Here is a 56,691-nt window from a genome sequence, read left to right on the forward strand (position 1 = left end):
AGGATGACAGCAGATGAAGACGAGCCGCAGCCGGTCGTCCTCGACCGGCCCGGTCGGCTCGTGCGGGGTGTCGTCGGACAGCATGTGTGCCGCCTGGTGCTTCAGGTCGCGATGAGACTCGCGGCGCAGTCGGTCGATCGCCTTTCGCGTCGCGGTGGTGGTGAGCCATGCGCCGGGGTTGGGCGGTACGCCGTCGCGAGGCCACCGCTCCACCGCGGCGACGTAGGCCTCGGCTGCGGCATCCTCGGCGAGATCGAGGTCGCCGAACCGACGCGCGAGCCCGGCGACCACCCGCGCCCACTCCTCGCGGTGGACGCGGGCGATCGCTTCGTCGGCGGGGGAGTCGTTCACTCCGGCGCAGCGTGCCGTTCGACGATCTCATCGAGATCCGAGGGGAATCGGTGCACCTCCTGGGGCCAATCCAGGGCGACGGCCACTCGCCCTGCCCAGTGTCGTGCGGCGTCATCGTCCGGCACGTCGATGACGGTGAACCCGCCGAGGTGCTCTTTGGACTCGACGAACGGGCCGTCGGTGAAGACCGGCTTCCCGTCGTTGTTGACCACGCTGAAGACGGCGGTCGAGGCATCGATCCCGCCGTCCGCATAGAGGAAGACGCCTGCCGCCTTCATGTCATCGAGCACGGCCCGCGAAGCCTCACTCTTGCTGCGCAGTTCGTCGGCGGTGTGCAGCGGCACCCACTCGTCGTTGAATGCGATCAGATACTTCGTCACTGTCGTCTCCTCTCATCGGGACGAGAGCCATGTCGTGGCTCTCGGTCGCGGCGACCCGGACGGGTCGCACACCTGATCCACGAACGGCGACGCTCGGATACGACAATATCCACACCGTTCGACAGAATCTCGCGCCGATTCTGCTCGGAGGCCCGCGGGCGAGCGGTGAGATGCTGGTGTCGGTTTCACAGCCGTCGCGCGCCACGGGCGAGTCCGCGGAAAGCAGCCCTTTCACGATGTCGGACTAGTATGCCGATAGTCGGATCGAGGGAGTGCTGTGGTCGCTACGGATGGCGCATCCGACGACGCGCGCGTCGTCGGATCGGACAGGGTGCTCGCGGTGCTGATCGAACTCGGCGCGCATCCGCGCGGAGTGAGCCTCGACGACCTCGCAGCGGCGATGCGCAGCCCGAAGTCGACGGTGCACCGCGCGCTCGCGTCGCTCCGCAGGGCCGGCTTGGCGTCGCAGATCGGTCGCGGCACGTACGTGCTCGGCGACGAGTTCTTCCGGCTGGCGTTCCACAACTACGCCGAGCGCCCCGAGGCGGTGCGCATCACGCCGCTTCTCGAGCAGCTGGCTGCGCGCTTCGGCGAGACCACGCACTACGCCGTCCTCGACGGAGCCGAGGTCGTCTACCGTGCCAAGGTAGACCCTCCTGGCGGAGCGGTTCGCCTCACCTCGGTGGTGGGCGGTCGCAACCCGGCGTACCGGACCGCCGTCGGCAAGCTCCTGCTCGGCTACCGCGTGAGCGACCGCGACGGGCTGCGGCTGTTGCTCGGCGACGCTCCGCTCGAACAGCGGACGCCCGGCACGATCACGGATCTCGATCGGCTCTGGGACGAGGTGCAGCTCTCCAGGGAGCGCGGCTACGCCGTCGACGACCAGGAGAACGAGGTCGGCGTGAACTGCGTGGCGGTCCCTGTTCCCGCGGAAGACCTCAACGCGCCCACCGGGGCCATCAGCGTCAGCGCGCTGGCGTTCCGCGTGCCGCTGCCGCAGCTGATCGCCGAGTTGCCGACCATTCGTGCGATCGTCGGGCGGCAGCAGGTGCCCGCGGCTCAGCCCGTGCCTGCGGTTCAGTAGGTGGCGCGGCCGCCGCTGATGTCGTAGACCGCCCCTGTCGAGAAGCTCACCCGCTCCGATGAGAGCCAGGCGACGAGCTCTGCGACTTCGGATGCCTCACCCACGCGCTTCATCGGGATCAGGCTGGTGATGTGGGCGAGCACGTCCGGCGCGGTGGCGTCGTTCATCGGCGTCGCGATGACCGCGGGCGCGATGGCGTTGACGAGGACCCCTGTCGTCGCGAGCTCCTTGCCGGCCGATTTCGTCAGGGCGATGACGGCGGCCTTGGAGGCCGAGTAGGCGGCGAGATTCGGATTGCCGTCCTTGCCGGCCATGCTCGCGAAGTTGACCACGCGCCCCCAGCCGCGCTCCACCATGCCGGGGATGAAGGCGCGCATCATGCCGACCGTTCCGATCACGTTCACGTCGAGGGTGAGGCGCCAGTCGGCCGTGGTGGTGTCGACGAGCGGCATGTTCGGGCCGACGATCCCGGCGGAGTTGATCAGGATGTCGACGGTGCCCACGCGCGCGGCAAGCGCGGTGACCGCCTGCTCGTCGGTGATGTCGACGACTTCGTCGACGTCCCCGGCACGGTCCACCGTGATCACGTGGACCCCGTCGGCGCGAAGACGTGTGGCGGTGGCGGCGCCGAGGCCGCGGGCTCCGCCGGTGATGAGTGCGCGCTTCATGGTCGTTCCTGTCGAGATGCGCCCGAGGGGCGGGGGCTCTGTCGAGAGATCTCGACGTGGATCTTGGGTCCTGCTCCGGCCTGCGGTGGACGGGAGCCGGCGAGGATATCGGCGAGGTCGTCGAGCGCGACGGTCGCCGCGACGAGCGGTCGAGGATCGACGGAGCCGTCCGCGTACGCCGCGATCGTCGGCTCGAGCCCGGCGGAAGCGCCGAGGATGCCGACGGCGGTGATGTCGCCGAGCGCGAGCATCCGCGTGTCGATGAGGCTGGGGCTGCCCGCGAGCCCGACGTGCACGATGCGCCGGCCCGGTTCCACGAGCTCGAGCGCTCGCGCGGGCAGATGCGGCGCGTTGGACGAATCGATCACCGCGTGCCACGCGAGGTCGGGCAGGTCGGCCTCTGTCCAGACGCCATCGAAGCCGAACGACGTGGCGAACTCGAGCGACCGGCCGGGTCGGCCCAGGAGGTGCACCTCTGCTCCCGCCGCACGGGCGAACAGCGCGCAGAGCAGGCCGATCGTTCCCGGACCGAGGATCAGCGCCCGGTCGCCGGTGCTCAGGGCTGCGGCATCCACCGACCGCCAGGCATTCCCACCCGGCTCGACCATCGCGCCGGAGGCGTCGTCGACCGCGTCGGGGAGTGCGTGCAGCGCCCAGGCGGGTACGGCGACCTGTTCGGCCAACGCGCCCGGGCGACCGTTGCGCACTCCGATCTCATCTCGGAACGCGCACACGTGGTGCAAGCCGGCGCGGCAGCGTTCGCAGCGCTGACATCCGAGCATCGTGTCACCGGTGACGCGGCGGCCGATCCAGGCGGCGTCCACGCCCTCGCCGACGGCCGACACGGTTCCCATCCATTCGTGGCCGATGCGCATCGGATACTGCGCGTGTCCCTCGTGGAGGTACTGCATCTCGCCGGTGTAGAACTCGATGTCGGTGCCGCAGATGCCGGCACGCGCCACGTCGACGACGACCTCGCCGGCCGCGGCCGTGGGCGGCTCGACGTCCTGGACCCCTGCCTCGCCGGGAGCCGTGATCACGAACGCCTTCATCGTGGTGCGAGCACTGTCTGTCGCTGCGAGCCGAGTCCGTCGATCTCGAGTTCCATCACGTCGCCGGGCTGCAGCCAGATCGGCGGCTGGAATCCCATGCCGACGCCCGGCGGAGTGCCGGTGTTGATGAGGTCGCCGGGCTCGAGCACGAGGAACTGGCTGATGTAGTGGACGATGAACGCGGGATCGAACACCATCGTCGATGTCGAGCCGTCCTGCCGGCGGATGCCGTTGACCTCCAGCCGCATGCCGAGGTCGAGCACGTCGGGCACTTCGTCCGGCGTCACCAGCCACGGCCCGGTCGGGTTGAACGTCTCCGCGGACTTGCCTTTCAGCCACTGCCCGCCCCGCTCCAGCTGGAACGCCCGCTCGCTGACGTCGTTCACGACGACCCAGCCCGCGATGTGCTCGCGCGCCTGCGCGGGCGAGTCGAGGTAGCTCGCGCGCCGGCCGATGACGATGCCGAGCTCGACCTCCCAGTCGGGCTTGGTGGATCCACGAGGAATCCGTACGTCGTCGTTCGGCCCGACGAGCGTGTTGGGAGACTTGGTGAACAGGATCGGCTCGTCGGGCACCGCCTGGCCGGTCTCGGCCGCATGGTCGCGGTAGTTGAGTCCGACGCAGATGATCTGGTGCGGCCGCGCGATCGGGGCGCCGATCCGCTGATCGAGGAGGGGACGGATGCCGCCGGCCGCTGCGCGTTCGGCCACCACCGGCCGGATGTGGTCGATGCCGCCACCGGCGAAGAACGCCTCGTCGAAGTCGGTGACGACGTCCGACAGATCGACGTAGGTGTCGTCGGTGACGAAGGCGACGGGCGTCTCTGCGCCGGCAGATCCGATGCGGGCGAGCTTCATGCGTTCTCCTTGAGGGTCTCGGCAACGCCGCTCCACAGCGGCACGGGCAGCCCGCGGACCCCGGGCCGAACGGTGAACAGCTTTCCTGACAGCGGATGCGCCGCCAGCTGCTCTTCCCTCAGGTCCTGCGTCGCGGTCGTGATGACGAGCGTGTCGAGGTCGGGGCCGGCGAACGCGACGCTCGACACGTGCGGGGCAGGGACGCGGATCGTGCGCTCGTGCGCGCCCTCCGGCGTGTAGCGGCGCACTTCGCCCAGACCCCACATGGCGATCCAGAGGTGGCCGTCGGCGTCGCTGCACATGCCGTCCGGGAACCCGTCATCGACCTCGATGATCGTCCGGCGCTCGCCGGTGGCGCCCGTCGCCGCATCGTAGGACCGCGCGAAGACGACGCGGCGCAGGGTGTCGACCGAGTACAGGATCGACCCGTCCGGGCTCCAGGCGAGTCCGTTCGACAGGGTGAGATCGTCGTCGATCGTCGTCAGCGTACCGTCCTGTTCCAGGCGCAGGAGCACCTCGCGATCGGAGTCGCCGTCCAGCGAGAGCGTGCCGATGAGGAACCGGCCACCGGGGTCCGGCTTGCCGTCATTCGTGCGACCAGATCGGTCGGCCGGCACCACGCGCGCGAGCTCGCGCGCGGATCCCGCGACTGGGTGGAGGATCAGGGTGTGCGCGTCCGCCACGATCCAGGAGCCGTCCTCGGCGACGGCGACGGCGCCGACCGTGCCGGCGAACGGCACGTGCTCCACGTACGAGATCCGGCCATGAGCGTCCAGTCGCCCGGAGAAGATCACGCCGCGCCGGATGTCGACCCAGAGCACCAGCTGCCGCACGGGGTCCCAGACGGGGCCCTCGCCGAGCTCGCACGTCAGGGGATTGGCCAGGATGACGGCATCCTCGTCGATCATCGCGGTCCCCTTCGTGGCTGGCGTGCTGACGCCGCTACTATAGTCATATTCCGTCAATCTGACGTAAATTCCGAAAGTTGGTAAACAATGGCGTCCGACCTCAGGAGCTCGGAGTGGTACTCGGGCGACGACCGGAATGCCTATATCCACCGTGCGTGGATGCGGCGCGGCGTCCCCGACACCGCGTTCCGCGGGCGACCGCAGATCGCCATCGCCAACACCGCGTCCGACCTCACGCCGTGCAATGCGCACCTCGATGAGGTGGCGCAATCGGTGAAGAACGGGATCTACGAGGCGGGCGGCATCCCGCTCAACCTGCCGGTGGTGTCGTTGGGTGAGACGCAGGTGCGCCCGACCGCGATGCTGTGGCGCAACATGGCGGCGATGGCCACAGAGGAGATGCTGCGCGCCAACCCGATCGACGGCGTGGTGCTCCTCGGGGGATGCGACAAGACGATTCCGGCGCTGCTCATGGCCGCGGCATCCGTCGATCTTCCCGCCGTCGTGATCCCCGGCGGCCCGATGCTCACCGGTCACTTCCGCGGTGAGGCGCTCGGCTGCGGCACGGATGTCTGGCGCCTCAGCGAGGAGGTGCGCGCGGGCACGCTGAGTGAAGCCCTCTTCGAGAGATCCGAGTCGTCGATGATCCGGTCCAAGGGGCACTGCAACACGATGGGGACCGCCTCGACCATGGCGCTCGTCGCCGAGGCGCTCGGCACCATCGTTCCGGGGCTCGCGGGGACGCCGGCCCCCGACAGTCGACTGCTCGAGGCGTCCCACGAGACCGGTCGGCTCGCGGTGCAGCTCGTCGCGGCGGACCGGCGCCCGTCGACGTTCCTCACGAAGGCGAGCTTCCACAACGCGATCGTGGCGCTGGCCGCGATCGGCGGCTCGACGAACGCGGTCGTGCATCTGCTCGCGATCGCCGGACGGCTGGGGATCGACCTGACCATCGACGACTTCGACCGCATCGGCGCCGAGGTGCCGCTCCTGGTGAACCTCCAGCCCGCGGGCCGCTACCTGATGGACGACCTCTACCGGGCCGGCGGCTTCCTCGCGGTGCTCCGTGAGGTGAAGGACCTGCTCGACCCCACGGCACTCACCATCACCGGCCGCCCGCTCGTGGACTACCTCGACGACGCGCGGATCTGGGACGCCGACGTCATCGCCTCGCGCACGCAGCCGCTCATCCCCGCCGCCGGCATCAGCGTCCTCCGCGGCACGCTGGCTCCCGGCGGCGCCATCATCAAACCCGCTGCGGCATCCCCTCACCTGCTGAAGCACCGCGGCCGCGCCGTCGTCTTCGACTCGATCGAAGACTTCCACGCCCGCATCGACGACCCCGACCTGGACATCGACGAGAACTCCGTCATGATCCTGCGGGGCTGTGGCCCGATGGGCTACCCGGGGATGCCGGAGGTGTCGAACATGCCGCTGCCGAAGAAGCTGCTCGAGAAGGGCGTGCGCGACATGGTCCGCATCTGCGATGGGCGGATGTCGGGCACGGCGTACGGCACCGTCATTCTGCACGTCACTCCCGAGGCCGCTGCGGGTGGCCCGCTCGCGCGGGTGCGGACGGGCGACTGGATCAGCCTCGACGTGCGCAACCGCCGCCTCGACGTCGAGGTTCCTGCCGAGGAGTTCGCCGCGCGCGGTGTCAGCGATGCCACGGTGAGGGGTTTCGCCGATCCGCGGCGCGGATGGGAGCGGCTGTACGTCGACCACGTGATGCAGGCCGACACCGGGGCCGACCTCGACTTCCTCGTCGGGTCCAGCGGGTCGACGGTGTCGCGCGAGTCCCACTGACACGGTGAGGCTCGCAGCCCTGCCTCCGCGTGGGCTGTGGTCCGGGCGCAGCGCACGTCAGCCCTTGTGTTGCGCCCTGTACTGCGTCGGACTGACGCCGTGCATCCGTCGGAAGTGGCGGGAGAAATACAGCGGGTCGGTGTAGCCGACGGCGGAAGCGATCTCGCCGATACTGTCCGCGGTCGTATCGAGCAGGCTCCGGGCGCGCGCCATCTTGACCGACGTGTGGAACGCGCCGGGACCGCTCCCGGTCGCCCGGCGGAACAGCGCGCTCAGGTGCGAGGGCGACATGCCCACCATCGCCGCGAGCTCGCTGACCTGGATGTTGCTGTCGACGCGCGTTTCGAGGAAGCGCATCGCTCGTTCGATCGCCGAGCCTTCGGCCGGAAGGATGCTGTCGGCGACGACCCGCGTCAGCAGCTGCCACGCGACGCCCGATGCCGCGAGCAGATGCGCGGGGGAGTGCCGGCGCTCGAGCAGGCTCACGAGCTCGTCGAACAGTGCCGCGACGCCGGCGATCGCGCGCAGGCTGGTGAGGGGGCGGGGGATGCCGAGCAGCGGCCCGGTCAGCTCGGACACGTCGGTGCCCCGCACATGCATCCACCAGATCGTCCATGGGTCGTCGAGCGACGCCTGGTACTCGTGCGGCTGGTGTGCGGGGATGGTGATACTGGTGCGGGGCGTGAGTGCATACGCGGTCCCGGCGATTCGTACGACGCCGGCGCCGGCGACGCACAGGATCACGATCGTCTCGGCCGCACCGTTCGGGCGAGCGCGCCGGTGGCCCACCGCATCCGGGAAGTATCCGGCATCCGTCACGGTCATGCGCCGGGTTCCGGCCCGCTCGAGAGCCGCTTCGACCTGGGGCCGCGGGACGACGCAGAGCCGTTGGTTCTCGAAGCCGTCCTTGCGATAGAAGGGTTCGCCGCTGATCGGTGTTTCGTCCATGAAGTCCCTCATTGTCACCATACCTCCGCGTACGAGCGGCTCGTAGCGTCGTATCCGCTCGCAACGTTCGGCGAGAGAACCCGCAGCCCGGTACTCCGCCGCAGTCTCCCCGAGGAGGTCAGCGATGACCGCTGAACGGACGGACGTCACCGACAACGGACCCGCGGTCCGCGGTGCGTCGTACGAACCCCACGAGAAGCTCCGGCTTCCGGATGCGCCCGCCGACCTCGACGCGGCGCTCCGGCGTGGAGAAGCCGTCGCCTGGCGCGAGCCGCTGACGATCCGCACCTACGAGCCGGGTGAGCCGAGCCGCTACCCGATGTTCCTCGATCACCGGGTCTACCAGGGGTCCAGCGGGAAGGTGTATCCGCTGGCGTTCACCGAGAGCGTCTCCGATGAGGCGACCCTGCGCGACTGGGATGCGATCCATCTCGAGAACGAGTACATCCGCCTCGTCGTGCTTCCGGAGCTGGGCGGTCGCATCCATGTCGGCTACGACAAGACGACGGGGTACGACTTCTTCTACCGGAACAACGTGATCAAGCCGGCCCTGGTCGGGCTCGCCGGCCCGTGGATCAGTGGGGGCGTCGAGTTCAATTGGCCGCAGCACCATCGTCCGGCGACGTACCTCCCCGTCGAGGCATCCATCGAGTACGACGATGACGGCACGGTGACCGTGTGGTGTCACGACCACGATCCGTTCGCCCGCATGTCGGCTCAGCACGGTGTGCGCCTGCGGGCGGACAGTTCGGTCGTCGAGCTCGCGGTCCGCCTGCACAATCGGACGGACGAGCGTCAGAGCTTCCTCTGGTGGGCGAACGTCGCCGCCGCGGTCCACGACGACTATCAGTCCTTCTTCCCGGAAGACGTGCGCTACGTCGCGGATCATGCCCGGCGAGGACTCACCGCGTTCCCTCAGGCGGACCGGCCCTACTACGGCGTCGATTATCCGGCGCTCGCGCAGACCGCCCCCGACGCCGACCGCATCGACTGGTACAAGAACATCCCCGTGCCGACGTCGTACATGATCGTCGACTCGGGGCAGGACTTCTTCGGCGGGTACGACCATGCGGCGGGCGCCGGTTTCGTGCACTGGGCCGAGCGTCGGCTGTCGCCGGGCAAGAAGCAGTGGACGTGGGGGACCGGGCCGCTCGGGCAGGCGTGGGATGCGCAGCTCACCGACGGCGACGGTCCTTACGTCGAGCTCATGGCCGGCGTGTACACCGACAACCAGCCGGACTTCAGCTGGCTGCTCCCCGGCGAGACCAAGGTGTTCACGCAGTACTGGTATCCGATCCCCGCGATCGGGACCGCGCACCAGGCCACACCCGACGCGGCAGTTCACGTGGATCGCGACGGGCCGTTGGCGGCCACCTTCGCCGTGACGCGACCACACCGAGGCGCCCTCGCGCGCATCGTCCGCGGCGGCGAGGTGCTCGCCTCGCAGAACGTCGACATCGATCCCGGGGTGCCGTTCCGGCTCGAGGTCGACGTGCGACCCGACGGCGACGGGGCGATCGCGGCGGAGCTGCTGACCTCGGCGGGACAGCTTCTGGTGCGATGGAGCCCGACCGTCGTCGGCGACGGAGAGCCCTGGGTCGCCGACGAGCCCCCCGCACCCGCCGCGATCGACTCCGTCGAGGAGCTCTACCTCACCGGGCTCCACCTCAGCCAGTACCGCCACCCGACGCGCTCGCCGCTGGCGTACTGGAACGCCGGCCTCGAGCGCGATCCCGGTGACGTCCGCATCAACCTCGCGCTCGCAGACCGGGACTATCGCGCCGGGGACCACGTCACGGCACTCGGGCGGGTGGAGACGGCGCTGGCGCGGCTCACTCGCCGCAACGCGAACCCGATGGATGCGGAGGCGTTCTACCTGCAGGGGCTGGTACTGCGCCGGCTCGGCCGGATCGCCGAGGCGGAACAGGCCTTCGGCAAGGCAGGCTGGGACGGCACGTGGGCAGCGGCAGCGGGGTTCGCCCTGGCCCAGTCGTTGGCGTGCCGGGGTCAGAACCGCGCCGCACTGCGCGTCCTCGACACGCTCGACGGGGTGGTCGGCCACGACGTGCGCCGCGTCGCCCTCCGCGCGATCCTGCTCCGCCGTTCTGGAGTGGACACGGATGCCGAAGCCGTCCTGCTGCGGGCACTCGAGGCCGATCCCCTCGACGCCACCATCAGGGCGCTCGCGGGTCGACCCCTGACAGACGCGGCCGGGCTGCTGCTCGACGTCGCGTTGGAGCTGCGCAATGCCGGAGCGCTGGACGAGGCGCTCCAGGTGCTCGAGTGGACGTCCACCGCAGCGGCCGCCTGGTCGGGCAACGTCCGGCCGATCGCGCACTACGTCGCCGCCGCCGTCCACGAGGCACGTGGGGACTCCGCCCGGGCCGCGGAGGAGCGCGAGCGCGCCCAGGCGGCCGACCTCACCCGCTGCTTCCCGTTCGGGCTCGATGCGCTCGACGCACTCGAGGCGGCGCTCACCGCAGACCCGGATGACGCCGTGGCGCATTCGCTGATCGGGATGCTGCTCTACGCGCATGGGCGACGCCCCGAGGCCGGCGCGCACTGGGAGCGGGCGATCGCGCTCGGACGTGTCGACGCCGTCCTCTTCCGCAATGCCGCGCTCGCCGCCTACAACATCCGTCACGACGACGCCCGCGCGTGGGACTTGTACGAGCGAGCTGTCACGGTCGCGCCCGACGACGCCCGCCTCCGGTACGAGCAGGACCAGCTGGCGATCCGGCTCGGACGGACCACCTCGGAGCGACTGCGCCGGCTGCGGCCGGTGGAACCTCTGGTGCTCTCTCGCGATGACCTGACGATCGAGTACGTGAAGCTGCTGATCGACGCCGGGGAGGCGGGGCGGGCGCTCGAGATCCTGCTGACGCGATCCTTCCATCCCTGGGAGGGCGGCGAAGGCCAGGCGATCGCGGCGTGGGACGCGGTGCTCGCAGCCAACGGCCTGCCGCAGACCGACCCGCCCGCCACGCTGGGCGAGGCGCGCCTCCCGTACGTTCCCCCTGTGGCCCGCCATGCCAGCGGGGAGACCGACTACTTCGCCACGAGCCTGCCGGAGCTCCTGCTGTTCGCCCGCGAGACCGCCGAGGACTGATCCGTCCTGTCAGTCGGTGGCTGCCAGGAGATCGATTGGGCAGTCGCGTACGCAGCCGGCAAGGTCGTCGAGTCCGTTCGTGGTGTGACCGACGAGGACGAGCCCTTGAGCAGGGACGGCGGAGCCGTCGGAGAGGAAGACGACGATGCTCTGCTCCGAGGCGACGTAGGCGACGTCGCCGGCGCGATACTCGCCGGCCGGAGTGCGCTGGTCGACAGCGAGCGGTTCGGACAACCGTGCGAACACGGCTGTTCCCATCCGGTCGTGGAATGTCAGCGCCAGCGGCAGTCGGGAGCCGAACTGACCGGCGGTTCCGGCGTCGTCCACTGCGATGTGCACTTGAGACGGCGGGGTCGCGACGCCCGGCGAGAGAACGAGGACGGCGCACAGGAGCGCGGCCACGACGCTGTTGAAAACGTCTTGCGGGGCGGTTCGCAGAAGTGCACGCTGTGGCATGCGCCCAGCCAACGCGTTCTCCCTGCGCGACGGGAGCCCCTGACCTGACGCGCCCTGGCAGGGCATCCCAGCGCGGCTGCTCCTCGACCTAGCCTGTGTGCATGGACAACCGTTCCGAGGTTCGCGACTTCCTGATGTCGCGACGGGCGCGGGTCGATCCCGAGGACGTGGGCTTCGGACGCGGTGGCGACCGCCGCGTGCCCGGCCTGCGCCGCGGTGAAGCCGCCGCGCTGGCGGGCGTTAGCGTCGAATACTACGCACGCTTGGAGCGGGGAGCGATCGCCGGTGCCTCCGACGCCGTGTTGGACGGCGTGGCGAAGGCGCTGCAGCTGGATGACGCCGAGCGGGACCATCTGCACCGGCTCGCGCACCAGGCGGGCGCCGTGGCGACCAGCAGCCGCAGGCCGGGGAAGGCGGCACCGCTGTGGCGGCCCTCACCCAGCATCCAGTGGTTCCTGGACTCCCTGCCGTCCGCCGTCGCGATGGTCGGCAACGGCCGCACGGACCTGCTCGCGTGGAACCCGCTGGGTGCGGCGTTGATGGACGAGATGCTCGCGACCGCGACCACCACGCCTCCCAATTTCGCGCGGTTCATCTTCCTCGAGCCCGTCGCCCGCCGCTTCTACCCCGACTGGGAGGCCGTCGCCGGGATCAACGTCGCTCAACTGCGCACCGAAGCGGGTCGGGACCCGCACAGCAAAGCGCTGCACGACCTCGTCGGCGAACTGTCGACGCGCAGCGATCACTTCCGCTCGCTGTGGGGGCGCCATGACGTGTGGGAGCACCAGTCCGGCGTGAAGAGATTCCACCACCACGCGGTCGGAGACCTCACCCTGCACTTCGACGGCCTGGACCTGGTCGGACAGGCCGCCGTGCAGCTGACCGTGCTCACGGCCGAACCCGGGTCACCCGATCACGAAGCCATGCACCTGCTCGGCAACTGGGCGGCGGTGTCACCCTCAGCGGACGGACGTCGGCACGGGCGCGCGGCGATCTAGCGGCGGCTGCCGTCACGGCCGCGACGAGCGCTTCGCGAGGGACCCTCGAGGGAGTGAACGCACCGATCGCGTGGGCGGCGCACGAGTTCCACGTCGCGCGACCCACGTTCGAGGCGGGATCCGCCGAGACCCGATCCGGCCCTGGTGGGCGCGGATGTGGCCGCACTGCATCACCAGGCCGTGTCGATGTCATGCACGGGTCGAGGCGTGCGCCATTGGCCGATCGTGTGCGCCCAGCGGCGGAGCGGATAGGCGCGACGGGCGTTGTGGGGCCCTGTCAACCCGGCGGTTCCAGGAGCCCGGTTTCGCTACGTTGGTGGCCGTGACTGCGGAGAAGAGCGCCGATCTGGCGCAGAAGGTGGCTCGGTGCGCAAGCGACCGCGACCTCACCGTCGCGGTGGCGGAGTCTCTGACGAGCGGGCTGCTCGTGAGTGCGCTGGGTGCCGCCGAGAACGCATCGGAGTGGCTCCGCGGCGGGGTCGTCGCGTATGCCACCGCGGTGAAGCACAAGGTGCTGGCAGTGTCACCCGGCCCGGTGGTGAGTGCTCGGTGCGCGGAGGAGATGGCGGCCGGCGTCGCCGCGCAGCTGGACGCCGACGTCGCGGTTGCGACGACCGGCGTGGGCGGACCCGACAGCGAGGAAGGTCGCGAACCGGGGACGGTCTACATCGGCTGGTGGGTCGGCGGGCGAGCCGGCAGCAGGCTGTACAACTTCGACGGCGCGCCGGAAGCAGTCCTGGATGACACGGTCGCTGCTGCGCTCACAGAACTCCTGCGAGCGATGTATGCCGCCGACCGCCGTGGCTCGTGACGGCAATCGCCGTGCGGCGCTCGGTCTCTCCCGGTGAGCGGGGCGGTCAGAAGCGGTACCGCAGCAGCTGCATGTCGGTGGTGCCGGGCTCCAGGCCCTCATCGAGGAAGCCGGCGCGCTCGGCGACGTGACGTGCGACCGCGTTCGCCGGACGGGTGCGCACCACGACATCCGTGCTCGGTGCGACGAGGGGTGCGAGCGCGAGCGATTGCTCCACGACGATGCGGGCGAGTCCTCGCCCCTGTGCGGCCGGTGCGAAGCGGTAGTACACGTTGAGCACGGGCCGGCCCGCCAAGGTGTGATTCCGGATGCCACCGAGACCGGCGAACACCCGCGCGCCGTCGTCGGCATGGGCGCCCGGCACGCCCTCCCGCCACTTCCCAGCGGGGAGAAGCACCGCCCAGTAGCCGAAGCCGTGCTCGGCCCAGTGGTCGAGTATCGGGGTCAGGAACCGCGCGGAGTGCTCGACGTCGGGGTGCGTCTCCTGCGGGTCGTAGCGGTAGACGGAAGGGTCGCCGTGAACGGCGAAGACGCCGGCTGCGTCGGCTTCGAAAGGCCGGCGCAGCAGCACTCCGGTATCGGTGGTGATCCGCAGCGCCCGTCGGCGCGCCGCCTCTGCGGTCGTCATGCCGTGAGTGTAATAGCGCCGACGAGGATCGCGACGAGGACGTCGAGCACGGCACAGAAGCGGGCGAGCGCGCGGTCGACCACGCGTCCGGTGCGGTAGTGGTGGGCATCCCACGCCGCGTGGCCGAGCAGTGCGGCGGCGACCAGCAGCCCGCCGACGGTCGGATCGAGCCGCAGGGCGAGTACGGCCATCGCGCCGAGCACGAGCATCGCGGCGGTCTGCAGCGGCAGTGCCCACCAGGGATGGGTCCGGGATGCGGTCGGGCCGACGATGACCAGCACTCCGGCGAGGGCGAGAAGCCACGGCAGCGCGTCGAGGCCCGCGAACTTGTCCAGCGTGATGAGGGCGAACGCGACGCCGAAGGCGACCCACGCCACCCATCGCCGATGGGTTGCGGCCGCCGCGAGATACACGAGACCGGATGCCGCGACCACCGGAGCGACCTCGCGCCCGTCGGCGAGTCGGTAGGCGGTCGCCGACGCGACCAGCACCGCGAGCGCGGTGGGCCAGACGATCGGCCACCAGTCACCGGCACGTCGGCGTCGAAGAGGGCGGTCAGGCGATTCCTGTCTGAGGACGGCATCCATTTCCAGCTCCTGTTCTTGAACACCGGTGTGCGAGTTGTAAACTGTACACCAGTGTCCGATTTAACGGAACGGATCCGTTCGTCGCCGCGCATGCGGCCGCGTGGCCGGACTGCGCAGGCTAAAGTGCACATGACCGTCCGATTTAGGAGGCGTGGTGCGTGGAGCGGGTATGACGGCGGAATCTGCAGGCGCGTCGTCCCAGGACCGTGCCAAACGGGCCGATGCCGTCCGCAACATCGAGTCGATCGTCGCCGCTGCCACGCGACTTCTCGCCGTCGACCCTGACGCCAGCATCAACGACATCGCCAAGGCGGCGAACGTGGGACGGGTGACGCTCTACGGTCACTTCGACTCTCGTGCGACCCTCATCCGCGAGGTCGTCGACCGCGCGATCGCCCAGACCGAGGAGGCGCTGGCGGACCTCGACCTCGACGGCGACCCCCGAGAGGCGCTCGGCCGTCTGCTCGAGGCCACGTGGCATCTCACCCACCGATTCGGTGCCGTCGTCGTCGCGGCTTCTCAAGCGCTGCCCCCCGATCAGATCCGCCGCGCTCACGACGAACCCGTCCTCCGGGTCCGCGCACTGCTGGAACGCGGACGCGACGCCGGCGAGTTCCGTCGCGACATGCCCATCGACTGGCAGATCAGCGTCATCCAGGCGATCGTGCACGGAGCCTCGGCTGCGGTCCATCGTGGCGAGATCAGCGCCGACGAGGCGCCTGTCCTGGTGCGCGACACGAGCCTCGCGGCGCTCGCCGCCTGACCTCGGGGTTCAGCGGCCCGAGTTCCGCGGACTCGGCCCGTGGCCGCCGCGTCGGCCTCGGAGTGAGGCGCCGCACTCATCACAGTCTCGCCTCTGAGTGCCCCGCCGCAGCGCTCGCGTGAAACCGGGCTACGACACATCCCTCTTGTCGAACACGTGTGTACGGTTTATCTTTCTCGTACACCACCGTTCAACTTACGAAAGGGTCAAAGTCGTGCACGCTTCAGATCCCACGGCCGCGAAGGTACTCCCCGCCGCCGATCCGTCCCGCTGGCGCATCCTCGCCCTGCTGGGCGTGGCCCAGCTGATGCTGATCGTCGACGTGACCGTCGTCGCGATCGCTCTGCCCGACATGCAGGCCGATCTCGGGTTGGACAGGACGACGGTCGCGTGGGTCGCGAGTATCTACGCGCTGGTCTTCGGCGGCTTGATGCTGCTGGGCGGCAAGGCCGCCGACATCCTCGGTCCACGACGCGTCGTGCTCGCGGGCCTGACGGTCTTCATCGCCGCTTCGCTGCTCGCGGGGCTGGCGGGCAGCGGCGAGATGCTCCTGCTCGCCCGCGCGCTCCAGGGCGTGGGCGCGGCCGCCATGTCACCCGCCGCATTGTCGGTGATCGTGCGGACGTTCACGGGTCCGGAGCTGACTCGCGCCCTCGGCGTATGGTCGGCTCTCGGTGGCGCGGGCGCCGCGGTCGGCGTCCTGCTCGGTGGCCTGCTGACCGCCGGGCCCGGGTGGCCGTGGGTGTTCTTCATCAACGTGCCGGTCGGCATCCTCCTGCTGATCGGTCTGCTGAGATCGGTCCGACCGTTGCCGGGATCGGGTGGGCGCGTCGACGTGGTCGGCGCAGCGCTGGTGACGGCGGCGACGGGCGCCGCGGTGTACGGACTCGCTGCGGCCGGCGACGACGGCTGGTTGAGCGCGTCCACGCTCATCGCGTTCTGCGTCGCGCTCGTGGGATACGCCCTCTTCGCGTGGCGGATCCGCTCGACCGACGCCCCGCTCATCCAGCCGGCGATGCTCAGGCGAGGATCGGTGGTGCGGGGGCTGGGGCTGATCTTCGTCGCAGCCGCCCTGATGATCTCGGTCTTCTTCCTCGGCTCGTTCTCGCTCCAGCAGCTTCATGGATTCACCGCGCTGGAGACGGGGCTGTCGTTCCTGCCCGTCGCGGCCGGCTCCATCCTCGGCGCCACGCTCGGTGGGCGCATCATTCCGCGCTGGGGCGTTCGTGCGGTGTCGGTGACGGGGCTGCTCATCACCGCCGCAGGACTCGCGGCGGCGGCGGGGATCTTCTCGATGACGGTGCTGATCGTCGGCACGAGCGTCGCGGGCTTCGGTGTGGGAGCGGTGTTCGTGGCGGCGGCGGGCAGCATGTTCTCCGCTGTCGAGCCGACCGAGGCCGGTGTCGCATCAGGCGCGCTGAGCACCTTCCACGAATTCGGTGCCGCCGCGGGCGTCTCCGCCGTGTCGAGTGTGGCGGCCGCGGCCCTCATGAGTCCGGGCTTCGCCGCCTTCGCCCCGGGTTACTGGTTCGCCGCCGCCGTGGCGCTCCTGGCCGGCCTGGCTTCGCTGGTGTGGCGACCGCGGCTGGGCTGACGCACCGGCCCGCTGGTGCGCACGACGATCGAGCTCGTCCTGTCGTCGTGCGCACGGGCGCTGCTCGCGCGCTGACCTCGGCCGGCGCGCTGACCGCGGCTACGGGTCACGGCATGCTCACGACGGTCTTTCCGCGTCCCTCTCCGGCCGCCACGAGCCGCAGCGCCTCGGCGGTCTGGTCGAAGGGCAGCACGCGGCCGACGGCGGGGCGCAGCACTCCGTCGTCGACGAGGCGAGCGATTCGGCGCAGCTGCTCGCCGCTGGCCCGCATGAACAGGAACTCGTAGCTGACGCCCAGCTTTCGCGCCTGCCGGCGCACCTTCGCGCTGAGCCCGCGGATCGCGAGCCGCACGAGGGGGTTGAGTCCGGCATCCCGGGCGAACTGCGGGTCGGGAGGGCCTGCGATGCCGATCGCTCGCCCGCCGGGTTTCAGGATGCGCAGCGACTTCTCGAGGTTCTCGCCGCCGATGCTGTCCAGCACGAGATCGAAGCCGCTCAGCTGCTGCTCGAAGTCCTCGGTCCGATAGTCGATGACGATGTCGGCGCCGAGCTCGCGCACGAACTGCGCGCTGGCGCTGCCGGCGGTCGTGGCCACCGTCGCGCCCAGGTGCTTCGCGAGCTGGATGGCGAGGGACCCGACCCCGCCCGCACCGCCGTGGATCAGGACCTTCTGGCCCGCCTGCACCCGCCCCCGCTCCACCAGTGCCTGCCAGGCGGTCAGCGCGACCAGTGGGAACGATGCCGCCGCCTCGATGTCGACCGAGGCGGGGGCGATCGCGAGGTCGGACTCGGGCACGGCGATGCGCTCGGCGAACGTGCCGATGTGCTGGTCATCCGGGCGGCCGTAGACGGTGTCACCCGGCTTGAGGCCGCGCACGTCGGCGCCGACCCGGATAACGGTTCCGGCGAGATCGTGACCCAGCACGAGCGGAAACGCGTGGGGCAGGATCTGCCGGAACTCGCCGAGCCGGATCTTCTCGTCGAGGACGTTGACGCCGGCGGCGCGTACGCGGACGAGGACGTCGGACCGCCCCACGCGTGGTTCGGCAGCATCGATCTCTTCGAGCGGGCCTGTGAATGCCGAAACGGCGTACGCCTTCATATCTCTGTCGTGCTCCTTCTCGTGGACGAGGCGACGCATACCACCTCTGCATAACCAAGTGTACTCAATAATGAGTGTACTCGCTATTCGCTCAACGGAAGACGACGGGGCAGCTCCACTTCACGCCGTTGGACCTCCCACCGCTGGACGCCCGAGCGACGGCCTCTCCCCGCGGGGGCACCTCTGCCCACCTCGACTGTCGCGATCTCGGCCGCGCACCTCGCAGGGGCGTTAGCATCGCACCGATGGAACGCGCCGGACGAGAGGCAGGCCCGATGAGCCTGAATGACATCGACCCCACCGTGCCGCCTTCGGGCGAGGGCTGCGCCGACTGCGAGGCGGTCGGCGGCTGGTGGGTGCACCTGCGGCGGTGCGCCGTGTGCGGACACGTCGGATGCTGCGACACATCGCCGGCGCAGCACGCGACGGCGCACTTCCACACCAGCGGTCACCGCTACGTGCGCAGCTTCGAGCCGGGCGAGAGCTGGTTCTGGGACTTCGTCGCGTCCGATTTCGTGGACGGACCCGACCTCGCGCCGCCCGTCTCGCGACCGGCCACGCAGTCCTCTCCCGGCCCCGCGAGCAGGCTGCCCGCCGACTGGCGGGAGCTGATCCACCGATGAGGTCGCACGAGATCTCGCCGGCGAAGCAGCGCGAGATCGAACGCATGATGAAGCCGGCGCTGACCGACGCGCAGTGGCGACGGCTGGTCGCCTTCGGCGAGCCGCAGGAGGTCGCCGAAGGCGACTATCTCTTCCAGGCCGGCGATCTGGACTACGACCTGATCCTGGTCGAAACCGGCGAGGTCGAGATCGTCCGCGTCGCGTTCGGCTGGGTCGACGAGACGGTGGTCGGAACGATGGGTCCGCGCAGCTTCGTCGGTGAGCTGGGTCTGCTGAACGGGCAGGGTGCGTTCCTGACGGCACGCGCCTCGCGCGCCGGCCGGATGCTGCGCGTCAGCCGGGCGCGCCTGCGTCTGCTGATGGCCGAGGACGACGAGCTCTGCGACATCGTCCTGCACGCGCTGTGGGCACGTCGCGAGATGCTCCGCCGCGGACCGGCGGCGCTCACCCTCAAGCTGGTCGGACCGCGCTCGTCGCGTGAATTCCTGACCCTGCGCCGATTCGCGGAGCGGCTCGATCTCGTGCACACGGCGGTCGAGCTGGTCCCCGGCGAGCTCGGTGCCCTCGCCGAGCACGGCATCACGCTCGAGGACCTCCCGGTCGCCTTCATCCAGGGCGAGCCGATGCCCCGGGCGACGCCCGGCCTGGTCGCGGAGCGCCTCGGGCTCAGCTACCAGGCGCGCGCCGACGAGGTGGTGGATCTCGTCGTCGTCGGCGGCGGACCGGCCGGACTGGCCGCGGCGATCTATGGGGCGTCCGAAGGCCTCGACACGGTGATGCTGGATGCCGTCGCGCCGGGAGGGCAGGCTGCGGCGACATCGAGGATCGAGAACTTCCTCGGCTTCCCGTTCGGGGTCAGCGGCGGCGACCTCATCGGCCAGGCTTCGCTGCAGGCGCTGAAGTTCGGCGTCCGCGTCTATGCGCCCTGCGAGGCCGTCGACCTCAGACCCGTCGGCGACGACATCGACATCGCGCTCACCGACGGGCGCCTCATCCGCACCCGTACGGTGATCGTCACCTCCGGCGCCGCGTACCGCACCCTCGATCTGAAGCGGTGGAACGAGTTCGAGGGCGCCGGCATCTACTACGCGGCGACGCCGCTCGAGCTGCGTCAGGTGCTCGAGTCGCCGGTGGTGGTCGTCGGCGGTGCCAACTCCGCCGGCCAGGCGTCGCTGTATCTGGCGGCCAATGGATGCCCCGTGCACCTCGTGGTGCGCGGCTCCGACCTCGGCACCCGGATGTCGTCGTACCTCGTGGATCGCCTGCTCGAGGACCCCCGCATCGACGTCCACACCGGGTCTCGCGTCGTGGGGCTCGACGGCGGCTCCGCCCTCGAGCGCGTGAACATCGATTCGGTGGGGGATGTCGCGGCCCGCGGTCTCTTCTGCTTCATCGGTGCCGAACCCGCCACGTCGTGGCTCGCCGAGCTCGACCGCGACGCCGACGGGTTCCTGCGTACCGGCACGGACGTCTCGGTCCAGTCGCTCCAGCGGTGGCAGGGACTCGGAAGGGAGCCACTGCCGTTCGAGACGTCGGTGCCGCGGATCTTCGCCGCCGGAGACGTACGCCGCGGGTCGATGAAGCGCGTCGCCGCCGCGGTCGGCGAAGGCTCGAGCGCCGTCGCGTCGGTGCACCGCGCGCTCGCCGACTTCCGCTGAGACACGCCGGTGTGACCGTCCTCCCGGGCGGCCGCGTCAGATCACTCCGGCCGCCGCCAGCCGTGAGTGGACGGCGGCGAGAGGAATCGCGTGCGCGCGGTTCCCGTCGGCGTGCACCTGCGTGGTCGCCATCAGGATCGAGTTGATCAGTGCCTCCTCGACGGCATCCAGCGTCGCGTGCAGGAGCGGCGAGAGCGTGGCATCGGCGGGCGGCATTCCGTTTCCGACCGAGAAGGCGATCGCGTAGTCGCCGCTGCCCTGGGAGAAGTCCGAACCGACCCCGCGCAGCGCGAAGATGGCGCGGCGCGCGCAGCGCGTGAGCTGCCGCGCGTCGAGGGGCGCATCCGTCGCCACGACGATCATGCACGAGTTGCCGACGGTCTCGGCCGGCGGCGCGGAGACGAGCTCGTCTGCGGGCATGGGCACGCCGGCGATCGACAGTGTGCCGCTGAAGTTCGACTGCACGAGCGCGCCGATCGTGTACCTGCCGTCGCCCACGGGCACCTCACGGGACGACGTGCCGATGCCGCCCTTGAACCCGAGGGCCACCGTTCCGGCGCCCGCGCCGACACTGCCCTCGGCGACGCGGCCACCGGCGGCCGCCGTCAAGGCCTCGCTGACATGCGCGTCGCCGAGCGGACGGGAGCGGATGTCGGACAGGAAGCCGTCGTTGGTCTCGCCCACGACCGGATTGAGCGTGGTGGTCCGCTCGTAGCCCGGCTGCTCGAGCATGTGCCCCAGCAGTGCGTCGGCGACGCGGTACACCGACAGCGTGCTCGTCAGCAGCACGGGCGTCTCGACCGCGCCGAGCTCCTGAAGCTGGGTGGCTCCGACGAGCTTTCCGTAGCCGTTTCCGACGGCCAGTCCCGCCGGCAGCCAGCGCCGTTCGGCGCCCAGCTCGGCGGGGACGATCGCGGTCACTCCGGTGTGGAGCCGATCGGTGTGCACCGTGGAGTGGCCCACGAGCACGCCGGAAACGTCTGTGATCGCGTTGTGCCGACCTCGGGTGAACGCGCCCGGCCCGACTCCGAGGTCGGCCAGACGTGAGCGGGGCTCGTCGGGGGTCATCGGCACACGCTCTCCAGGTATCTCATGCGGTGGTTCTCGGGAATCGCCGGCTCTCCTCGTCCACGTCACCGCTCGACAGAGCCGAAGGCCGGCACCCCGCCGACGACGGTCGCGAGGGGGCGGATGCCCACGATGTCGGCCGGATCGGTGCGGAACGGATCGCCGTCGAGCACGACGAAGTCGGCGAGCATGCCGACGGCGAGGCGTCCGAGGCGGTCGTCGAGCCCTGCCGCGTAGGCCGGGGCCGCGGTGTAGGCGAGCAGCGCCTCTTCGGTCCGCAGGGGGCGCACTCCGCGTTCCGGGCCGATCGGCGAGGCGGCTGTGCTGCGCACGAGAGCATCGCGGATGCCGCGCAGCGGCGCGGACGGCTCGACCGGGGCATCGGAGCCGAAGGCGACGACCGCGCCGGCGTCGCGCAGTGCGGCCCACGCGTAGCTGTCGAGATCGCGGCCGTGCAGCAGCCGCGAGACGAGGGGGATGTCGCTCGCCCAGTGGGTGGGCTGCTGTGAGGCGATCACGCCGAGTCGCGCGAACCGTGCGGCGTCGGCGGGGGAGAGGTGCTGCGCATGCTCGACCCGCAACCGCAGACCGGCGCGCTGCGCTACGACGTGGGCGCGGGCGTACGCGTCGAGCACGAGGGCGTTCGCCCTGTCGCCGATCGCGTGCGTGGCCACGCCGATGCCGGCGCCGACGGCCACCGTGACGAGGCGGGCGAGTTCCTCGGGATGGAGCACCTCGATGCCGTGATTGCCCGGCTCTCCGGCGAAGTCCTCGCCCATGTGCGCCGTGTGCGAGCCGAGCGCGCCGTCCGCGAACAGCTTGACCGGCCCGTCGGTGAACCAGTCGTCGCCGGCGCCGGTGCGGCGGCCCGACGCGATGGCCTCCTCCAGCGCGTCGGCGGGCGTGCCCTTGTGCACTCGCAACCGCAGTCGGCCGGCATCCTTCAGTCGCAGGTAGGCGTCCCGCGCGTCCTCGCCGTCGAAGTCCGTGACGTGCGTGACGCCCTGCGACAGCAGCACCTGCTGCGTGCGTTCCAGCAGCTCGGCCAAGTCCACGGGGGATACGCGCTCGGCGTGGGCGAGGACTGCGCCGACCGCCGTCTCGCGAAGGAGCCCCGTCGGGCTGCCGGCCGTATCGCGCTCGATGCGTCCGCCGATCGGGTCCGGAGTGCCGTCGTCGATGCCCGCGCGGCGCAGGGCCTCGGCGTTCGCCCATGCCGAATGGCCGTCCACGCTCGACAGGCACACCGGTCGGTGCGGCGCCACGGCGTCGAGCGCGGCGCGGGTGGGCTGCCCGTCAGACCAGGCGTTCGCGTCCCATCGCCCGCCGACGACCCAGCCGTCGCCCGGCAGCGCGCGCACGTGCGCGTCGATGCGGGCGAGTGCGTCGGTGAGGCTGCCGGCGTCGCGCACGTCGAGCTCGTCGAGACTGCGCGCCAGGCTCGCGGTGTGGATGTGCGCGTCGTGGAATCCGGCGACCACGGACTCGCCCGGCAGGTCGCGCACGACGGTGCCGGCCGGTGCGCCGCTGCCTACGGCATCCGCTCCGCCGATCGCGGTGATCACGCCGTCGACGACGAGCATCTCCTGCGCGATGGTGCCATGGCCGTCGAGGAAGTGGATTCTGGGGTGGCGGTACAGCGTCGTTGCCATCAGCATCTCTCGCAGATCGGTCGGGGGTGGGGGCGCGTCATCAGGCGAGGTGTCGGCCCATCACGGCGCGACGCGGTAGTGGTCGGTGGCGCGGGGGGTCTCGCCCCGCGGCTTCACGCCGGCCGCGTCGGCGACCTGCACCGTGAACTCCTGCACGAGCGGCTCTCGAAGACCGATCATGCGCAGGTCGCACACGAGTGCCCCGCTCTCGCACGGAACCACCCATCGCAACGTGGAGCGGTCCGACGCCGAGAGTACGCGTTCCGCGAAGGGTGCGGCATCGGTTCGCACTGGTCCTGCCTCGGCGAGCGCCTGCGAGATGTGCCGCGACCGCACCTCGTCGGGGACGTCGCGCAGGACGTTGCGGGCGAGCAGCTCCGACGCCGCCGACAGCGGCCGGCCCTCCGTCAGGACCGCGTCGAGCCGGGCGGCTGCGGCGAGGGTCGCCGCCCACGGCCGCACGATCGCGGCGGGGGCGTCGGCACGGGTGAGGACGCCGTGCAGCACGTCGCCGGCGATGGCCCCGGCGCCGAACGCGTCGGAGTTGCCGAAGACGACGACGCCGATGCCGGCGGCGGGGTGCCACCGCATGTGGGACGAGAACCCGGGAAGGCCCCCGGCGTGCAGCACGACGCGACCGAATCTGCGGTCGTGCTCGACGACGAGTCCGTACCCGTATCCCGCGCCCTCGAGCTCTCGGGCGGGTGACGACCGCTCGCTCGTCGGGATGAGCGTGCGGACCGTCTGCATCTCGCGACGGGATGCCGCGGCCAGCACGTGCCCGTCCGCCGGCGCGTCGTCGAATGCCGAGCCGAGGAAGTGCATCCAGGTCGCGACGTCGTCGACGGTGCTGAAGAGGCTGCCGATGCATGCCAGCGCACCGGAGCCGACGTACGGTTCGGGGGTGAACGTGAGTCCGTCGTCGAACGTGCGGAAGCCCGCGGCAAGGTCGTCATCGTCGCCGTAGAGCCGTGCGTCGGGGCGGGTGTCACGCAGACCGAGGGGGTTGAGCACGCGTTCGCGCACGACGTCTTCGACGTCGCGGCCGGTGACGGCCTCGATCGCGCGGCCGACGAACGAGATGCCCAGATTGGAGTAGTGGTACTCGGTCGCCGGCTGCGCGGCCAGCGGCACTCCCGCCGCAACGAGCGCGGCCATCTCGGTCCGCGAGGAGCCGAGGTTCTCGTCGCCCCACGGGTTGTCTTCGGCAAGGCCGCCCCGATTCGACAGCAGCGCGTCGAGGGTGAGCCGCGCGTCGTGATCGCCGAAGCGCGTGCCCGCCAGTTCAGGCACGTAGTCGGCGGCGGGCGCGTGGAGGTCGAGCAGTCCCTCGTCGCGCAGCGAGAGAGCCGTGGCGGCCAGGAAGCTCTTCGACATCGACGCGATCCGGAACACGGTGCCCCGCCGGGTGGGCGAGCTGTCCCGGCGCGGGTCGCCGTGCGCGGCCACCGCGACCACTCGGCCGCTCTCCACGACCGCGGCGACGGATGCCGGCGCCCGCCGCAGCGTCGCGTCGTCGAGTCGCTCGTCCAGGGCGTCGCGCGCGTGGCGGGCCAGCGCACCGGTGCCGGTCTGGGCGGTCGTGGCGCTCACACCGGCCGCCGCTCCGCGGCGAACGACCGCACGTGCTCCGCGAAGCCGGCGACGAACGCCCGGGCCGAACGCGTGTTCTGCTCGTCCACACCGCGCGCCTCGGCGACCAGCTCTGCGACCGGCCGATCACCCGGGCCGGGCGAGACCGGCTCCCGCCACCGCGCCAGATCCTCGGCGCACACCTCGGGGTGGAACTGCACGCCGTAGACGCGCTCGCCGAGCCGGAACGCCTGGTGGGGGACGGCGGCGCTCGACGCGAGCAGGACGGCATCCGGTGGCAACGCCGTGATCATGTCCTGGTGGTTCTCGATCATCGGGGCGCCGTCACCCAGGGCCGTCGTGAGGGGATCCACGCGACCGGCGTCCGACGGCGTGATGAGCGTGGCGCCTCGCTCCTTGGGGCCGAAGTTCGCCCGTACCTCTCCGCCGGCGACGTGCGCGAGCAGCTGCCCGCCGAGGCAGATGCCCAGGGTCGGCAGATCGGCATCGATGGCCGCCTGCGCGAGCACCCGCTCCTGCGCCAGCCACGGCGCGCTCTCGTCGTCATCAGGCATCAGTCCGCCGCCGAGCATCGCCAGCCCGGCGTAGCCGTCGAGGTTCTGAGGCAGTCCGTGCGCGCCCAGCACGGCGTCGACCGCGATGCCCTCGTCCTCCAGCCATGTGCCCAGCCGCCGCGGTCCCGACGTCTCGGCGTTGACGACGACCAGGACGCGGGGGCGCTCCTGGGGCCCGCGCGCGGGGCGGGCGGCGGCATCCACTGCGGGAGTCACCGCCGCCGGAGCCGGCAGCGGAGCGGTCCCGGCCAGGAACGCGAGGTGGTCCTCGTCGGAGGCCTCGAGGACGCGGAGCACGTTGGCATGCCCGAGACGGTGGAGGTCCGACTCCGACCAGCCGCGGCCGCGGAGCTCGTCGAACAGGTCCTGATAGTGCGAGACGTCCTCCAGCCCCACGGGCATCGCATCGGTGCCGTCGTAGTCGGCGCCCAGCCCCACGGCGTGCACGCCGGCGACATCCCTCACGTGCTCGATGTGATCGGCGAGGTCCGGGATGCCCACCGGCGGGGCCTCGCCCTGCTCACCGTTCTGCACCCACGCGTGTCGGGCAGGAGACAGGAACGACGGCACGAAGGCGACCATGACCACGCCGCCCCGCTCGCCGATCGTCCGGAGCACGTCATCCGGCACGTTGCGTGGATGCGCGCACAGGGCGAAGGCCGCGGAGTGACTGACGATGACCGGTCGCGAGCTGACGGCCAGCGCATCGCGCATCGTCTGCGGCGAGACGTGGGCGAGATCGACCAGCACTCCGATCCGGTTCAATTCGCGCACCACGTCGCGGCCGAACGCGGTGAGCCCGCCGTGGCGGGCGTCGTCGGTCGCCGAGTCGGCCCAGTCGATGGTGCGCGACCAGGTCAGTGTGAGGTAGCGCGCGCCCAGGCGGGCGTACTGACGCAGCACCGCGAGCGAGCCGCCCAGCTGCGCGCCGCCCTCCACGCCGATCAAGGAGGCGATGCGGCCCGCCTGCATCGACTCCCGCACGTCCTCGGCGGTACGGGCGAACCTCAGCCGGTCCGGATAGGCGGCCACGAGGCGATGGACGAAGTCGATCTGCTCGAGCGTCGCCGTCACCTGCTCCGCGCCCGTGAGGACCGGATCGACCCACACCGACCAGAACTGGCCGCCGACACCGCCGGCCGCCATGCGTGGAAGATCGGTGTGGAGACCGGGCACCACCGCGTCGAGCCCGTCCGTGGTGTAGCCGAACCGCTCGCGGCGTTCCCAGGCGAGATCGTTGTGGCCGTCGACGACGGGGATCATGGTGCTAGGCCTTCCGTGCGTCCAGTGCGTGATTGAGACGGTCGCTCATACGATCGTCGACGGTGAGCGGCTCGCCGTCCAGCGACCGTACCGGGGCGACGCCGCGGGTACTGGAGCAGAGCCAGACCGCGTCGGCGCGGCGAAGCTCGGCGACGTCGATCCGACGTGTCGCGACCGAGTCGCCCCAGCTCTCCAGTGCCGCGAACGCGTCGCTCTGGGTCGTGCCCGGCAACAGGCCGAGCTCCACGGGAGGGGTCACGTAGACCCCGTCGATACGCGCGATGACGGTGGCGTTGGGGCCCTCGAGGATGAAGCCGTCGATGCTCGTGAAGATCACGTCCTGCGCCCCGCGGCGGCGCGCCTCCCGCAGCGCCGCCATGTTGACGGCGTACGAGAGCGTCTTGGCGCCCTGCAGCAGCCAGGGGGAGGTCTGGGCGACATCGTGACGGTAGCCGCGGTCCAGGAGCACCACGTCGAGCTCCGGCGCACCCGACGCGGGTCGGCTGTCGGGGGCGAAGCCGAGCGCCCAGCCGGTCGGCGCGTCGCCGGCCGCTTCATCGCCGCGCGACATCACGAACTTCACCGCGCCGCGGCGCGTGTGCTCGTGCAGCGCCTCGGCTGCCGCGGCGACCGCGCTCAACCACAGGTCGCGCCGCGGGGCGGGAAGATCGAGCATCGCCGCCGACCGCTCGAAGCGGTCCAGATGCGCCGCGAGCGCCTGCGGCACGCCGTCGACCACGACGACGGTCTCGAAGATGCCGTCGCCGCGCGTCGCCGACAGATCGGTGGCGGTCAGCAGGCCGTGTCGCGGCTCGACACGGGTCAGACAGTCGGCGGGATCGGCGTCCGATGCGAGGTCGAGGCGGTGGAGGGTCAGGGGGAGCACGGCGTCCTTTCGGGTCAGCGGGCCGCGGCCGCGTCAGCGGCAGTCAGGGTGTCGAGGGTGCGCGACGCGTTGCTGCGCACCCATTCCACGTCGACCTCGTGTCCGAGCCCCGGCGAGGTGGCCACCTGCACGACGCCCTGGCGGGCGATGACCGGCGGTACGACGACATCGCGCGAGTAGTACTTGTCGGAGCCCGAGACATCCGAGGGGAGCGTGAAGTTCGGAAGCGACGACAGCGCGACGTTGGCGGCTCTTCCGACGCCGAACTCGTGCATCCCGCCGCACCAGACCGGAATGCCCGCATCCTGGGCGACGTCGTGGGCGCGGCGGGCGGTGGTGAGGCCGCCCATGCGAGAGACCTTGATGTTCAGGACGCGACCGGCATCGAGCGTCAGCATGGTCTGGAGGTCGGCGATGTCGACGATCGACTCGTCCAGGCAGATCGGCGTGGAGAGCGTCGCCTGCAGCCGAGCGTGCGCCACGAACTCGCGCGGCGCGTAGGGCTGCTCGATCATCGTGAGACCGTGCGCGTCGAGCGCTCGCATCACCGCGGAGGTCTCCTCCGAATCGGCGTAGGCGCCGTTGGCGTCCACGTGCAGATCGAGATCGGGGTACGCCGAGCGCACCGCCCGCACGGGTTCGACATCCCAGCCGGGCGCGATCTTGAGCTTGACGCGCGCGTAGCCGGCGTCGACCTGCCGGGCGACCTGGGCGAGCAGCTGGTCGAGGGTGGGCTCGATCCCGAGCGAGACTCCCGCGACGACGTCGGTGCGCGTGCCGCCCAGAGCGCTCGACAGCGAGGAGCCGGCCGCCCGGGAGTACAGGTCCCACGCGGCGATCGAGAAGCCCGCCTTCGAGAACTCGTGGCCGCGGATGCGATGCCACCCCGCCTCGAGCTGCTCGGGGATCTCCCACTCCGCGCCGATGACGGCCGGAACGAGATAGCGCTCGGCGATCGCCCACGCCGTCACCGTCGTCTCGGGACCGTAGAACGGGTCGGCAGGGGAGGCGATCTCGCCCCACCCCACCCGCCCCTCGGCATCGGTGGCTTCGACCAGCACGTGGGTCAGCCCCGTCTTGCGGTGCGAACTGGTCTCGAAGCTGTGCACGAGGGGAAGATTCACCTCGAAGAGGCGCACACGGTCGATTCTCACGCCAGGCGCTCCTTGTCGGACTCGGGTCGGTAGAGGTGCAGCGCCGACGCGAGTTCGTCACGGACGGTGAGGCGCCGGCGCGCGCCCTTGGCGCTGGCCGTCGTCAGTGTGCTGAGCAGATGGCACGCGGCGGCGACCGCGGTGGGGGAGTCCGCGTACGACGCGGAGCGGGTGTGCACGTGGATCACGGTCGTCGCGATGTCGGTGAGCGGTGCCTCTGCGCTGTCGGTGATGAGCAGCACCTTCCCGCCGGCCTCGTGGAACAGCTCGCCGAACCGCACGGTCTCTTCGCGATAGCGACGCATGGTGAAGGCGACCAGCACGTCGGATGCCCGCACGTCGGTGAGCACGGTCAGCGGGGTCAGCGCCCTGCCGTCGACGAGGAAGACGTTGGACAGCGTGGCGCCGAGGTCGGCGCCGAGCAGTTCCGCATACGCCGCCGCCTTGCCGCGCCCGGTGATGTACCGACGGCGCGCACCGAGGATCAGTGCGGCAGCACGAGGGACGTCGCCGCTGCGGCCGAGCTCCTCGAAGGTGCGGGCAAGTGCGCGGGTCTCGGCCTCGATGACGCGGGCCTGCAGCTGCTCCGCCGAGATGTTCATGCGGAAGCGGTCGCCGTAGCGTTCGCCCGGCGAGACCAGCGAACGATCGCGCTCGCGCTCGCCCTCGTCGAAGTCGTCGGTCGTCATCGAGCTTCCTCCTCGTCGGGGCGTCCGACGGCCAGATAGGCGGCCGTCGACGTGTCGATCCGCGTGCATGCCACGAGCACCCGATGCTCATCGGCGAGTCCCGTGAGCGCCTCTCGTAGGCGGGCGCGGAGCGGGTCGCGTGCGGTCTGCTCCTCGTCGTTCGTGAGGGGTGCAGCCTGGGCCGGAACCGCCAGCCAGGCGGCATCCTGCATCACACCGTCCGGCCGCGCCACGGTGGTGTGCGTGACGCGCCCCCAGTCGGCACGACCGAGGGCGGGCGGCTGCGCGCGCCGCAGGTCGTCGAACGGGTCGTCTTCGCGCTCGAGCCTCCACTCGACCACGACGCGATCGGTGCCGGGGCGGCCGTAGTAGTCGGGAACGAATCCCACGCCTTCGCTGCGCAGCGAGGTGAAGTTGAAATGCGCGTTGCGTGCCAGCACAGGGTCGAACGTCCAGCGCATCGTGCGGTGGCCCCACCCGAGGGCGACGGTGCGCTGGTGCTCCTTGGCGAGACGGCCGACGCCTGCGTCCTGGTAGGCCGTGTCGACGACGGCCGCCTGCGAGTAGTGGAACTCGCGGCCGTCGCGGTCTCGTCCGGCGAATCCGTAGGCGAAGCCGATGAGTTCGTCCTCGGTCGTGTAGACGCCGACGGCGGATCCGCCGTTGCGAGCCAGGGCGCTGAGAAGGTTCGGGTTGAGCGAGAACTCCGGACGTTCATAGCCGAACACGCGTGTGTACAGATCCGCGGCGGCACCGAACTGCTCACCAGAGGTGAGCGTCTCGGCCCGAAGCGACGAGGGGAACATGTGCGCCATGATACGAATCCTATGTTTGCGCGCGAGGCAGTCGGTTACCGAAAATAACGCACACATCGACCCGGATCAAGGAATAGATATGATTCAAAAGAGACGGGGAGGCAACATGACAGTCATTCGAGGCGGCGCGCCCGGCGACCTCCTGCGGCGTCTGGAACGGCTCGTGCGCATCGAGTCCCCGTCGCGCGACACGGCCGCCAGCGAGCGCATGGCGGATCAGCTCGCGCAGTGGTGGCAGGACGCCGGTGCGACCGTGCGGTTCGAGAGCACGGATGCCGGCACGAGCCTCGTCGCCGAGGTCGCCGGCGAGGGCGACCCGCTGCTGCTCGTCGGCCATTCCGACACCGTCTGGGCGCGGGGCGCCCTCGACGGCGACGTGCCGTGGTCGATCGACGGCGACACCGTTCGCGGTCCCGGCGTCTACGACATGAAGAGCGGGCTGCTCGTCATGATCGCGGCGGTGGAGCGCCTCCGCGGCAGGCGCCATCGCGCCGTCCGTGCCGTCATCGTGTGCGACGAGGAGATCGGCTCGCCGACGACGCAGGCGCTGCTGCGACGCTGCGCCGAGGGCGTGTCGGGTGCGATCGGCTTCGAGTCCCCGCATCCGGACGGTGCTCTGAAGGTCGGCCGTCGCGGCAGCACCCGTCTGCGGCTGGAGGTGCAGGGGCGCGCATCGCACGCCGCGCTCGACCCGGGCGCCGGTGTCTCTGCGATCGATGAGCTCGTCGACCAGCTGCTGCGCGTGCGCAGCGTCGTCACGGACCCCGCCCTGCCCTCCGAGGTGCTCTGCAACGTCGGCACGATCGCCGGAGGCGACCGCGCCAACGTCGTGCCGGCGGGGGCGCACGCCGAGATCGGGCTCAGATTCGTGGATGCCGTCGCCGAGCGCCGCGTGCTGGCCGCGCTCGACGCGCTGACGCCGCTGCGTCCCGGCGCGGTCGTCAAGACCGGCATCCTCAGCAGCCGGCCCGCGTGGGCTGCGTCCGTGCGCGATCAGGAGCTTGTGGCTGCGATCGCGGACATCGGCAGAGGGATCGGCCAGGAGGTCGACGCGCGGCCCGCCAGCGGGGCGGGCGACACCAATCTGCTCGGAAGCCTCGGCATCCCGACGGTCGACGGCTTCGGACCGAGCGGCGGCGGCGCGCACGCCGTCACGGAGCACATCTCGCTGACTTCGCTGGGCGAGCGCATCGGCCTCCTGGAGGCTGTGCTCGCCGCCGTGCCCGACTGACCTGGAGCGCCCGGCGGGCTCAGCCGGCCGCGGGCTCGACGTGTTCACCACGCGGCCGCCCCATCGTGCGGCGGAAGGGTCCGCCCGCTCGGGCTGATCAGATAGACCGTGCGGCGGCTGCGGGACCACGCCCTGTCGAATGCGTCCCGCGGATAGGTGCGAAGTCCCGCCGCGCCGCCCGGGCTCGCCGGGTCGGCGACCAGCACGTTCCCGCGCGCATCGAACCCGCGGATCACGAGAAGATGCCCCGCCGTCGCGTAGTCGGCTCCCGGCAGTTCGCCGTCGCGGAACGAGATCGAGGCGACGAGCGGGATTCCGGAGCGTGTGAGCTGGTGCGCGTCGTGCAGCGACAGCAGGCGGGTGACGACGGCGCGCAAGCCCCACTCGCCGGCGAGCGCGACGTTGAACGCCCAGTTGCCTGTGCCGTCGTACGACGAGTCGTACACCGCGCGGGCGACCCAGGGCACGCGCGGGTCGGCGCCGGCGGGGGTCTCCGCCGACGCGTCCGAGGGGATGTCGACACCCCACGTCGACGCCACCATCGTGAGGGAGGTCGGTGAGCACCACGCCGGCCCCCCGCCGCCGAGATCCTCGCGCGACGGGTAGGCGCGCTGCGAGAGGGGCGCCACGCTGACCGCATGCGGCGTCGTCGGAGGGCCCGGCTCGTCGGCCACAGGGGCGCCCGGCGCGCTGAAGCTCACCGTCGCGAGCCGGAGGGGACGAGCAGGTGCGGCCGACTCGTCGTGGAGGGTGAGGCGCAGCTGGACGGCATCCCACCGGTCCCCCGCCGCGGAGCGCAGGATGTCGGTGTCGACGATCGGGCGCCGTCGCGCGCTGCGATCACCGGCGTGCTCCGTCGGCGCGCTGCGGCGATCGCCGACCGCTCCCCATCGCGCGAGCCACTGCCATGGGTGCCAACCGGTGTCGACGCTGCGCGCCCGGATCTCGATGTCGGCGCCGACGCCGGGGGCGAGGTTCCACGAAGCGATCGCCTCATCGGGGTGGACGCCTGCCGCGAACCCGGGCGCCAGCACGTCCGACGTCCAGTGCGGACCCTCCCACCCCGTCGTCGCATCCGCGCGCACCAGGTGGGTGTGCCAGGCCCGGCCGGCCGGCTGCGGGGGGACGACAGGGTCGGAAGACACGCGTTCTCCATTCGGATGGGATGATCCGCTACGGATCATCGACTTCCAGAGATTTGATCGTCGAGCCCGAGAGGTGAGCGGAATGTACCGTTCAACTCTCGGTTAGTGGCCCAATCTCCGATACCACCGACCTGTGCGTGCACATTGTGCACACAATGCTCCGCACCAGCCGTGCTCAGACTACGCGTCCACCCGTCGTCGGGTAGTTACAGTCTGATGAAGATCGGGTACAAATACGTTGACCGAGGGTTCAGCATGATGTTGCATTGCTGCATCCCCTGAAGTCCGGATTCCGGACCTCGCCCCGATGGAAGGACTCACATGCGATCTCGGCACCGCAAACATCTGATCCGCGCGATGTCACTCGTCGCCGCGGCTGCGCTCATCGTGGCTCCGGCGGCCGCGGCGAACGCCGCCGCTCCCACCCGCGTCCACGCTGCGGACCCGTCCGATTCTCCCTCGTCCGGCGACGATGCCAAGACCATGCGGATCGCGACGGCCGGATTCGTCGACACCTTCAACCCGTTCGTGTCGATCTACCTGCTGCCGACGAACCTCATCCGCTACATGTACGAGAACCTCGTTCAGAACAGCGATGTCGACGGGTCGCCGACGAAGGGCCTCGCCGACCACTGGGACGTGAGCGACGGCGGCAAGACGTGGACCTTCACGCTTCAGGACGACCTGGAGTGGTCGGACGGCGAGCCCATCACCTCCGCCGACGTGAAGTACACGTTCGACCAGATGATGAGCGTGCCGGAGCTCAGCGTGGCCAACGGCAACCTGGTCACCAACTTCGACAGCGTCGACGCGCCCGACGACAAGACCGTCGTCATCAACCTCAAGGAGGCGCAGGCGCCGAACCCGGCCATCGAGATCCCGATCGTCCCGGAGCACATCTGGTCCGAGATCTCGAACCCCGCCGAGTATGCGAACGACACGGACGTCGTCGGCTCCGGCCCGTTCCTGCTGGAGAGCTACGAGGCGAACCAGTTCATCACCCTCAAGGCGAACCCGACCTTCTGGGACGGCGCGCCGAAGATCGACAAGATCCAGTACGTCTACTACACGAACTCCGATGCACAGGTGCAGGCGCTGCGTTCGGGTGACGTCGACTTCGTCTCAGGCCTGACGCCGACGCAGTTCGACGCGCTCAAGGGCGCCGACGGCATCACCGTCCACTCCGGCATCGGCCGCCGCTACTCGTCGTTCAGCATCAACAGCGGCCTCAAGACGGTCGACGGGCGTCCGTTCGGCACCGGCAACCCCGCCCTGCAGGACGTCGAGGTGCGCCAGGCCATCCGGCTCGGCACCGACACCGCCACGCTGCTGGACAAGGTCCTCGGCGGCCTCGGCGACCCGGGCACGAGCTTCATCCCGGCCTCGTATCCGCAGTGGACTCTCCCGACGGACGACCCCGCGGTGACGGAGCTCGCCTACGACCCCGAGAAGGCGCAGGAGAAGCTGGATGCCGCCGGCTGGACCGTCGGCGAGGACGGCATCCGCACCAAGGATGGCCAGAAGCTGTCGATCCGCCTGACGGTGGATGCCTCCGACCCCACCGAGCAGTCGATCGCGCAGTACTTCCAGCCGTGGATGAAAGAGATCGGCATCGACGTGCAGATCGTCTCGACCGACTCCGACACGATCAGTGCCGTGGCCGTCTCCGGCGACTACGACATCTACCTGAGCGGCTGGAGCATCGGGCCGGACCCGGACTACCAGCTGGGCATCAACACGTGCGCGGCCCTTCCCACCGAGACCGACGGCACCGGTGCCACCAACCAGGACGGCTGGTGCAACGCCGAGTTCGACGAGATGTACCAGGAGCAGCGCACCGAGACCGACCCGGCCAAGCGTGAGGCGATCGTGCACGACATGCTCGCGCTCAACTTCACCGACACGGCGCAGATCACGTACTGGTACGCGAGCGGCCTCGAGGCCTATCGCTCCGACCGCTTCACGGACTTCCGCATGATGCCCGCCGACGGCGGCATCATCGCCAACCAGTCCGGGTACTGGGGCTTCAAGGACGTGGCGCCGGTGAGCGCCGACGGCGGCAGCGCCGCGGCGGCATCCGATGGTCCCAACGTCGGCCTCATCGTGACGGGTGTCGTGATCGCCGTCATCGTGATCGGCGTGATCGTCTACTTCGTGGTCCGGCGGCGCAAGAGCGCTGACGTAGAGTGATCCCTTCGGTGGCCGCGGCGACTCGCCGCGGCCACCGCAGCACGCACGCCCGCATGATCCGATCCCATGACCAGCGAAGAAGCGCATGAGTAGTACAGTCCCCCCCACCGAGGCGGTGATCCTCGAAGAGCAGGGCGAAGCCTCTGTCCGCAGCAGCCCGGCGCTGAAGTTCGCGCTCGGCAAGATCGGCGGGGCCTTCATCAGCCTCGCGATGGTGATCCTCCTCGGGTTCTTCGCCTTCAAGATCCTTCCGGGCGACCCGGTCGCCAAGCTCGCTCGAGAGCATCCCATGTCGCCCGAGCAGATGGCGCAGCTCCGGGCGCAGCTCGGTCTCGACAAACCGCTCTGGCAGCAGTTCGGCGACTACCTCGTCAACGTCTTCACACTCAACTTCGGCGAGAGCTACGTCTACAAGCAGAGCGTCGCGTCGCTCATCGGCGACTACTTCTGGAACACGATCCTGCTCACGGGAACGTCTGCGGTCATCGCGATCACGCTCGGTCTGTGGCTCGGGCAGAAGGCGGGATGGCGGCCCGGCTCGCGGTTCGACAACGTCACGACCGGGACGTCGCTCGTGCTGTGGTCGGTCCCGACCTTCTGGCTCGCCCTCATCCTGCTCATGGTCTTCGGCGGAACGCTGCACTGGTTCCCGACCGGAGGCATGGTCTCGCCCGACCCGCCCGACGACGCGGTGGGCAAGGTGCTCGATGTCGTCTGGCACATGGTGCTGCCCGTGACGACCATGGTCGCCGTCGTGTACGCGCAGTACGTCATGGTGATGCGCGCCTCCGTGATGGAGGAGAAGAGCGCGGACTACCTGATCACGGCTCGTGCGAAGGGCCTGAGGGACGACGACCTCCGGACACGCCACGCGGTGCCCAACGCGCTGCTGCCGACGGTGACGCTGGTGTTCCTGCACATCGGCGGACTCGTCGCCGGCGCGGTGACCGTCGAGACCGTCTTCTCCTGGCCGGGTCTGGGCAAGCTGACGTACCAGGCCATTCAGGGCCCGGACCTGCCGCTGCTGCAGGGGACCTTCGTGGTCTTCTCCGCGATCATCATCTTCACGAACCTCGTCGCGGACTTCGTCTACCGACGGCTCGACCCGAGAGTGAGGCGCGGATGAGCGGCTCCATCAGCACCACCGTGCGGTCGCCGCGCAGCATGGCGTGGGCGCGCCGCCGGCGCGCGTTCGGCGCCTTCTGCCGGGAGTTCTCGCGCAGTCGCGCGGGCATGATCGGCTTCGGCTTCCTGGTCGTGATCATCGCGCTGGCGCTGCTGGCCCCGGTGATCGCTCCGGCCTGGATGCTGGATGTCACGAAGCTCCTCGACCAGCCCCGTTTCGCCCCTCCTTCGCTCGAGCATCCCCTCGGCACCGACGATCAGGGACGGGAGCTGTGGGTGCGGATGATCTGGGGTGCCCGCGTGTCGCTCCTGGTCGGCTTCGCCGCCACCGCCGTCTCGATGATCATCGGGACCGTGGTCGGCATCGCCGCCGGGCACTTCACCGGCTGGACGGGCGGGCTGTTGATGCGCATCATCGACTTCTTCCTGGTGCTGCCGTCCCTGATCCTCGCGATCGTGCTCTCGGTCGTGCTCTCGCGCGGCGTCTGGACCATCGTCATCGCGATCGGGCTCACGTCGTGGGCCGGTACCGCCCGCGTGGTGCGCGCACAGACGCTGTCGGTGGAGTCGCGGGAGTACATCGAGCGCGCGCGCGTGCTCGGCGCTGGGCACTGGCACATCATCGTCAAGCACCTGCTCCCCGCCGTGCTGCCGCTGGTGCTCGCGAACACGACGCTGACCGTCGGCTCGGCGATCATCGCCGAGTCCACGCTGTCGTTCCTGGGACTCGGAGACGCGACCCTGCAGTCGTGGGGCTCGGTTCTGAAGAACTCGATGGACGTCTCCGCCGCGACCGCGGGGTACTGGTGGTACGTCCTCGTCCCGGGCATCGCCATCGTGCTCGTCGTCCTCGCGTTCACCCTCGTCGGACGGGCCGTCGAAACGATCGTCAACCCGACGCTGAGGAGCCGCTGAGATGCCGGATCTGACATTCGACGACGTCTCGATCGTCTACCGCACGAGCGGTCGCAACGACCGGGGCGCGATCACCGCCGTCAAGAACGTCACGCTCAAGCTCCCCGCCGGCGGGACACTGGGCGTGGCGGGCGAGTCCGGTTCGGGCAAGTCCACGCTCGCCATGAGCGTCCTGCGGCTGCTGCCGCCCAACGCGACGATCGAGGGTCGCGTGCTCATCGGCGATACCGCCATGGCCGATCTGCGTTTCGGTGAGCTGCGCGCGCTGCGCTGGGCCGAGGCATCCATCGTGTTCCAGGGGGCGATGCACTCGCTCAACCCGGTCCGCACGGTGGGGCAGCAGATCCTCGAAGCGCTCGAGCTGCATGTCGCGGACGGCTGGAAGACCGACAAGGCGCGCAAGGCCCGGGTCGCCGAACTGCTCCAGGACGTCGACCTGCTCCCGGCCAAGGCCGATGCGTACCCGCACGAGCTGTCGGGCGGGCAGAAGCAGCGCGTGATGATCGCGATGGCGCTCGCGTGCGAGCCCGACATCATCATCGCCGACGAGCCGACCACGGCTCTCGACGTCATCGTGCAGAAGCAGATCCTCGACATGATCAGCATGCTCGTAGCCGAGCGCGGGATCTCGATGATGATGATCAGCCATGACCTGTCCGTGCTCGCCACGGCGTGCGAGCGGATCGCCATCATGCGCGACGGCGAGCTGCTCGAAGTCGGCGACGCGTACGAGGTGTGCACCGACCCGCAGCATCCGTACACGCGCCAGCTCGCGGAGGCGTTCCCGACCATCGGCGATCCGGCGTCACGTCTGAATCCGGTGACGCGTCGGGGTGACTCGGCGGACCGGAGCACCCGCAGCCTCACGGGCGACGTGCTGCTGGAGGCGCAGGGCGTGACGGTGACCTACCACGGACGCGGCAAGCCGGTCGCCGCGGTCAAGAACGTCGACCTGACGCTGCGGCGCGGCGAGATCCTCGCGCTCGTCGGGCAGTCGGGATCGGGCAAGACCACTCTGGCGCGGACCATCGTCGGCCTGCAGCATCCCGACGAGGGCTCGGTCATCCGCTTCCGCGGCAAAGACATCCCCCGCAAGGGACGCGCGCTGCGCGAGTTCCGCAGCGAAGTCCAGATGGTGCTGCAGGATCCGTCGGCTGCGCTGAACCCGAAGCTCAGCATCTACGAATCCGTGGCCGAGGGGTTGCGCGTGCAGCGATACCCGGGCGACGAGCAGGAGCGCGTGGCGCAGGGGCTGACCGACGCCGAGCTCACGCCGCCGGAGCGGTTCTTCACCGCGATCCCGCAGGAGCTCTCGGGCGGACAGCGCCAGCGCGCCGTGATCGCCGGTGCGCTCGCGGTCGGGCCGCAGCTGCTGGTCGCGGACGAACCGGTCGCATCGCTGGACGCCTCCGTGCGAGGCGAGATCCTGGCGCTGATCCTGTCGCTCCGCGATCGACTCGACCTGAGTGCGCTCGTGATCACGCACGACCTGGGGCTCGCCTGGAACATCGCCGACACCGTCGCGGTGATGTACGAGGGCGCGCTCGTGGAGTACGGCACGACCGAGCAGGTCCTCCTCGATCCCCAGCACGAGTACACGCGGCGCCTGCTGGCGGCGGCGCCCACGATCGAACGGCGGCTCACGTGACCGCTTCGCTCGCGACGATCGACAGATTCGCCTATCTCGACACGGCACCGCTGCAGCCGGGGGACCGCGTCCGCTTCGTGTCCCCGTCCGGTCCGGGCAATCCTGAGAGCCTCGAGCGCGCGGTCGCGTACTACCGCGACTGGGGGCTCGACGTCGTGGTCGGCGATCACGTGCTCGACCCGCATCCCCGCGCGAAGTATCTCGCCGGCGACGATGATGCCCGTCGCCAGGATCTGGTCGACGCGTGGCTGGACCCCGACACCGCCGCTGTCGTCTGTGTGCGGGGCGGGTACGGCGCGATGCGGCTTCTCGACGGCATCGACTGGGAGAGCATGAGGGCTGCCGCGCTGCGCCGGGACGGCCGTCCCAAGCTGCTCGCCGGCTCGTCCGACATCACCGCACTGCACGAGGCGTTCCGGGTGCATCTGGACGTTCCCACCCTGTTCTGCCCGATGCCCGGCAACGACGTGTTCCGCGACTCCGAGTTCATTAGGGAGGACGTCCGTCGCTGGCTGTTCGAGCCCTGGCGCGGGCGCGAGATCGTGGGAGCGCGTACCGAGGTGCTCGTGCCGGGCACGGCCGAAGGACGGTTCACCGGCGGCAACCTCAGCTTGCTGGCGGCCGCCATGGGCGCCGTCGAGGCGACGGTTCTGCCGACCGGCATCCTCTTCCTCGAAGACATCGACGAGGAGCCCTATCGCCTCGACGGCTACCTGGTGCAGCTCGGCCGTGCCGGGCGGCTGTCCGCCGCATCGGCTGTCGTGCTGGGCTCGTGGCACAAGTGCGGCGAGCTCGATGCGGTGCGGGCGCTCATGACCGAGATGCTGCCGCCGCTCGGGGTGCCCCTGCTGTGGGAGCAGGGCTTCGGTCACGATCCCGAGGCGCTCAGCATCCCGCTCAACGTCGACGGCACACTGGTCGCGCCGCTCGACGGCCCGGCCCGACTCACCGTGGGGGTGGAGCTATGACGGCAGTGACGCTGCCGGCGCTCGATCCGAGGGTCCGCTGGTCGATCAGGATCGTGGATGCCGCCGACGGCGGTGTTCTCGCCGAACACGCGCCCGAGCAGCAGTGCGAGACGGCGAGCGTCGGCAAGGTGTTCCTGCTCATCGACGTGGCGCGCAGGCTCGAAGCCGGCGAGCTCGACCCCGACCAGCGCATCGAGATCCCCGACGCGCATCGTGTCGCCGACTCCGGCCTGCTGTACCGCATGCGCGACCAGCGGGTCACGGTCGACGACGCCGCGCTGCTCGTCGGCGCCGTCAGCGACAATCTCGCGACCAACGCGCTGCTGGCGCTCTGCGGCCTCGACGAGGTGCGGGCCGTGGCGCCCGGTCTCGGGTTCGCCGACACGTCGCTGCATGACTACATCCGCAACGAGCGCACGCCCGATCTGCCCTGGACCCCGTCGTACGGCACCGCTGAAGAGCTGGCGGAGCTGATGCGCAGGCTCGGCGCCGGGGAGGTCGAGTCGCCCGCGGTGAGCGCGCGCGTGCTGGACTGGCTGGCCGCCGACACCGACACGTCGATGGTCGCGGACGGGTTGCTGCTCGACCCGCTCGCGCATGTCGAGCCGGAGTATCAGGGCATGGTGCTGCGTCACAAGACGGGCAGCACATCGTTCGCCCGCATCGACATCGGACACCTGACCGGCCCTGCGGCTTCGGTCGCCTATGCGGTGGCGGCGAACTGGAAGAACTCCGAGGACGACCTGCGCGCGCCGGTGCTCGACGCCATGCACGCCATCGGCGAGGAGCTGCGCGCACACGTCACCGGTCGCCGCCGGGACGACGAGAAGCTGGGCTGAACGGAGCACATCGTGGGCATCGGATTCCAGGAGCTCGAGGAGGACGTCCCTGGGCTGAGGTTCTCGGCGCTCGCGGTCGATGTCGATTCCGGCGAGACGGTGTTCCATCACCGCCCCGATGAGGAGCTGAACACCGCAAGTGTCGGAAAGGTGTTCCTGCTGCACCGCCTGCTCACCGAGGTCGATGAGGGCGTGCGATCGCTGGAGGAACGCGTCACCCGGCGCCCGGTCGAGTGGATGGACAACTCGGGCCTCTGGTACCTCCTGCAGACCGACACGCTGTCGCTGTACGACGTGGCCGCGCTGATCGGCGCAGCGAGCGACAACGCCGCCACCAACACGCTCTGCCGGGTCATCGGCCTCCCCACCGTGCAGCAGCACACACGCGCCCTCGGCTATGAGCGGTCCGGCCTCGACGACATCGTCCGCTGGCCGCTGCCGCCGGGAGCGCCGCGCACGCTCTCCCACGCGACAGCCGAGGAGCTCGTGCGATTCGTCACGCGCACCGCGACCGCGGCCGACCTCTCAGCCGCCTCCGCCGACACGCTGCAGCGCTGGCTCGGGGCCGGCATGGACCTGTCGATGGTGGCAGCCGCGTTCGGCCTCGACCCGCTCGCGCACTACTACTTCGACCGCGACGTGTGGCTGTGGAACAAGACGGGCACCATCTCGACGGTGCGTGCCGACACGGGGCTCGTGATGTCCCCCGATCGGCGCCTCGCCTATGCGGTGCTCGCGAATTGGCCGCGCGGCGTCGATGCCCGCGATCGGGTCCTCGCTGTGATGCGCACGGCGGGTGAGGAGCTGCGCGCTCGGCTCGCGTCCTGACCAGAACCCCTCGGTCGGCGCGGACGGATTCGGGATGCCGCCCCACGCGGACCTGCGGACATCCGACCCTCACGTCTGTCAGGGGGTCTGGCAGTACCCGTCCCACGGGGGTCTCCCGTCCACGCCCTCGCAGGAGTGAGATGGAAGATGCCGCGGGCGATCGTCCCGGGCGCACGCGAGGAGGAAGCCATGCACACCAGAAAGCTCGGCCAGGGTCTCGAGGTCTCGGCGATCGGCATCGGCGCGATGGGGATGTCGATGAGCTACGGTCCCAACCCCGGCGACCGTGACGACATGATCGCCGTGCTCCGCTACGCGGTCGACCACGGCGTCACGTTCATCGACACCGCCGAGGTGTACGGGCCGTACGACAACGAGGTGCTCGTGGGTGAGGCGATCGCCCCGATCCGCGACCAGGTCGTCGTGGCCACGAAGTTCGGGTGGAACATCGTCGACGGCAGCATGCAGGGCACGGACTCGCGGCCCGAGCAGATCCGCCGCGTCGCCGACGCGTCGCTGCAGCGACTCGGCGTCGAGGCGATCGACCTGTTCTACCAGCACCGCGTCGACCCCGACGTGCCGATCGAGGACGTTGCGGGCACCGTCGGCGAGCTCGTCGCGGCGGGCAAGGTGAAGCATTTCGGGCTGTCCGAAGCGGGCGCCGGGACGATCCGGCGTGCTCATGCGGTGTTCCCCGTGACGGCCGTGCAGAGCGAGTACTCGCTGTGGACCCGCGACCCCGAGCCGGAGGTGCTGCCTACGTGCGTCGAGCTCGGCATCGGGTTCGTGCCGTTCAGCCCGCTGGGCAAGGGATTCCTGACGGGCACCGTCTCGGCAGACTCGACGTTCGGCCCCGATGAGATCCGCGGCCGGGTGCCCCGTTTCCAGGCCGAGAACCTGCGGGCCAACCAGGCGATCGTCGACGGTGTGCGCGACGTCGCCGCGGCACGCGGGGCGACGCCCGGCCAGGTGGCCCTTGCGTGGCTGCTGTCGCGGCATCCGTTCGTCGTCCCCATCCCGGGAACCCGCCGGCGCGAGCGCGTCGACGAGAACGCCGGGGCGGCCGCCGTGCCGCTCTCGGCGGACGACGTCGCCGCGCTGGACGCGCTGGGCGCGGTCGTCGCCGGCAACCGCTACGACGACGGCGGCATGGCGATGGTGGGTCTCTGAAGACCGCGGCTCTCTGAAGAGTGCGGGAACGGATGCCGGCGGTCAGCGTGCCGTCGCGGCGGCTGCGGCATCCGTCCCCGCCGCTGTCGCATCGCGGGCGGCGAACTCGGCAGCCTGAGTGACCGCCCACGACGCCAGCAGCTTGAGGGCATCCGCCGACGACGAGTTCATCGGCGCGGTGTAGACGTTCAGCACGAGGCCCGGTTCGCTGGGCAGGTCCATGGACTCGTAGTTCAGATCGAGGTCTCCGACCACCGGATGGTGCAGGCGCTTCAGGCCGCTGCGGTGGAACTTCACGTCGCGCGACGCCCACCGCTCGCGGAACAGCTCACTCTGCGTCGACAGCTCTCCGACCAGCCGGATGAGGTCGGGGTCATGCGGGTTGCGGCCGGCCTCCATCCGCAGCATCGCGGCGGAGTCGTGGGTGATCTGGTCGTAGTCGCGCCAGAACTCGCGGGCCGCCGGATTGAGGTACGCGAAGCGCGTGGTGTTGACCGGCCGGCGTGGGTCGTCGAAGACGGGGGAGTACAGCGCGCGGGCCAGGAGGTTCGCGGCGATGATGTCGTGCCGGCCGTTGCGGACCCAGGCCGGCGCCTCGGTGATCGCATCGAGCACCTGCATGACGGCGGGGCGCACGGTCGACGCCGCACGTCGGGCGGGCTTGCGGGCGGGGCCTGCGGCGCGGGCGAGGTCGAACAGATACTGGCGCTCCGCCTCGTCGAGCCGGAGGGTGCGGGCGACCGCGTCCAGCACGCCCTCCGATGCGCCGGCGAGATTGCCGCGCTCGAGCCGCACGTAGTAGTCCACCGAGACGCCGGCGAGCATCGCCACCTCTTCGCGGCGCAGCCCGGCGACACGGCGGTTGCCGCCGTACGCGGGGAGCCCTGCCTGCTCGGGGGTGAGCCGGGCCCGACGCGAGCTCAGGAACTCCTTCACCTCGGCACGAATGTCAGCCATGAGTCCACGCTAGGCCGCGCGGAGCCCCCGTGACAGGCTCTGCGCGTGCCCCTCGGGTACCCCGGCGCGCAATGTCGGGGTGCTACGGTGTGCGCGATAGCGCCTAGGGTTCCGGAGTCTCGGCTCGCCTGGTCCGAGCGGCGCCACGACATGCCGCCCGCGCGGCAGGTCGTCATCTGACAGGACAAAAGCCCGGAGGACCCGGTTCGTCGCGCCCGCGGCGAAGGAAAGGTCCGCCGTGTCGCCGCTCGCCCTCCTGCTCGTCCTGTCCGCCGCGGTCGCCCACGCGTCGTGGAACGTGATCGCCCACGGAGCCAGTCGCTCCGGGCTGCCGTTCCTGTGGGCCGGGTCGGTGGTGAGCACCGCGCTGTGGTTGCCGGTGGTGCCGCTCACGGGCGGGCTCGGGGGCGGTGAGCTGTACGGATTCGCCCTCGGGGTGGGGGTGTCGGCGGTGCTGCACGTCGGGTACATGCTCGTGCTGCAGCGCGGCTACGCGGTCGGCAACCTCTCCGCCGTGTACGCGACAGCTCGGGGGAGCGGCCCGCTCATCACCGTCATCGTCGCCATCGTCGCACTCGGTGAGCGGCTCTCGCCCCCGGCCCTCGTCGGCGTCGTCGCGATCATCGCCGGCGTCGTCGGCATCGGCTTCATCGATCGCGGTGCCGTCACCACCGGCCGGCGGATCGATCCGGCGATCGTCTTCGGGCTCCTCACGGGTGCGGCGATCGCCGCCTACACGCTGTGGGATGCCCAGGCCCTGCGCACCTGGAGCATCTCTCCCGTCGCGTTCATGGTCGGCTGCACCGCCCTGGAGGTGCCGATGTTCGCCGCCCTTCTGGGGCGGCGGCTCCCCGAGGGCCTGAGGATGCTGCGCACCGACTGGCGGCGACTGCTCGTGTTCGGCATCCTTTCCCCGCTGTCGTACATCCTCGTTCTGGCGGCGGTGACGATCGCGCCGGTGTCGATCGTCGCTCCGATGCGCGAAGTCAGCGTCGTGCTGGTCAGTCTGTTCGGCGCCTTCGTGCTGCGCGAGGCGCGCCCGGGCGCACGCCTGGTCGCGTCGGCGGTGGTGGTCGCCGGGATCGCGCTGCTCGCGGTGTGACCGCAGCGTCAGGCGCTGCCGAGGGGGCGCACGTAGGCCTTCGACAGGCTCCGGGACCGGGCTTCGACAGGCTCGGGGACCGGGCCTTCGACAGGCTCAGGGACCGGGCCTTCGACAGGCTCAGGGACCGGGCCTTCGACAGGCTCGGGGAGCGGGCCCTTCGACAGGCTTGGGGAGCGGGCCCTTCGACAGGCTCGGGGAGCGGGTCCTTCGACAGGCTCGGGGAGCGGTGGGTGCGCACCGCCGCGTACATCACCACCCGCTGCGGGTCGGCGTGTGGCCCTCGCGGGCGTCGTCCGGCATCGCCATCTCGGCGCGCACGCCGAGCAGGCGGATCGGGCGGCCGGGCTCGATCTTCGCGACGAGCTCGAGGGTGCGCGCCAGCACGACGGCGCGCTCGGCGGTCGAGGGGATCTTCTTCGTGAAGGTCTTGGTGAGGAACGGCGCGTAGCGCACCTTGAGTCCGAGGCCCACGACCGGACGGTCGTCGGCCGCGACCTCGTCGAGCACCTGGTCGAGCAGGCTCCGGGCGGCCGCCTCGATCTCGGCAGGATCGACGATGTCGGCCTGGAACGTGGTCTCCTTGCTGTGTCCGCGGGCGACCCAGGGCGTGTCGTCGACGACGGCCGAGCCGTCGCCGCGACCGAGCTGCCGGTACCAGAGGCCCATCCGTGGCCCGAACTCGGCGGTCAGGGCGGCCTCGTCGGCGACGGCGAGCTCGGCGACCGTGCGGATGCCGAGCAGGGCGAGCCGCTTCGACACCTTGGAACCGACGCCCCAGAGCTCGATCGTCGGACGCTCGCCCATCACCTCGAGCCAGTTGTCGGCGGTCAGCCGGAAGGTGCCGCGCGGCTTGCCGAAGCCCGTCGCCACCTTGGCGCGTACGAGCGTGTCGCCGATGCCGACGGAGCAGTGCAACCGCGTGCGGTCGAGCACCTCCTGCTGCAGGCGGCGCGCGTACGCTTCGGGGTCGGCGGTCTCGGTGCCGACGAACGCCTCATCCCAGCCGAGCACCTGCACGACGGCGCCCGGCTGGTCGCGCAGGGTCGCCATGACCTGCTCCGATGCGGCAAGGTACAGCGGTGCGTCGACCGGCAGGATGACGGCATCCGGAACCTTCCGCGCCGCGATGCGCAGCGGCATGCCCGACCCGACTCCGAACTCGCGCGCCTCGTACGACGCGGTCGAGACCACGGCGCGTTCCGTGGGATCCCCTCGCCCGCCGACGATGACCGGCTTGCCCGCGAGCTCCGGCCGGCGCAGCACCTCTACCGCTGCGATGAACTGGTCGAGGTCGACGTGCAGCACCCACGGTCTGACCGCGGGAGTCGGCACCGCGGCATCCGCATTCATGACCCCGCCTCTCGCGACCGGTGCATGCCCCGAGACTAGGCGGGATCGCCGACAGAGCGCAGGTGCCTGCACCCGGGCGGGTTCCGGTTCGTCTCGCCGGCGCTCGCTCAGCGACCGGGCCTGGGGGAGTGAGACTCCGAGATCGGTCCCTGAGCGAGGGAGCGCCAGCGACCGAGACGAAGGGCGCGACCGTAAACCGCCGGCGGCTCAGTCCAGGGTCGCGATGAGGCGCTCGGCGGCGGTGCGCGCGGTCGCCGTGCCCGTCGCCGCCGAGGCGATGTCGCTCAGGAACACGTTGTGCAGCGCGATGCCGACGACGCCGTAGGCCACCGAGGCGCATGCGGCGGCATCGGCGGCGGGGTGCTCGGCGGCCAGCAGTTCGGCGAGTGCGTGGTGTGTCCCCTGATAGGCGGATACGAGCAGTCCGGCGAGCACGGGGTCGGTGCGGGCGGCCTCGACGAAACCGAGCACGACGGCGTTCTCGTTGCCGGGCGACGCGAACTCGTCGCCGAAGAGGAAGTCGAGGGCGTGCGCGACATCGCTCGTTCCCGCGGGGAGCATCGAGTCGCCCTCGGCGTCTTCGTAGTAGAACCGGCGGGCGCTCTCGCGCAGCAGCTCCTCGCGATTGCCGACGAAGTGCCGCACGTGCCCTCGCGACATGCCGGCCTCTTCGGCGATGCGCTCGAGGCTGGCTCCGGTGATGCCGTGGGCGGCGATCGTGCGGATCGTCGCGTCGACGATCTGCTGCGTGCGCTCCTCGGCGACGGACGGTCGAGCCATCGAAACCTCCTTCTCGCACCATAGTGCGTACGATGACAGTTTATTGTCTAGTCAGACTTGACTAACAACAGTGAGATCCCTACCGTTGCTCTCAACCCGCTCGCAGAGGAGTCGTCTGTGCCCCAGATCGTTCATGTCGGACCCGCGCCCGTCAGCCCCGCCGCCCGCGAGGAGCGCGTGCGCATGCGTGACGGCGTGCGCCTCGCGACGGACGTGTATCTGCCCGGCGCCCCGGCCGAGCCCGACACGACGCCGGGCGACACGATCCTCATCCGGCTGCCGTATGACAAGAGCGGCGAGTACACGTTCATCCCGCTGATCGCCGAGTACTTCACCGACCGCGGCTACCGCGTCGTCGCGCAGGACGTGCGGGGCAAGTTCCGCTCCGAGGGCGACGCGCTGCTGTTCGTCAACGAGGTCGAGGACGGCTACGACACGATCGACTGGATCGTGCAGCAGCCGTGGTCGAACGGCCGCGTCGCGATGTGGGGCGACAGCTACTACGGCTACACGCAGTGGGCGGCGGTGGCATCGCAGCATCCCGCGCTGAAGGCCATCGCCCCGCGCGTGACCGGCACGATGCTCGGGGAGCCGGTCCGCACGGTGCCGGGGGAGCGGACGCGGCCGGTCGAGTGGGCGATCACCTACCTCTACCCGCTGACGTACTTCCACTCCCAGGATGCCTACTTCTGGGAGCTCGACCCGGCACGGCGCCCGTTCAGCGCGCAGGCCGAGGACGTCGTCGCGGAGCTCGGTTCACGCTCGCTCTCGTACGACCAGTGGTATCCGCACGCCGTGCACCTGCCCCGATTCCCGCTCGCGAGCCCGTTCGACGCGCGTCCCGTGCCGACCCTGCAGACGATCGGCTGGTGGGACAACTGCGCGCCGCTTTCGTGGGCCGACGTCGCCGAGATCGAGACGCGACCTGCGTGGGCGCTGAACCACTTCCTGCGCATCGAATCCATGGACCACGAGTCGTACTACCTCGACGACCCGCTCACGGCGCGCGTCGAGGAGCGCGGCGACGAGCAGATCCGTGCGGAACTGCCGCGGATGCTGCAACCCGCCGTCGACTTCTTCGAGGTGTTCGTGCGGGGTCGGGGCCGGGCGGCCGACATCCCGCGGGTCAGCTGGAATCTGGCCGGCACCTCGGGCATGCGCGCCTCGGAGACGTGGCCGCCGTCTCAGGCCGCCACGCGAACGCTGTACGCGCACGCGAGCGGGGAGCTGTCGCCGGATGCGCCGGATGCCGCGGCCGAACGCGAGTGGCTCCACGATCCCGAACAGCTCGTGCCCTCGAGCGTGCCGAACGCGTTCGCCTTCCTGCTCTTCCAGCCCGACGAGGCGGAGCTGGGCGCGCGAGCAGACGTGCTGTCGTTCACCACCGACGCGTTCGCGCGCGACGTCGACCTGGCGGGGCCGGTGCGGGTCGCAGCATCCGTCTCGTCCGACGGCCCGGTGATGGACGTGTTCGCGCGTCTGCTCGACGTGGCGCCCGACGGCACGGCCCTGCGCGTCGCGCGCGGCCAGGTCAACGTCACCGGCGCCGGGGACTCCGCGACCGTCGTCATCGACCTCGGCCAGGTGGGCTACCGCGTGCACGCCGGGCACCGGCTGCGCCTGCACGTGCACTCGAGCGACTTCCCCGAGTTCCTGCCGCAGCCGGGCACCGGCGAGGAGCCGTGGGGCGCCGTGGCCACCACGACCAACCGGCAGCGCGTCGTGCTCGGCGGCGACGAGCCGCTGCGCGTCACCCTGACAGTTCTGCCCGACACCCGAGCCGAGGAGGCCCGTCCATGAACGAACCCGTGCTGGAGTTCGCATTCGAGATCCGCGTCGACATCGCCCCGTACCTGCGCATCGGCCGGAGTGCCGACGAGGAGTTGAGCTTCACGCCGATCACGGGCGGCACCGTCGCCGGACCGCTGCTCAACGGCGAGGTGCTGCCGGGCGGCGGAGACTGGGCGGTCGAGCGGTCGGGCACCGCCCAGCTGGAGGCTCGGTATCTGCTGCGCGCCGACGACGGCGCGGTCATCGACATCATCAACCGCGGCTACTACCGGGCCTCGGCCGAGGTGATCGCGCGCGTCGAGGCGGGGGAGAACGTCCCTGAGACGGAGTACTACTTCCGCACCGCGCCGGTCTTCCAGACGGATGCCGCGCCCCACCGCTGGCTCGCCGAGCACCAGTTCATCGGACTCGCGCGCGATGAGGACGGCCAGGTGTGCGTCCGGGTCTACGTGGTGCGCTGATGCGACTCGGGCTCGCGCGCGCTCGTCGCGGTGCTGTCGCTCATTCGGGGCTGCGCCGAGAGGGTCGCGTGGATCACGTGACGCAACTGCGGCTCGTCCCACCGCGCCGGGTCCTCCGAGCTCGCGACATACGACCCGCGCACGAGCAGGTAGGCGAGCCCGGCGACGTGCTCGGGGTCCGCGTAGCCGGCGCGCCGTGCCTCCTTGAGCAGGCCGCGCTGGAAGTCCGCCGTCTCGCGGTGAAGAGCCGCGCGGAGGTCGGGCTCGCGGTCGGCGTTGGCGACGATCTCGAGGATCAGCGCGCGCAGCACCGGCTCGTCGGGACCCGTCGTGAGCGACCACTCGATGACGGCTGCGAAACGGTCCTCCGGCGCGGCTGCAGCCAGCGACGCCTCGAGCGTGGTCTGCCAGCGGTCGCGCCCGTGATCGAGCGCGTTCAGGATGAGCGCCGCCCGCGAGGGCAGGTAGTTCGTGACCAGCGTGGTCGAGCCCCCGAGCTCCTTCGCGACCGAGCGGATCGTGACCGCGTGCGAGCCGCCGGATCGGGCGACGCGGATCGTCGCGGCGGCGATGTCTGCGAGCCGCTGATCGGCGTCTACCTCCCGGGGCATGACACCCACCTTATTCACGCCCGTAACATAAATGCAACGTTGATGTACAACAGTGTTGTACTACCTTGAGGGCTACCGCGGCGACGGCGCCGCGATCTGTGATCTCCCTCGACCGACCCGAAAGGAACCGAGATGAGAAACCGAGGCAAGGCCGCCACGGTCGTCGCCGCCGCTGCAGCCCTGGTGCTGCTCGCGGGATGCACGCCCCGCGACGTCGAGACGTCGCCGACCGGCGATGAGACGTCAGCACCCATCGAGCTCGTCGACGCGCTGCCCGCGGGCACGACCGAGGTCGACGAGGTGACGTGGGCCCTCGTGGAGGGTGAGCCGCGCTCGCTCGTACCGGGCGCCGACTACAACTTCGTCCAGCCGAACCTGTGCGCCAGCCTGCTGCGCGTGCAGCCCGACTTCACGGTCGAAGCCGGGATCGCGGAGACCGCCGACTGGGTCGATCCGGTGACGTTCGTCATCGACATCCGCCCGGGCGTGACGTTCTGGGACGGGACGCCGGTGACGCCGCAGGACGTGGTGTACAGCCTCGAACGCCACCACTCCGACGTCACGTCGGCCTTCTACGGCGCCTTCGTGCTCGTCGCGCCGGAGGGCGGGATCGAGGTCACCGGCGAGAACCAGGTGACGGTGCACTTCGTGGCCCCCGACTCGACGTTCCGCGACGCCATCGCCGGCGGCGCCGGCGCGGTGCTGAGCAGGGCCGTGGGCGAGGCCCAGGGGCCAGCGCTGGGCACCTCCGGCGGCGAGCTGATGTGTGCGGGACCCTACGAGCTCGAGAGCTGGACGCCCGGAAGCGAGATCGTCACGGTCGCCAACGAGGACTACTGGGACGGTGCGCCGCTGGTGAAGAAGCTCACCTACCGGTTCATCTCCGACGGCACCACGCTCACGAACGCGCTCCTGGAGGGCGAGGTCGACGGAGCGTTCAACGTGGCGCCGGGCAGCCGCAGCGCGTTCGAGTCGTCCGACACGGGCCGACTGGTCATCGGCCCCTCCACGGCGTCGTTCTCGTTCGGTCCCACCCGTGACACCGGAGCGGGGGCGAATCCCCTGATCCGCCAGGCGTTGAGCCTCGCGATCGACCGGCAGCAGTACATCTCTACCGTGCTGCACGGGCTGGGTCAGCCGCAGAGCACCTTCGTCGCCCCGTTCTCGTGGTCGGGCTCGTCGGCGGCCGACGTATACCAGGCGGGCTACGACGCCCTCGCAGCGCCCGAGGTGGACCTCGACGCGGCGAAGAAGCTCGTCGAGGAATCGGGCGAGGACACCTCGGTGCCCTTGCGCCTCGCGATCCCTGCGGGCAGCAAGGAGCTGTCGCAGACCGCGGCGATCGTGCAGAGCGCCGCCGGGCAGATCGGCCTGACGATCGAGATCGATGAGCGGCAGCCGGCGGACTTCGCCGCGATCTTCCTGCCCGACCCCGGCCCCCGCGAGAACATCGACTTCGTCGCGACGACGGGCTACACCGAGACGCCGGGCGTGCTCGCCTACCCGCAGCTGTTCCTGCTCCCGGCCGAGATGGGCGGCATCTTCAACTGGACCGGTTACTCGAACCCCGATGTCACCGCCGGGCTCGAGGCCGCGCGCACCACCCCGGATGCAACGGGCGCGGCCGAGGCGTACGTCGGTGCGCAGGAGATCTTCGCGCCCGACCTGCTGCAGGTGACACTCGCGGGCTCGTACCACACGACCTTCCTGAGCGACGAGCTGAGCGGTGTCGTGACCTCGGTCGCGGCGTACTCCAGCCCGTGGGCACAGCACCTCGGCGGCAAGTGATCGACGCGTCACCGCGCAACGGAGAGGGATGACGATGAACGCCAGCGTTGCCCGGCAGCTGCTGGGAAAGCTCGGAGGGCTGCTGCTCACCCTGTTCCTGGCGAGCATCGTCATCTTCTCCGCCGTCCTGCTCACCCCCGGCGACCCGGTCGTCGCGCTCGCCGGGGGTCTGCGGCCGACGCCGGAGATGGTCGCGGCCATCAAGGCGGAGTACCACCTCGATCAGCCGGTGTGGGTGCAGTACTTCTTCTGGATCACGGGGGTGCTCGGCGGCGACCTCGGCACGTCCTTCGTGTACAAGACGCCGGTCGTCGAGCTCATCGCGCCGCGCTTCGGGATCACCCTGCTGCTCGTGCTGTACACGCTGGTGCTCATCGCGGTGTTCGGCATGGGCTCCGGCATCCTGGCGGCCACACGAGGACGGGGAACCGACCGCGGCGTGCTCGTCGCCACCGCGTTCGGCGTCGCCCTGCCGACGTTCGTGGTGGCGATCCTGCTCATCTGGATCTTCGGCCGCGTGCTCGGCTGGTTCCCGGTGTACGGCGCCGGTCAAGGGCTCCTCGACAACCTCTACCATCTGACCCTGCCGGCGATCTCGCTGTCGGTGCTGTACATCGCCTACCTCAGCAGGATCACGCGGGGCGCGGTGGTCGGGCAGCTGCACTCCGAGCACGTCGACACCGCCCGCGTGCGCGGCATCCCGCGCGGTCGGATCTTCCGGCATCACGTGTTCCTCAACGCGTCGCCGCAGATCCTCGCGATCTCCGGCGCCACCGTCGCGGGGCTCTTCGCCGCCTCCGCCATCGCCGAGCAGGCGTTCGGACTAGGCGGGCTCGGCTCGCTGCTGACCGAGGCGGCCGCCCGCAAGGACCTCCCGGTCGTGCAGGTGATCTCGCTCCTGTTCGTGATCCTGTTCGTCGTCTTCAACGCGGCGGCCGACATCGCGATCGCCCTGATCGACCCGGATTCCGTCAAGCCGAGGAGGAACGCATGAGCGTCGCCCAGCTCGCCGGCGGCCGCGTCCCGACCTTCGCCCGTCGCCTGGCCGTGCGCGATCCGCTGCTGATCGCGGCCGGCATCGTGATGATCGGCATCCTGGCCATGGCGCTGTTCGGCCCGCTGCTCGCCCCGTACGACCCGAACCAGTTATACGTCGGACCGGTCGCGGCGCCGCCCTCGCCCGCCCACTGGATGGGCACCGACGACCTCGGCCGCGACATCCTGTCCCGCGTTCTCGTCGGCGCCCGCCCGAGCGTGGTCGGACCGATCCTCGTCGTGCTCGCCTCGTCGCTCCTCGGCACGCTGATCGCCATCGTGTCGGCGTGGTTCGGCGGGTGGGTGGACGGCGCGAGCTCGCGCCTGATCGAGGTCATCTTCGCGATCCCCGGCCTCGTGCTCGCGGTGCTCGCCGTGTCCATGTTCGGCAAGGGCCTCATCGCACCCATCGTCGCGCTGTCGATCGCCTACATCCCGATCGTCTCGCGGCTGGTGCGCGCCTCCGCGCGGCAGGAGCTCTCGAAGCCGTACATCGCCGCCCTGCGGATCCAGGGTGTCGGATCGTTCGCGATCTGCTTCCGCCACCTGGTGCCCGCACTCCTGCCCGCCGTGCTGGCGCAGTCCACGGTGGGCTTCGGTTACGCGATGCTCGATCTCGCCGCGATCTCATACCTCGGTCTCGGCGCCCAGCCCCCGGCATCCGATTGGGGTGTGATGATCGCCGCCGGGCAGCCGTCGCTGCTCGTGGGCGCGCCCGAGCAGTCGATGTTCCCCGCGGCGCTCGTGGTCGTCACCGTGCTCGCCGTCAACATCCTCGGGGCCCGTGTGACCACATGGGCCGAAGGAGCCGACCGATGACCGCTCTCGTGCTCGAACTCGATCAGGTGTCGATCGCCGCGCCGGCGCCCGACCTGGGGCGACACTCTCAGGAACCGCGGATGCTCGTGCACGACTGCACGCTGCAGGTGCGTGCCGGCGAGGCACTGGGCCTGGTGGGCGAGTCGGGGTCGGGCAAGACGCTGTCGGTGCGCGCCGTCGCCGGACTCCTTCCCGAGGGCTTCACCGTGGGCGGCACGATCCGCATCGATGGCGAGGACATCTCGACGCTCCCGCCGCGGCGTCTGCGCTATATCCGTGCGCGGCGCCTGGGCATGGTCTTCCAGACGCCGCGGGCGCACCTGAATCCGCTCCGCACGATCGGCGACTTCATGACGGAGGCGCTCGTCTCGGTCGCGGGGGAGAAGCCGGATGCCGCCGACCGGCGGGCGCAGGACCTGCTCGCCGAGGTCGGCATCCCGGACCCGGCGCGCCGGATGCGCCAGCGCCCGAGCGACCTGTCGGGTGGACTGCTGCAGCGCGTGATGATCGCGGCGACGCTCGCGATGGACCCGCCGATCCTGCTCGCCGACGAGATCACGACGGCGCTCGACGTGACCACGCAGGAGGAGGTGATGGCGGTCATCGCCGACCTCCGCCGCCACCGCGACCTCGCGCTGCTGTTCATCACGCACGACCTGGCGCTGGCCGGCGCCGTCTGCGACCGCGTCGCGGTCATGCAGCACGGGCGCACGGTCGAGACGCTGCGTGCCGCGACGATGCGGCAGGATGCCTCGGATCCGTACACGCAGCGCCTGCTGTCGGCCACGCTGCCGGGCGATCTGATCGCGGACCGCGTCGAGGCCGAGGCGCCCGTGCTGTCCGTTGGCGGGCTGCGCAAGACGTTCCAGGTGCGCTCGCCGCGCGGCGGCCGCGAGGAGTTGGTGGCGGTCGACGACGTCGGCTTCACACTGGCGCCCGGCGGCTCGCTCGGCATCGTCGGCGAGTCGGGCTCTGGCAAGTCGACCACCGCTCGCATCATCTGCGGACTCGAGACGGCGGATGCCGGGTCGGTCACCGTCAAGGGTGCGGACTGGACCCGGCCGGCCCGGAGTGCGGCCGATCGGCGGGCTCGAGCGCGGATCGCTCAGATGGTGTTCCAGGACCCCTACCAGTCCCTCGATCCCCGCCAGACGGTGCGGCAGTGTCTGTCGGAGGCGGTGGCCGTGCATCGGCGCCCCATCGGCCGGGACGAGCTCGACGCCCGCGTCGACGAGCTGATGGACGCCGTGATGCTCGCCCCCGCGCTCGCTGCGCAGCGACCGCGCTCCCTGTCGGGCGGCCAGCGGCAGCGCGTGGCGATCGCGCGGGCGCTCGCCGCCGAGCCCGAGATCCTCGTGCTCGACGAGGCGGTCTCGGCCCTGGACGTCACGACGCAGGTCGAGATCCTGACGCTGCTCGACGGCATCCGTCGGACCACCGGTGTCGCGCTGCTGATGATCTCGCACGACCTGACCACCGTCCGCCGCCTCTGCGATCACGTCGTCGTCATGAGGTCGGGCGCGGTCGTCGAGCAGGGCCCCATCGCCGACGTCCTCGACCGCCCGCACGCCGAGTACACCCGGACGCTGCTCGACTCCATTCCGCGGGCCGGCTGGGTGCCGCGGCGCCGGCTCACCGCACGCACGTCCGCCCTGCCGACCGTCGCGACCGCGACGACCAAGATCCCTACGCCCCGAGGAGAGAGATGACCGACCGAGACCTGTGGCAGCTCAGCATGCGCGAGATCGCGGATGCTGTGCGCTCGCGTTCGACGACCGCACGCGCCGTGATCGACGCCCACCTGGAACGCATCGACGCGGTGAACCCCGCTGTCAACGCGCTCACCGTCGTGTTCCACGAGCGGGCGCGCGCCCTGGCCGATGCCGTCGATGCGGCGCTCGATGCCGGCGAAGACGTCGGACCCCTGGCCGGTGTGCCCTTCACCGTGAAGGAGAACATCGACCTCACGTGGTCGGCGAGCACCAGCGGGTGGCCGTTCATGGCGGAGGCGGTGCCCGCCAAGGACGCCACGATGGTGCGCCGCCTGCTCGAGGCGGGAGCGATCCCGATCGGCCGGGGCAACATGCCCGACTGGGGCCTGCGCTGGGACACCGACAACGACCTGTTCGGCCGCACCCTCAACCCCTGGGACGCGTTCCGGGTGCCGGGCGGATCGAGCGGCGGCGACGCGGTCGCCGTGGCGACCGGCATGACACCGCTCGGCCTCGGGAACGACTACGGCGGGTCGCTGCGGCTGCCGGCATACGCCGCCGGGGTGTGCGCGCTGCGCCCGTCGGCCGGCCGCATCCCCGCGCCGATGGCCGACATCACCGAACCCGTGTCGCTGTCGCTGCAGTTCTTCGCGGTGAACGGGCCGATCGCCCGGACCGTCGACGACCTCGATACCGCGTTCACCGTCATGCACGGCGCCGACGGCAGCGACCCGGCCGCCCTCACGCTGCCGCATCCGGCCGCGTACGACGGTCCCCGGCGGGTCGCCGTCGTGCGCGACCCGCTCGGCTGGGGCGTGGACCCGCAGGTGGCCGCCGCCGTGGACCGCGCAGCCGCGGCGCTCGCCGCAGCCGGATGGACCGTCGACGACGTCGAGCCGCCGCTGATCGAGGAGGCGGCGACGCTGTGGCGCCGCATCTCGACCACCGAGATGGTCGGCGCCTTCCTGCCCGGTGCGCTGCCCATGCCCCTGTCCCACGGTTCGACCCGGTACTTCCTCGACAACGCCGAGCAGACAGAGGTGCTCGCGTCGGGCGAGGCGTACGGCGGCGCCTGGGCTCGGCGCGCGGTGATCGCGGCCGCGTGGGAGAGGTTCCAGGCGGAGTACCCGATCGTGCTGGGTCCGGTCTCGGCGCGGCGCATGCCCGAGATCGGCTACGACCTCTCAGGCCCAGCGGCCACCACCGAGCTGTGGCGCGACCACCGGCTGCTGGTGACGGTCAACTTCCTCGGGCTGCCCTCGGTGGCCGTGCCGACCGGGCTGGACGAGGACGGCCTGCCGACGGGGGTGCAGCTCATCGGGCCGCGCAACGCCGACCACGTCTCGCTGGCGGCGGGTCGGGACGTCGAGGCCGCGCTGGGCGGCCTGACCCCCGTCGAGGCACGCATCGCCGGAGCTGTCGCGTGACGGGCTGGGAGCCCGGGCTCGAGTTCGTCTTCGAGCTGAAGGTGGCGGTGTCGGAGCCGATCCGGGTCGGGCGCACGGCATCCGAGGATCTCAACGTGACGCCCATCGTGGGCGGCACGATCTCGGGACCGCGGTTGAACGGACGCGTGCTGGGGGTCGGCGCCGACTGGTGGGTGACGCGGGGGGCGACGACGCAGCTCGACGCGCGGTATCTCATCGAAGCAGACGACGGCGCGGCGATCGACGTGGTGAACCGCGGCTACTGGCACGCCGCCGAAGACGTCGAGCGGCGTCTGTATGCCGGTGAGGACGTGGGGGAGGAGGACCTCTACTACCGCACGACGTTCGTCTTCCAGACCGGCGCGGAGGCGCACCGCTGGCTCACTGAGGCTCAGTTCGTCGGCTACGCACGGCCCGAGCCGGGGCAGGTCTGCATCCGGGTGTTCCGCGTCCGCTGACGGGCGAAGGCCCGGCCCCCAGGCAGTGGGCGAGCTGAGCCGGGCAATAGCTGCGGCCTTCCGCGGAGTCAACCCCGTGTCTCGGCATCCCGCGGTTTCGTACGGTGGCTGTTCCAGTGAAAGGAGCCGTCATGGCGACCAGCATTGTGACAGCAGAGATCGACGTCGACGCCCCCATCCGGGCCGTGTACGACCAGTGGACGCAGTTCGCGGAGTTCCCGCGCTTCATGTCCGCGGTCGACCGCATCGATCAGCTCGACGACCAGCGCACCCACTGGGTC

52 protein-coding genes (2 of these 52 running past the window's edge) are annotated in these 56,691 nt (G+C 70.6%); 28 read left to right on the forward strand and 24 right to left on the reverse strand.

Going from position 1 to position 56,691, the window contains the following annotated elements; genetic code table 11:
* Both NCG93_RS16510 and NCG93_RS16515 read right to left on the reverse strand, forming a co-directional pair.
* Positions 1-351 carry the beginning of an RNA polymerase sigma factor gene (locus NCG93_RS16510; RefSeq protein ID WP_194412844.1) on the reverse strand. It extends 894 nt beyond the left edge of the window, so only the first 351 of its 1,245 coding nucleotides appear in the window; its start codon is at positions 349-351; its stop codon lies beyond the left edge, outside the window.
* On the reverse strand, positions 348-731 hold the full coding sequence (locus NCG93_RS16515; RefSeq protein WP_194412845.1) for a YciI family protein: 384 nt from the start codon (positions 729-731) through the stop codon (positions 348-350). Before NCG93_RS16515 ends, NCG93_RS16510 begins: the two co-directional genes overlap by 4 nt.
* 277 nt (positions 732-1,008) lie before the next feature.
* Here NCG93_RS16515 and NCG93_RS16520 point away from each other — a divergent pair, with 277 nt between their 5' ends.
* Positions 1,009-1,815: an IclR family transcriptional regulator gene (locus tag NCG93_RS16520; protein WP_194412846.1), complete on the forward strand. Its 807-nt coding sequence runs from the start codon at positions 1,009-1,011 to the stop codon at positions 1,813-1,815.
* Here the strand turns inward: NCG93_RS16520 and NCG93_RS16525 are convergent.
* The 4 genes from NCG93_RS16525 to NCG93_RS16540 are packed head-to-tail and all read right to left on the reverse strand — an operon-like array spanning position 1,809 to position 5,300.
* A complete protein-coding gene (locus tag NCG93_RS16525) occupies positions 1,809-2,483 on the reverse strand; it encodes an SDR family NAD(P)-dependent oxidoreductase (protein WP_194412847.1) in 675 nt (224 codons plus the stop codon). The genes NCG93_RS16520 and NCG93_RS16525 overlap by 7 nt on opposite strands.
* Positions 2,480-3,535, reverse strand: a complete 1,056-nt coding sequence (locus NCG93_RS16530; RefSeq protein ID WP_194412848.1) for a zinc-dependent alcohol dehydrogenase — start codon at positions 3,533-3,535, stop codon at positions 2,480-2,482. The genes NCG93_RS16525 and NCG93_RS16530 overlap by 4 nt, the downstream gene beginning before the upstream one ends.
* Entirely contained in the window at positions 3,532-4,392 is an 861-nt protein-coding gene (locus tag NCG93_RS16535; RefSeq protein WP_194412849.1) for a fumarylacetoacetate hydrolase family protein, read from the reverse strand. The genes NCG93_RS16530 and NCG93_RS16535 overlap by 4 nt, the downstream gene beginning before the upstream one ends.
* Positions 4,389-5,300, reverse strand: a complete 912-nt coding sequence (locus NCG93_RS16540) for an SMP-30/gluconolactonase/LRE family protein (protein WP_194412850.1) — start codon at positions 5,298-5,300, stop codon at positions 4,389-4,391. Before NCG93_RS16540 ends, NCG93_RS16535 begins: the two co-directional genes overlap by 4 nt.
* Positions 5,301-5,387: 87 nt before the next feature.
* Here NCG93_RS16540 and NCG93_RS16545 point away from each other — a divergent pair, with 87 nt between their 5' ends.
* Positions 5,388-7,106: an IlvD/Edd family dehydratase gene (locus tag NCG93_RS16545; RefSeq protein ID WP_194412851.1), complete on the forward strand. Its 1,719-nt coding sequence runs from the start codon at positions 5,388-5,390 to the stop codon at positions 7,104-7,106.
* A 57-nt stretch (positions 7,107-7,163) separates the two neighbouring features.
* Here the strand turns inward: NCG93_RS16545 and NCG93_RS16550 are convergent, their stop codons facing one another.
* Positions 7,164-8,054 carry an AraC family transcriptional regulator gene (locus tag NCG93_RS16550; RefSeq protein ID WP_194412852.1) on the reverse strand — a complete coding sequence of 297 codons (891 nt, stop codon included), beginning with the start codon at positions 8,052-8,054 and terminating at the stop codon, positions 7,164-7,166.
* A gap of 124 nt (positions 8,055-8,178) precedes the next feature.
* Between NCG93_RS16550 and NCG93_RS16555 the strand changes: the two genes are divergently transcribed.
* Positions 8,179-11,163 carry a DUF5107 domain-containing protein gene (locus NCG93_RS16555; RefSeq protein ID WP_194412853.1) on the forward strand — a complete coding sequence of 995 codons (2,985 nt, stop codon included), beginning with the start codon at positions 8,179-8,181 and terminating at the stop codon, positions 11,161-11,163.
* A 9-nt stretch (positions 11,164-11,172) separates the two neighbouring features.
* Here the strand turns inward: NCG93_RS16555 and NCG93_RS16560 are convergent, their stop codons facing one another.
* On the reverse strand, positions 11,173-11,619 hold the full coding sequence (locus NCG93_RS16560) for a cyclophilin-like fold protein (RefSeq protein ID WP_194412854.1): 447 nt from the start codon (positions 11,617-11,619) through the stop codon (positions 11,173-11,175).
* A 101-nt stretch (positions 11,620-11,720) separates the two neighbouring features.
* Here NCG93_RS16560 and NCG93_RS16565 point away from each other — a divergent pair, with 101 nt between their 5' ends.
* Together NCG93_RS16565 and NCG93_RS16570 are read left to right on the forward strand one after the other, a co-directional pair.
* Positions 11,721-12,617, forward strand: a complete 897-nt coding sequence (locus NCG93_RS16565) for a helix-turn-helix transcriptional regulator (protein ID WP_194412855.1) — start codon at positions 11,721-11,723, stop codon at positions 12,615-12,617.
* Between the two features lie 322 nt (positions 12,618-12,939).
* On the forward strand, positions 12,940-13,428 hold the full coding sequence (locus NCG93_RS16570; RefSeq protein ID WP_252787586.1) for a CinA family protein: 489 nt from the start codon (positions 12,940-12,942) through the stop codon (positions 13,426-13,428).
* Between the two features lie 46 nt (positions 13,429-13,474).
* Here NCG93_RS16570 and NCG93_RS16575 read toward each other — a convergent pair whose 3' ends face one another.
* A complete protein-coding gene (locus tag NCG93_RS16575) occupies positions 13,475-14,056 on the reverse strand; it encodes a GNAT family N-acetyltransferase (RefSeq protein ID WP_194412857.1) in 582 nt (193 codons plus the stop codon).
* The gene (locus NCG93_RS16580) at positions 14,053-14,643 is read right to left on the reverse strand and encodes a hypothetical protein (protein WP_194412858.1); all 591 of its coding nucleotides are present in this window, start codon (positions 14,641-14,643) and stop codon (positions 14,053-14,055) included. Before NCG93_RS16580 ends, NCG93_RS16575 begins: the two co-directional genes overlap by 4 nt.
* A 169-nt stretch (positions 14,644-14,812) precedes the next feature.
* Here NCG93_RS16580 and NCG93_RS16585 point away from each other — a divergent pair, with 169 nt between their 5' ends.
* Positions 14,813-15,406, forward strand: a complete 594-nt coding sequence (locus NCG93_RS16585; RefSeq protein ID WP_194412859.1) for a TetR/AcrR family transcriptional regulator — start codon at positions 14,813-14,815, stop codon at positions 15,404-15,406.
* 214 nt (positions 15,407-15,620) lie between these two features.
* Positions 15,621-17,000, forward strand: coding sequence for an MFS transporter (locus NCG93_RS16590; protein ID WP_206687297.1), 1,380 nt, complete (start codon positions 15,621-15,623; stop codon positions 16,998-17,000).
* A 106-nt stretch (positions 17,001-17,106) separates the two neighbouring features.
* Here the strand turns inward: NCG93_RS16590 and NCG93_RS16595 are convergent, their stop codons facing one another.
* Positions 17,107-18,102: an NADP-dependent oxidoreductase gene (locus NCG93_RS16595; RefSeq protein WP_194413752.1), complete on the reverse strand. Its 996-nt coding sequence runs from the start codon at positions 18,100-18,102 to the stop codon at positions 17,107-17,109.
* 275 nt (positions 18,103-18,377) lie between these two features.
* On the opposite strand from NCG93_RS16595, the gene NCG93_RS16600 reads away from it, so the two are divergent.
* A complete protein-coding gene (locus NCG93_RS16600; RefSeq protein WP_194412860.1) occupies positions 18,378-18,725 on the forward strand; it encodes a UBP-type zinc finger domain-containing protein in 348 nt (115 codons plus the stop codon).
* Positions 18,722-20,383 (forward strand): FAD-dependent oxidoreductase, encoded by a 1,662-nt coding sequence (locus NCG93_RS16605; RefSeq protein ID WP_194412861.1) that lies wholly within the window; start codon positions 18,722-18,724, stop codon positions 20,381-20,383. The genes NCG93_RS16600 and NCG93_RS16605 overlap by 4 nt, the downstream gene beginning before the upstream one ends.
* Before the next feature lie 36 nt (positions 20,384-20,419).
* Here NCG93_RS16605 and NCG93_RS16610 read toward each other — a convergent pair whose 3' ends face one another.
* The 8 genes from NCG93_RS16610 to NCG93_RS16650 all read right to left on the reverse strand — a co-directional run bounded on the left by NCG93_RS16610 (position 20,420) and on the right by NCG93_RS16650 (position 30,057).
* On the reverse strand, positions 20,420-21,451 hold the full coding sequence (locus tag NCG93_RS16610; protein ID WP_194412862.1) for a P1 family peptidase: 1,032 nt from the start codon (positions 21,449-21,451) through the stop codon (positions 20,420-20,422).
* 65 nt (positions 21,452-21,516) lie between these two features.
* The gene (locus tag NCG93_RS16615; protein WP_241741582.1) at positions 21,517-23,103 is read right to left on the reverse strand and encodes an amidohydrolase; all 1,587 of its coding nucleotides are present in this window, start codon (positions 23,101-23,103) and stop codon (positions 21,517-21,519) included.
* Positions 23,104-23,163: 60 nt separating this feature from the next.
* A complete protein-coding gene (locus NCG93_RS16620) occupies positions 23,164-24,696 on the reverse strand; it encodes a serine hydrolase domain-containing protein (RefSeq protein WP_194412864.1) in 1,533 nt (510 codons plus the stop codon).
* Complete coding sequence (locus tag NCG93_RS20410; protein ID WP_194412865.1) at positions 24,693-26,513, reverse strand: membrane dipeptidase; 1,821 nt, start codon at positions 26,511-26,513, stop codon at positions 24,693-24,695. Before NCG93_RS20410 ends, NCG93_RS16620 begins: the two co-directional genes overlap by 4 nt.
* A 4-nt stretch (positions 26,514-26,517) precedes the next feature.
* The gene (locus NCG93_RS16635) at positions 26,518-27,399 is read right to left on the reverse strand and encodes an aminodeoxychorismate lyase (RefSeq protein WP_194412866.1); all 882 of its coding nucleotides are present in this window, start codon (positions 27,397-27,399) and stop codon (positions 26,518-26,520) included.
* A gap of 14 nt (positions 27,400-27,413) precedes the next feature.
* Positions 27,414-28,553, reverse strand: a complete 1,140-nt coding sequence (menC, locus tag NCG93_RS16640) for an o-succinylbenzoate synthase (protein WP_194412867.1) — start codon at positions 28,551-28,553, stop codon at positions 27,414-27,416.
* Entirely contained in the window at positions 28,550-29,242 is a 693-nt protein-coding gene (locus NCG93_RS16645) for a MurR/RpiR family transcriptional regulator (RefSeq protein WP_194412868.1), read from the reverse strand. Before NCG93_RS16645 ends, menC begins: the two co-directional genes overlap by 4 nt.
* Positions 29,239-30,057 (reverse strand): hypothetical protein, encoded by an 819-nt coding sequence (locus tag NCG93_RS16650; protein ID WP_194412869.1) that lies wholly within the window; start codon positions 30,055-30,057, stop codon positions 29,239-29,241. Before NCG93_RS16650 ends, NCG93_RS16645 begins: the two co-directional genes overlap by 4 nt.
* A 106-nt stretch (positions 30,058-30,163) precedes the next feature.
* Between NCG93_RS16650 and NCG93_RS16655 the strand changes: the two genes are divergently transcribed.
* On the forward strand, positions 30,164-31,288 hold the full coding sequence (locus tag NCG93_RS16655) for a M20/M25/M40 family metallo-hydrolase (protein WP_194412870.1): 1,125 nt from the start codon (positions 30,164-30,166) through the stop codon (positions 31,286-31,288).
* A gap of 44 nt (positions 31,289-31,332) precedes the next feature.
* Here the strand turns inward: NCG93_RS16655 and NCG93_RS16660 are convergent, their stop codons facing one another.
* A complete protein-coding gene (locus NCG93_RS16660) occupies positions 31,333-32,433 on the reverse strand; it encodes a C39 family peptidase (RefSeq protein ID WP_194412871.1) in 1,101 nt (366 codons plus the stop codon).
* 357 nt (positions 32,434-32,790) lie between these two features.
* Between NCG93_RS16660 and NCG93_RS16665 the strand changes: the two genes are divergently transcribed.
* From NCG93_RS16665 to NCG93_RS16700, 8 genes are all read left to right on the forward strand, one after another.
* Entirely contained in the window at positions 32,791-34,623 is a 1,833-nt protein-coding gene (locus tag NCG93_RS16665; protein WP_241741584.1) for an ABC transporter substrate-binding protein, read from the forward strand.
* Between the two features lie 85 nt (positions 34,624-34,708).
* Positions 34,709-35,749 (forward strand): ABC transporter permease, encoded by a 1,041-nt coding sequence (locus NCG93_RS16670; protein WP_194412873.1) that lies wholly within the window; start codon positions 34,709-34,711, stop codon positions 35,747-35,749.
* Positions 35,746-36,663, forward strand: coding sequence for an ABC transporter permease (locus NCG93_RS16675; RefSeq protein WP_194412874.1), 918 nt, complete (start codon positions 35,746-35,748; stop codon positions 36,661-36,663). Before NCG93_RS16670 ends, NCG93_RS16675 begins: the two co-directional genes overlap by 4 nt.
* Before the next feature lies 1 nt (position 36,664).
* A complete protein-coding gene (locus tag NCG93_RS16680) occupies positions 36,665-38,311 on the forward strand; it encodes an ATP-binding cassette domain-containing protein (protein ID WP_194412875.1) in 1,647 nt (548 codons plus the stop codon).
* Entirely contained in the window at positions 38,308-39,279 is a 972-nt protein-coding gene (locus NCG93_RS16685; RefSeq protein ID WP_194412876.1) for a S66 peptidase family protein, read from the forward strand. The genes NCG93_RS16680 and NCG93_RS16685 overlap by 4 nt, the downstream gene beginning before the upstream one ends.
* Positions 39,276-40,118, forward strand: a complete 843-nt coding sequence (locus NCG93_RS16690) for a serine hydrolase (RefSeq protein WP_194412877.1) — start codon at positions 39,276-39,278, stop codon at positions 40,116-40,118. The genes NCG93_RS16685 and NCG93_RS16690 overlap by 4 nt, the downstream gene beginning before the upstream one ends.
* 12 nt (positions 40,119-40,130) lie before the next feature.
* Positions 40,131-40,946: a serine hydrolase gene (locus NCG93_RS16695; RefSeq protein ID WP_194412878.1), complete on the forward strand. Its 816-nt coding sequence runs from the start codon at positions 40,131-40,133 to the stop codon at positions 40,944-40,946.
* 189 nt (positions 40,947-41,135) lie between these two features.
* On the forward strand, positions 41,136-42,116 hold the full coding sequence (locus NCG93_RS16700) for an aldo/keto reductase (RefSeq protein ID WP_194412879.1): 981 nt from the start codon (positions 41,136-41,138) through the stop codon (positions 42,114-42,116).
* Positions 42,117-42,158: 42 nt separating this feature from the next.
* Here the strand turns inward: NCG93_RS16700 and NCG93_RS16705 are convergent, their stop codons facing one another.
* Positions 42,159-43,073 carry a helix-turn-helix transcriptional regulator gene (locus NCG93_RS16705; protein WP_194412880.1) on the reverse strand — a complete coding sequence of 305 codons (915 nt, stop codon included), beginning with the start codon at positions 43,071-43,073 and terminating at the stop codon, positions 42,159-42,161.
* 238 nt (positions 43,074-43,311) lie between these two features.
* On the opposite strand from NCG93_RS16705, the gene NCG93_RS16710 reads away from it, so the two are divergent.
* On the forward strand, positions 43,312-44,175 hold the full coding sequence (locus NCG93_RS16710; RefSeq protein WP_194412881.1) for an EamA family transporter: 864 nt from the start codon (positions 43,312-43,314) through the stop codon (positions 44,173-44,175).
* 252 nt (positions 44,176-44,427) lie between these two features.
* Here NCG93_RS16710 and NCG93_RS16715 read toward each other — a convergent pair whose 3' ends face one another.
* On the reverse strand, positions 44,428-45,528 hold the full coding sequence (locus NCG93_RS16715; RefSeq protein WP_194412882.1) for a DNA polymerase IV: 1,101 nt from the start codon (positions 45,526-45,528) through the stop codon (positions 44,428-44,430).
* 207 nt (positions 45,529-45,735) lie between these two features.
* On the reverse strand, positions 45,736-46,308 hold the full coding sequence (locus NCG93_RS16720; RefSeq protein WP_194412883.1) for a TetR/AcrR family transcriptional regulator: 573 nt from the start codon (positions 46,306-46,308) through the stop codon (positions 45,736-45,738).
* A 117-nt stretch (positions 46,309-46,425) separates the two neighbouring features.
* Here NCG93_RS16720 and NCG93_RS16725 point away from each other — a divergent pair, with 117 nt between their 5' ends.
* Together NCG93_RS16725 and NCG93_RS16730 are read left to right on the forward strand one after the other, a co-directional pair.
* Entirely contained in the window at positions 46,426-48,108 is a 1,683-nt protein-coding gene (locus NCG93_RS16725) for a CocE/NonD family hydrolase (RefSeq protein ID WP_252787587.1), read from the forward strand.
* Positions 48,105-48,560, forward strand: a complete 456-nt coding sequence (locus tag NCG93_RS16730; protein ID WP_194412884.1) for a DUF3237 domain-containing protein — start codon at positions 48,105-48,107, stop codon at positions 48,558-48,560. The genes NCG93_RS16725 and NCG93_RS16730 overlap by 4 nt, the downstream gene beginning before the upstream one ends.
* Here NCG93_RS16730 and NCG93_RS16735 read toward each other — a convergent pair.
* Positions 48,545-49,171 carry a TetR/AcrR family transcriptional regulator gene (locus NCG93_RS16735; RefSeq protein WP_194412885.1) on the reverse strand — a complete coding sequence of 209 codons (627 nt, stop codon included), beginning with the start codon at positions 49,169-49,171 and terminating at the stop codon, positions 48,545-48,547. The two genes, NCG93_RS16730 and NCG93_RS16735, sit on opposite strands and share 16 nt — an antisense overlap.
* 132 nt (positions 49,172-49,303) lie before the next feature.
* On the opposite strand from NCG93_RS16735, the gene NCG93_RS16740 reads away from it, so the two are divergent.
* The 7 genes from NCG93_RS16740 to NCG93_RS16770 all read left to right on the forward strand — a co-directional run.
* Entirely contained in the window at positions 49,304-50,959 is a 1,656-nt protein-coding gene (locus NCG93_RS16740) for an ABC transporter substrate-binding protein (RefSeq protein ID WP_194412886.1), read from the forward strand.
* Between the two features lie 34 nt (positions 50,960-50,993).
* The gene (locus tag NCG93_RS16745; protein ID WP_194412887.1) at positions 50,994-51,953 is read left to right on the forward strand and encodes an ABC transporter permease; all 960 of its coding nucleotides are present in this window, start codon (positions 50,994-50,996) and stop codon (positions 51,951-51,953) included.
* Positions 51,950-52,813 carry an ABC transporter permease gene (locus NCG93_RS16750; RefSeq protein WP_194412888.1) on the forward strand — a complete coding sequence of 288 codons (864 nt, stop codon included), beginning with the start codon at positions 51,950-51,952 and terminating at the stop codon, positions 52,811-52,813. The genes NCG93_RS16745 and NCG93_RS16750 overlap by 4 nt, the downstream gene beginning before the upstream one ends.
* The gene (locus NCG93_RS16755) at positions 52,810-54,522 is read left to right on the forward strand and encodes an ABC transporter ATP-binding protein (RefSeq protein WP_194412889.1); all 1,713 of its coding nucleotides are present in this window, start codon (positions 52,810-52,812) and stop codon (positions 54,520-54,522) included. Before NCG93_RS16750 ends, NCG93_RS16755 begins: the two co-directional genes overlap by 4 nt.
* Positions 54,519-55,952, forward strand: coding sequence for an amidase (locus NCG93_RS16760; RefSeq protein WP_194412890.1), 1,434 nt, complete (start codon positions 54,519-54,521; stop codon positions 55,950-55,952). The genes NCG93_RS16755 and NCG93_RS16760 overlap by 4 nt, the downstream gene beginning before the upstream one ends.
* Positions 55,949-56,410 (forward strand): DUF3237 domain-containing protein, encoded by a 462-nt coding sequence (locus NCG93_RS16765; RefSeq protein ID WP_194412891.1) that lies wholly within the window; start codon positions 55,949-55,951, stop codon positions 56,408-56,410. The genes NCG93_RS16760 and NCG93_RS16765 overlap by 4 nt, the downstream gene beginning before the upstream one ends.
* Positions 56,411-56,541: 131 nt before the next feature.
* On the forward strand, positions 56,542-56,691 hold the beginning of the coding sequence (locus tag NCG93_RS16770; RefSeq protein ID WP_194412892.1) for an SRPBCC family protein. It continues 324 nt past the right edge of the window; the window shows 150 of its 474 coding nt (coding positions 1-150); its start codon is at positions 56,542-56,544; its stop codon lies beyond the right edge, outside the window.

This window comes from Microbacterium yannicii, assembly GCF_024055635.1.
Taxonomy (GTDB): domain Bacteria; phylum Actinomycetota; class Actinomycetes; order Actinomycetales; family Microbacteriaceae; genus Microbacterium; species Microbacterium yannicii.

Excerpts from the sequence above, each read along its gene's own strand:
- NCG93_RS16580 (WP_194412858.1), bottom strand. The coding sequence starts at position 14,643 with ATGGATGCCGTCCTCAGACAGGAATCGCCTGACCGCCCTCTTCGACGC.
- NCG93_RS20410 (WP_194412865.1), bottom strand. The coding sequence starts at position 26,513 with ATGATCCCCGTCGTCGACGGCCACAACGATCTCGCCTGGGAACGCCGC.
- NCG93_RS16600 (WP_194412860.1), top strand. The coding sequence starts at position 18,378 with ATGAGCCTGAATGACATCGACCCCACCGTGCCGCCTTCGGGCGAGGGC.
- NCG93_RS16665 (WP_241741584.1), top strand. The coding sequence starts at position 32,791 with ATGTCACTCGTCGCCGCGGCTGCGCTCATCGTGGCTCCGGCGGCCGCG.
- NCG93_RS16700 (WP_194412879.1), top strand. The coding sequence starts at position 41,136 with ATGCACACCAGAAAGCTCGGCCAGGGTCTCGAGGTCTCGGCGATCGGC.
- NCG93_RS16585 (WP_194412859.1), top strand. The coding sequence starts at position 14,813 with ATGACGGCGGAATCTGCAGGCGCGTCGTCCCAGGACCGTGCCAAACGG.
- NCG93_RS16705 (WP_194412880.1), bottom strand. The coding sequence starts at position 43,073 with ATGGCTGACATTCGTGCCGAGGTGAAGGAGTTCCTGAGCTCGCGTCGG.
- NCG93_RS16615 (WP_241741582.1), bottom strand. The coding sequence starts at position 23,103 with ATGGCAACGACGCTGTACCGCCACCCCAGAATCCACTTCCTCGACGGC.
- NCG93_RS16680 (WP_194412875.1), top strand. The coding sequence starts at position 36,665 with ATGCCGGATCTGACATTCGACGACGTCTCGATCGTCTACCGCACGAGC.
- NCG93_RS16565 (WP_194412855.1), top strand. The coding sequence starts at position 11,721 with ATGGACAACCGTTCCGAGGTTCGCGACTTCCTGATGTCGCGACGGGCG.
- NCG93_RS16540 (WP_194412850.1), bottom strand. The coding sequence starts at position 5,300 with ATGATCGACGAGGATGCCGTCATCCTGGCCAATCCCCTGACGTGCGAG.
- NCG93_RS16525 (WP_194412847.1), bottom strand. The coding sequence starts at position 2,483 with ATGAAGCGCGCACTCATCACCGGCGGAGCCCGCGGCCTCGGCGCCGCC.
- NCG93_RS16755 (WP_194412889.1), top strand. The coding sequence starts at position 52,810 with ATGACCGCTCTCGTGCTCGAACTCGATCAGGTGTCGATCGCCGCGCCG.
- NCG93_RS16650 (WP_194412869.1), bottom strand. The coding sequence starts at position 30,057 with ATGGCGCACATGTTCCCCTCGTCGCTTCGGGCCGAGACGCTCACCTCT.
- NCG93_RS16715 (WP_194412882.1), bottom strand. The coding sequence starts at position 45,528 with ATGAATGCGGATGCCGCGGTGCCGACTCCCGCGGTCAGACCGTGGGTG.
- NCG93_RS16530 (WP_194412848.1), bottom strand. The coding sequence starts at position 3,535 with ATGAAGGCGTTCGTGATCACGGCTCCCGGCGAGGCAGGGGTCCAGGAC.
- NCG93_RS16545 (WP_194412851.1), top strand. The coding sequence starts at position 5,388 with ATGGCGTCCGACCTCAGGAGCTCGGAGTGGTACTCGGGCGACGACCGG.
- NCG93_RS16740 (WP_194412886.1), top strand. The coding sequence starts at position 49,304 with ATGAGAAACCGAGGCAAGGCCGCCACGGTCGTCGCCGCCGCTGCAGCC.
- NCG93_RS16610 (WP_194412862.1), bottom strand. The coding sequence starts at position 21,451 with ATGACCCCCGACGAGCCCCGCTCACGTCTGGCCGACCTCGGAGTCGGG.
- NCG93_RS16605 (WP_194412861.1), top strand. The coding sequence starts at position 18,722 with ATGAGGTCGCACGAGATCTCGCCGGCGAAGCAGCGCGAGATCGAACGC.
- NCG93_RS16555 (WP_194412853.1), top strand. The coding sequence starts at position 8,179 with ATGACCGCTGAACGGACGGACGTCACCGACAACGGACCCGCGGTCCGC.
- NCG93_RS16745 (WP_194412887.1), top strand. The coding sequence starts at position 50,994 with ATGAACGCCAGCGTTGCCCGGCAGCTGCTGGGAAAGCTCGGAGGGCTG.
- NCG93_RS16575 (WP_194412857.1), bottom strand. The coding sequence starts at position 14,056 with ATGACGACCGCAGAGGCGGCGCGCCGACGGGCGCTGCGGATCACCACC.
- NCG93_RS16720 (WP_194412883.1), bottom strand. The coding sequence starts at position 46,308 with ATGGCTCGACCGTCCGTCGCCGAGGAGCGCACGCAGCAGATCGTCGAC.
- NCG93_RS16690 (WP_194412877.1), top strand. The coding sequence starts at position 39,276 with ATGACGGCAGTGACGCTGCCGGCGCTCGATCCGAGGGTCCGCTGGTCG.
- NCG93_RS16735 (WP_194412885.1), bottom strand. The coding sequence starts at position 49,171 with ATGCCCCGGGAGGTAGACGCCGATCAGCGGCTCGCAGACATCGCCGCC.
- NCG93_RS16595 (WP_194413752.1), bottom strand. The coding sequence starts at position 18,102 with ATGAAGGCGTACGCCGTTTCGGCATTCACAGGCCCGCTCGAAGAGATC.
- NCG93_RS16645 (WP_194412868.1), bottom strand. The coding sequence starts at position 29,242 with ATGACGACCGACGACTTCGACGAGGGCGAGCGCGAGCGCGATCGTTCG.
- NCG93_RS16670 (WP_194412873.1), top strand. The coding sequence starts at position 34,709 with ATGAGTAGTACAGTCCCCCCCACCGAGGCGGTGATCCTCGAAGAGCAG.
- NCG93_RS16550 (WP_194412852.1), bottom strand. The coding sequence starts at position 8,054 with ATGGACGAAACACCGATCAGCGGCGAACCCTTCTATCGCAAGGACGGC.
- NCG93_RS16675 (WP_194412874.1), top strand. The coding sequence starts at position 35,746 with ATGAGCGGCTCCATCAGCACCACCGTGCGGTCGCCGCGCAGCATGGCG.
- NCG93_RS16560 (WP_194412854.1), bottom strand. The coding sequence starts at position 11,619 with ATGCCACAGCGTGCACTTCTGCGAACCGCCCCGCAAGACGTTTTCAAC.
- NCG93_RS16760 (WP_194412890.1), top strand. The coding sequence starts at position 54,519 with ATGACCGACCGAGACCTGTGGCAGCTCAGCATGCGCGAGATCGCGGAT.
- NCG93_RS16655 (WP_194412870.1), top strand. The coding sequence starts at position 30,164 with ATGACAGTCATTCGAGGCGGCGCGCCCGGCGACCTCCTGCGGCGTCTG.
- NCG93_RS16750 (WP_194412888.1), top strand. The coding sequence starts at position 51,950 with ATGAGCGTCGCCCAGCTCGCCGGCGGCCGCGTCCCGACCTTCGCCCGT.
- NCG93_RS16730 (WP_194412884.1), top strand. The coding sequence starts at position 48,105 with ATGAACGAACCCGTGCTGGAGTTCGCATTCGAGATCCGCGTCGACATC.
- NCG93_RS16535 (WP_194412849.1), bottom strand. The coding sequence starts at position 4,392 with ATGAAGCTCGCCCGCATCGGATCTGCCGGCGCAGAGACGCCCGTCGCC.